The following is a 55,157-nucleotide window of genomic DNA, read 5'->3' as shown; positions in this document are numbered from 1 at the left end:
CCTGTCGGGCGCCGCCAACGCCACCGACGGCTGCATCGTGCTCTCCCTGGTCAAGATGGACCGGATCCTCGAGATCAACCCGGTCGACCGGATAGCGGTCGTCGAGCCCGGCGTCATCAACGCCACCCTCTCCCGCGCCGTCAACGAATACGGCCTCTACTACCCGCCGGACCCCTCCAGTTGGGAAGAGTGCTCCATCGGCGGCAACATCGGCACCGCCTCCGGCGGCCTGTGCTGCGTCAAATACGGGGTCACCGCCGAGTACGTCCTCGGCCTCGACGTCGTCCTCGCCGACGGACGGCTGCTGACCTGCGGCCGCCGCACCGCCAAGGGCGTCGCGGGCTACGACCTCACCCGCCTCTTCGTCGGCTCCGAGGGCAGCCTCGGCATCGTCGTACGCGCCGTCCTCGCCCTCAAGCCCGAACCGCCCCAACAGCTCGCCCTGGCCGCCGAGTTCCCCTCCACCGCCGCCGCCTGCGAAGCCGTCTGCGAGATCATGGCCCGCGGCCACGCCCCTTCCCTGCTCGAGCTGATGGACCGTACGAGCATCCGCGCGGTCAACGCCATGGCCCAGATGGGCCTCCCGGACACCACCGAGGCGCTCCTCCTGGCCGCCTTCGACACCCCCGACCCGGCCGCCGACCTCGCCGCCGTCGGCGCGCTGTGCACGGCAGCGGGCGCCACCGAAGTCGTCCCGGCCGAGACCGCCGCCGAATCCGACCTGCTGCTGCAGGCCCGGCGGCTGACCCTGACCGCACTGGAACGGGTCAAATCCGCCACCATGATCGACGACGTCTGCGTACCGCGCTCCCGGCTCGCGGAAATGCTCGACGGCACCGCCGCCATCGCCGCGAAATACGACCTCACCATCGGCGTCTGCGCCCACGCAGGCGACGGCAACACCCACCCCACCGTCTGCTTCGACGCCGCCGACCCCGACGAATCCCGCCGCGCCCGCGAATCCTTCGACGAGATCATGGCCCTCGGCCTCCGGCTCGGCGGCACCATCACCGGCGAACACGGCGTGGGCGTCCTGAAGAAGGACTGGCTGGCCCGCGAACTGGGCCCGGTCGGCCTGGAGTTGCAGCGCGGCATCAAGGGCGTCTTCGATCCCCTGGGCATCCTCAACCCGGGCAAGCTGTTCTAGGGCCGGGCCGATGAGACGGGGCCACGCCCGGTGATCATGCCCCGCCCGCCGCCGTAGACTTTCCTGCATGGAAACTCTGATTCCCGGGATAGCCCTCGCCGTCATCGCCATCACCAGCACCGTCGGCATGGCCACCTCCCGCAACGACCGCCGCTTCAAGGCCATGGACCGCAGGCTCCAGCTGCTGGAGCGGAAGATGGACCTCCTGCTGGCGCACCACGGCGTCGAGGGGCCGCCCGAGGACCCCGCCTTCAAGGAGATCGACGCACTGCTGGCACAGGGCAAGACCATCCACGCCATCAAACTGCACCGCGAAGCGACCGGCTCCGGCCTCGCCGAGGCCAAGGAAGCGGTCGAACGCCGGATGCGCTGACGGCCCCCGGGGCCGAGGATGGCCCCAAGGGCCCGCCGGGCCACCCCGCCCACGCAGGGAGAGCGACGAGCCGATGGCAGCCACCGAAGCCCCCCGAGCGTCCGAAGCCGACACCTACGACGTCCTGGTGCTGGGGGCCGGGCCCACCGGCGAGAACCTCGCCGACCGTGCCCACGCCGCCGGACTGAGCGTGGCGATCGTGGAGAGCGAACTCGTCGGCGGCGAATGCTCCTACTGGGCCTGCATGCCCAGCAAGGCCCTGCTGCGCCCGGTCACCGCCCGCTCCGAGGCGAGCCGCGTCCCCGGCCTCGCGGACGCCGGCCCCCTCCACGCGCCCGACGTCCTCGCCCACCGCAACGCCTTCGCCTCGCACTGGAAGGACGACGGGCAGGTCCGCTGGCTGGACTCGGCCGGCATCGACCTCGTACGGGGGCACGCCCGGCTGGCCGGACCCCGGCAGGTGTCCGTCGACGGCAGGATGCTCGCCGCCCGGCACGCGGTCGCGGTGTGCACCGGCAGCCGCGCCGTCCTCCCCGACATCCCCGGACTGGCCGACGCCAAGCCCTGGACCAGCCGCGACGCCACCAGCGCGCAGAGCGTCCCGGGCCGCCTCGTGGTCGTCGGCGGCGGCGTCGTCGGCGTCGAAATGGCCACCGCCTGGCGGGCCCTGGGCGCCTCGGTCACCCTCCTCGTCCGCGGCGACGGACTGCTGCCCCGCATGGAGCCGTTCGCCGGACACCTCGTCGCCGAATCCCTCGCCGAGGCCGGCGTCTTCCTGCGCACCGGGGTCGAGGTGAGCGAGGTCCGCCGCGAGGCACCGGGCGGCCCGGTCACCGTCGTCCTGGACACCGACGACGAGATCATCGCCGACGAACTGCTGATCGCCACCGGCCGCGCCCCGCGCACCGACGACCTGGGCCTGGAGACCATCGGCCTCCAGCCCGGCTCCTGGCTCCAGGTCGACGAAACCTGCCGGGTGACCGACGTACCCGGCGACTGGCTCTACGGCGCCGGCGACGTCAACCACCGCGCCCTCCTGACCCACCAGGGCAAGTACCAGGCCCGCATCGCGGGCGCCGTCATCGCCGCCCGCGCCCGCCAGGTCCCCATCCTCGACAACGGCCCCTGGGGCGCCCACGCCGCCACCGCCGACACCGCCGCCGTCCCCCAGGTCGTCTTCAGCGACCCCGAAGCCGCCTCCGTCGGCCTGACCGCCGCCGCGGCCGAACGCGCCGGCCACCGCATCCGCATCGTCGACCAGGACCTCGGCGCGGTCGCCGGCGCCTCCCTGTACGCCGACGGCTACCGCGGCCGCGCCCGCATGATCGTCGACCTGGACCGCGAGGTCCTGCTCGGCGTCACCTTCGTCGGCCCCGGCGTCGGCGAACTCCTGCACTCGGCGACGATCGCGGTCGCCGCGGAGGTCCCCATCGAGCGGCTGTGGCACGCCGTCCCCGCATACCCGACCATCAGCGAGGTGTGGCTGCGGCTGCTGGAGACCTACCGGGGGTGAGACCGCCACCCCCGCACCCACCGCTACGCCCCGGTCTCGGGAAACTCCTCCGACGCCCAGGATTCATCCGGCCACCCCTCGTCCCGCGGCGCCATGGCCAGCAGCTCGCTCAGCCCTTTGTCGATGCCCAGATGCCCCTGCTCCGAGCCCGGAGGCACCACCCGCAGCGTGCGCTCCAGCCAGGCCGAGACCGCCGCGGCCGGCGCCTCCAGCAGCGCGTCCCCGTCCGGGGAGGACAGCGCCATGCAGACCACGCTGCGCCCGTCCCGCTTCGTCGGCCACACCCGCACATCCCCCTTGCCGCACGGCCGGAACACGCCCTCGACGAGCAGTTCGCGGGCGAACGTCCAATTGACGGGGGAGTCCGAGCCGACGTGGAAGGTGACATGGACGGCGTACGGGTCATCCGTCCGGTACATCAGCCGGGCCGGCACCGGAATGCTGCGCTCCGGCGACAGCACCAGGCCCAGTTCGAGTTCTCGTTCCACCACGGTGTGCATCGCGTCCGCCTCTCTTGGCTCCCTGTACGGCGCCCATGACGGGCGCGCACAGGGAGAGAGCCGCCATCCGCCGGACCATTACGCGACTTCGCACAACTTTTTTCCCGGGCCTCTTCCAGGTGTTCGTGGCCGGGCATCCGTACAGATGCGGCCCGGGGTCTGATAGATGTGGACGCTGCGTTGCGGCAGACTGCACCCCACACCCACCAGGCCGAGTACAGATACGGGACTTCGGACATGAGCGCCCCTACCTCAGGATCCGCCGGCGACAGCCCCACGCCAGGCTTCTACCCGGACCCGTCCATCCCCGGCTACATCCGGTACTGGAACGGTGCCGCATGGGTGCCGGGCACCAGCCGGCCCGCCCCGGCCGAGGGCGAGGCGATGCCCGCACCCCCGCCCGGCGCGGCCCCGGCCCCGCCCGCCTTCGAGGAGACCGGCCCGGTCTTCCTCGACGAGGACACCGGCGGCGCCCACATGCCGGCCGTACGCCAGAGCGGCCAGGCCGAGGCGCAGCCCGCCGTCGCCAACTGGGACGATCCGTCCCGGCTGCACGGCACCAGCCCCGAACCGGCCTCCGCCTGGCAGGCCGACGCCTCCCGGCAGGGCGGCTTCGGCGGCGAGGGCGACCACCGCGTCTCCTGGGGTTCGCCGGAGCCCGGCCAGGCACCCGCCGGTACGCCGTCCGGCGCGCCGTCCTGGGGCGCGGTTCCGGGACAGCGCGAGGAGCAGGCCGCCGCGGAGTCCGGCGACCCGGCCGGTACGCCCTCGCTCCGTAAGCCCGGGGTGCCCGCCGACGGGACGGTCGCCATCCGCGCCGTCAAGCCGGGCCGTGACGCAGGCCAGGGGGCCGCCGCCGACCACGGCACCACCGCCATCCGCGCGGTCAAGCCCGGCCGCGGTGCCCCCGCCGACCAGGGGACGACCGCGATCCGCGCGGTACGGCCCGGCCCCGGCGGCGCGGCCGACCCCGGCAGCCCCGCCGAGCCCGCCAAGGGCAACCAGACGATGGCGTTCCGGCTGCCACGGGGCGGCGCCGCCCCGCAGTCCGCCCCCCAGTCGCCGCCGCCCGCACATGCCGCCCCGCAGTCCCTGCCGTCCGTCGGCGCGCCTCAGCAGAGCGCGCCCCAGCAGGGCGCCCCGCAGCACGGCGGCCCGGCCCAGCAGCCCCCCGGCGTGCAGGGGTTCCCGGGCCAGGCCGGGCAGCCCCCGCAGGCGGCCGCCCCGCCCGCCGGCTTCCCGCCGCAGGGCGGCGCCGCGCCGGGAGCCGACGGCGTCATCCCGTGGAAGCCGCCGACCGCCGACGTCTTCTTCGCGGCCGCGCAGGCCGCCCAGGGCCATCCGGCCCCGCTCGGCCGCCGTCTCGCGGCCCGGCTGATCGACTCCGCGGTGCTCGCCGCGATCACCGCCGCGGTCGCCGTCCCGCTGTGGGGCACCGTCACGGACCACATCGACGCCAAGGTGGAGGCGGCCAAGCAGTCCGGCCGTCAGGTGACGGTCTATCTGCTCGACGGCACCACCACCCCGATCTTCGCCATCGTGCTGGCCGTCCTGCTGATCGGCGGCGGCCTCTACGAGGTCCTGCCGACCCTCAAGTGGGGCCGTACGCTCGGCAAGAAGCTGTGCGGGGTGCGCCTGCTGGACATCGAGGGCCATGACACCCCGCCCCTGGGCGCGGTCCTCAAGCGCTGGTTCTGCTACAGCGTGCTGGGGCTCCTGGCCATCGGCATCGTCAACGTCGTGTGGTGCCTGTTCGACCAGCCGTGGCGGCAGTGCTGGCACGACAAGCTCGCGCGGACCTTCGTGGCCTCGGACGCGGCGCGCGCAGCGGACTGACGGGTCCTCACCTGCGGCGAACGGGGGAGCGTGTCCGGCGAACGGACGCGCTCCCGTGGCCCGTTCGTGGTCTGTTCGCCGCGGGCGTCCCCCGAACGGACTTCGCCGGATGCGGCGGGCCGCCCGAGGCGTTCGACTCGGCCCATGAGCAGCGATCAGCCTCCGGGCCCCGGCTCCGGTGAACCGCCGGAGAACGATCCGTTCCGGAAGAATCCACCGCCTCCGCAGGGACCGTCGGGGGGTGGTGGCCCCGCCAATGGCTCCCCGCAGGCCGGTGGCCCCCAGCAGGGCGGCGAGGGCGCCGGCCCGCATTCCGGGCAGCCGTACTCCGAGAGCCCCTACGCCCAGAATCCCTACGGCGGCGAGTACGGTGCGGCCGATCCGCTGGCCGGGATGCCGCCGCTGGCCAACCGCGGCCGCCGGCTGGTCGCGCGGATCATCGACGCGATCATCATCGGCGTACCGGTCACCGTGATCATGAACCTGATCGTCGGCTGGGTGAACTACACCAGCACCAGCAGCGTCGAGACCAGCAAGCAGGCCACCGTCTCCGGGGTGACCATGCTGGTGTATCTCCTCTACGAGGGGCTGATGCTCACCAGCCGCGGCCAGACCGTCGGCAAGATGGCGATGAAGATCCGGGTCGCGATGCTCGCGAACGGCGCGGTACCGGCCGGGCAGGCGGGCTGGATCCGGGCCGCGGTCTATACGCTGCCGGAGATCGTGCCGTGCTGCGGCTTCATCTTCTGGCTGGTCAACGTCCTGTGGTGCACCTGGGACAAGCCGTATCAGCAGTGTCTGCACGACAAGGCCGCCAAGACGGTGGTCGTCTCGACGGCCTGATGAACGAACGGCCCCTCGGCCCGGGGTTCCCCGGCTTCCGGCGGCCCCTCAGCCCGAGTGCTCGTGGACCCGGGCCTCGACGGGCGCCGGCACCGCCCGCAACGGGGCGGGCGCGGCAGGCGACTTGCCCCGCAGGACGGGGCGGCGGACCCTCCGCGGCATCCCCGGCATCGGGACCGTCATGGCCACCAGGAGCCCGAGCCCGAGCCCGGCGATGGCGATGACCGCGACCCCGATACCCGTCTCCGTCTGCGAGAGCAGCAGCATCGCGAGGGTGGAGAGAAAGACGGTGGCCGAACCGTAGACGAGCTGGGTGGCGGTCGGACGAGGCATGGCGGAATCCGTCCTCGGAGGGTCGGCGGGGGTGGAGGTCAAGGGCGCGCCATCACGCGAGCCTACGGTCCTTATTGCCCGAGTGGAACGAGAAGTAAGCGTGACCTAACCCACGGGTGCGGAGCACGGGGGGCGCACGCGGTGGTCAGGGGCGCGAAAGAGGAGGCGCGAGAAGAGGCGTCCGGCCTGACGGGGGCGGGGGCGCATGCGTGGGAGGCATATGCATCGATGACGCGGAAGGGAGGCGGAGATGATCGCGACGACTCCCCGTACGGCCGCACGATTCGTCGGCCCCACGTTCGATAACCGCAACTTGCGGGTCGGTTAACGTACTTCTCTGAGCATGAGCAAGTCAAGATCTGTCTTTTTCACCGCGCTTCCGGTCGAATGCCCTCGAACAGTGACCGCTCGAAGGGGAGGAGAGCGCCAAGTGAGAGACCACAGAACGGTGTTCAGACCGGCCGCCCTGGCCACGGCAATCGCCGCGATCGGGGCGGCCGTTCTGTCGTCGGGGGTGGCAACGGCCGGCACGCCGGCACCGTCACCCCGCGCCGTCAGCCACGACCCGGCCCCCGAACGGGCCGTCGACCACGACCTCAAGGGCCCGTTCAGCGACAAGCAGGCGGCGCAGCGCAAGGACGCGCTCGAGCAGGTCATAGCCGGCTCCGCGCATCTCACCAACCGCGGCGGCTCGCAGGTCGTCAGGCTCGACCGCGGCAAGTACGTGGAACTGGCCCGGCAGAAGACCGACAAGATCTTCACGATCCTGGTGGACTTCGGCGACACGGTCGACAACACCACGATGTTCGACCCGGACGGCGACGGCCCGCTGCCGCCGGTGAAGAAATACGGCGGCGACCCGGGACCCGCACACAACCGGATAGCCCAACCGGACCGCAAGAAGGACAACAGCACGGCCTGGCAGAAGGACTTCAGCCGCGGGCACTTCCAGGACCTCTACTTCTCGCACGACAAGAAGAAGCCGTCGCTGGCCCAGTACTACGAGAAGCAGTCCTCGGGCCGCTACTCCGTCGAGGGCGAGGTCTCCGACTGGGTCAAGGTCGACGCGAACGAGGCCCGTTACGGCTCCAACTACTGCGGCGAGACCAACTGCGCCAACGCCTGGGACCTGATCCGCGACGGCGTCAACCAGTGGGCCAAGGACCAGCGCGCCAAGGGCCGTACCGACGCCGAGATCAAGGCCGACCTGGCCAAGTACGACCAGTGGGACCGCTACGACTACGACCACGACGGCAACTTCAACGAGCCCGACGGCTATATCGATCACTTCCAGATCGTGCACGCCGGCGAGGACGAGTCCGCGGGCGGCGGCGTCCAGAAGACCAACGCCATCTGGGCGCACCGCTGGTACGCGTACGGCACCGACGCCGGCAAGAGCGGCCCGGGCGGCAACAAGGCGGGCGGCACCCAGATCGGCGACACCGGCATCTGGGTCGGCGACTACACCATGCAGCCGGAGAACGGCGGACTCGGCGTCTTCGCCCACGAGTACGGCCATGACCTGGGCCTGCCGGACGAGTACGACACCACCGGCGCCGGCGAATCCTCCGTGGACTTCTGGTCGCTGATGTCATCCGGCTCCTGGCTGGGCACCGGCAAGAACGCCATCGGCGACCGCCCCGGCGACATGAGCGCCTGGGACAAGCTCCAGCTGGGCTGGCTCAACTACGACAAGGCCAAGGCCGCGACCAAGTCGTTCCACCGGCTGGGCGTCGCCGAATACAACACCCGGCACAAGCAGGCGGTGGTCGTCGAACTGCCCGCCAAGCCGGTCACGACCGAGATCGTCAAGCCCGCCGAAGGCGCCCGCCAGTGGTGGAGCGGCATGGGCAACGACCTCAAGAACACCCTCTCCCGGCCCGTGGACCTCACCGGCAAGTCCAAGGCGTTCTTCCGCCTCAAGGGCTGGTGGGACATCGAGAAGGACTACGACTACCTCTACGCCGAGGTCTCCACCGACGGCGGCGCCGACTGGACGCCCCTCGACGGCACCGCGAACGGCAAGGCCATCCCCCGCGACGGCGGCGGCAAGCCCGCCCTGACCGGCACCGTCGGCGAATACCAGGACCTCTTCTATCCGCTGGACGCCTACGCCGGAAAGAAGATCGACCTGCGCTTCCGCTACCAGACCGACGGCGGCGCGGCCCAGAAGGGCTTCGCGGCCGACACCCTCAGCGTGGTCGCCGACGGCGCGCCGCTGTTCACCGACAACGCCGAGGACGGCGACAACGGCTGGAGCGCCACCGGCTTTTCGCACGTCGGCGCGTCCTTCACCAAGGACTACCCGCAGTACTACATCGCCGAGAACCGCCAGTACGTGTCGTACGACAAGACCCTCAAGTCCGGCCCGTACAACTTCGGCTGGCTCACGGACAAGCCGGGCTGGGTGGAGCACTTCCCGTACCAGAACGGCGTACTGATCTGGCTCTGGGACACCTCGCAGCCCGACAACAACGTCGGCAAGCACCCCGGCTACGGGCAGATCCTCCCCGTCGACGCACACCCCAAGGCCGAGAAGTGGGCCGACGGCAAGCTGATGCGCAACCGCTTCCAGTCCTACGACTCGACCTTCACCCGCTACCGCACGGACGCCCTCACCCTCCACAGGGACGGCAAGGTCACCAAGATCAAGTCCAAGCGCGGGGTGACGGTCTTCGACGACCGGCACGGCGTCTACTACGACAAGACGAACCCGACCGGCGGTGTGATCGTTCCTGACACCAACACCCGGATCCGGATCGCCAAGGAGGCCCCGAACGGCTCCGTAGTGATCGTTGCGGTCGGCCCCGCAGGTAAGTAAACAATAAAACCGCAGGTCAGAGGCGAATCGGCCGTTACCCCTTGGCGGGTGGCGGCCGTTCGCGTTTAGATGCGTCCTACGAGTTCCTTGTTGACGCGAAGTCTCACGGGGGAGATATGACAATGACCGGCGGCGGCTTCATCAGGCTTCCTGGCGGAAGCGTGGTGGTCGCCCTCTCGCTGCCCAGACCGCCCCACGGCGCGCGCTCGGGCCCCTACGACTGCGGCTGCCGCGTACGGGTCCTGGTCCACGCCGGCAACCGCCAGCGCGCCCTGACCAGGCTGCGCAACCACGGACTGCGGGCCGTCTACCTGCGCGGCAATTCCGAACCGCCGACGCCCGACGAGGTGACGGCCGTACTGCACCACCCCGACGGCCTGGTCTGGCGCGAGACGCCGGACGACGACACCGAGTCCTGGCACCCGATACGCGCCCTCCTGCGGGCCCCCGCCGCCCCGCCTTCCGCCCCGGCCCGGGTGCCGGCGGCCGGCTGAGACACCGGGCGGCGGGCCGCCCGGCCCGTCGCCCGTACCGCCGCGTACCGCTCAGCCGCGGGCGATCACCGGCTTGCCGCTCAGCTCCGCGCCCGCCGCCCGCAGTTCCGCCAGCGCCCGCTCGGTGGTCTCCGCGGCCACGCCCGCGGTCAGATCCAGCAGGACATGGGTGCGCAGCCCGGCGCGCAGCGCGTCGAGGGCGGTGGCGCGGACGCAGTGGTCGGTCGCGATGCCGACCACATCGACCTCGGTGACCGCGCGCTCGCGCAGCCAGTCCGCGAGCGCGGTGCCGTTCTCGTCCGCGCCCTCGAAGCCGCTGTACGCCGCGGTGTGGGCGCCCTTGTCGAAGACCGCGTCGACGGCGCCGGAGGCGACCGCCGGCGCGAAATTCGGATGGAAGCCGCTGCCCTCGGTGCCGGCCAGGCAGTGCACCGGCCAGCTGTGCTCGTAATCCGGGGTGTCGGAGAAATGATCGCCGGGGTCGATGTGGTGATCCCGGGTGGCCACGACATGGCGGTAGCAGCCGCCGGCCGCCTGCCCCACCAGATCGGTGATGGCCGCCGCGACATCCGCACCCCCCGCCACCGCGAGGCTGCCGCCCTCGCAGAAGTCGTTCTGCACATCAACGACGATCAATGCCCGGTGCATGGTGCGTGCCTTCCGGCTGGGAATCGGGGAGGGGAGGGGCGCGGAGTGGTGGTGTGACCGAGGGTAGCCACTCGACGCCGATTGCGGGAGTGGCCGACCGCACTCCCGTCGGCCGCCGGGCGGGAGCCGGGGCACCGGCCCGCGCGCCTTCGCGAGCCGCCGCCCGGCCCGCCCGGCTCACACGTATTCGGTGGGCAGGACCGGCTCGCCGCGGGAGAGCTGGGTCGCCGAGAGCGGCAGCCCGGCGCGGGCGGCGATATGCCGGGCGCGGGCGGCGTCCAGCGGCTCCCGGGCCACCACCTCGCCACCGCGCACCAGCGGCACCAGCAGTTCGTGCCCGTCGAGCTCGTCCGGCAGCGGACCGGTGCCGATGACCTCCGCCTCCGCCACCCCGTCCTCGTCCGGCCGGCGGGCCGCCCACTTCCGGCCGCCCACGGAGGTCTTGCCGCCCATCGACTTCTTCGCCACCGCCCGCAGCGGGGCATCGGGCGCATCGCTGTCGGCGCGCGCGACGAGCTTGTAGACCATCGAGCAGGTCGGGTGGCCGCTGCCCGTCACCAGCTGGGTGCCTACGCCGTACGCGTCCACCGGCGCGGCGGCCAGCGAGGCGATGGCGTACTCGTCCAGATCGCTGGTCACCACGATTCTGGTCTCCTTGGCGCCCAGCTCGTCCAGCTGGTGGCGCACCCGGTGGGCGACCAGCAGCAGGTCGCCGGAGTCGATGCGTACGGCGCCGAGGCCGGGCCCCGCCACCTCCACGGCCGTACGGACCGCTTCGGCGACGTCGAAGGTGTCCACCAGCAGCGTCGTGCCCCTGCCCAGGGTGTCCACCTGGGCGGTGAAGGCGTCGCGTTCGGTGTCGTGCAGCAGGGTGAAGGCGTGCGCGCTGGTGCCGACGGTGGGGATGTTGTAGCGGAAGCCGGCCGCCAGATCGGAGGTGGCGTGGAAGCCGCCGATGTACGCGGAGCGGGACGCGGCCACCGCCGACAGCTCGTGCGTGCGGCGCGCGCCCATCTCCATCAGCGGCCGGTCGCCGGCCGCCACCGCCATCCGGGAGGCCGCCGCGGCCACCGCCGAGTCATGGTTGAGGATCGAGAGGATCACCGTCTCCAGCAGCACCGCCTCGGCGAAGGTGCCCTCGACCCGCATGATCGGCGAGCCGGGGAAGTAGACCTCGCCCTCCGGGTAGCCCCAGATGTCCCCGCGGAAGCGGAAGTCGGCCAGCCATGCGAGCGTCGGCTCGTCCAGGATGCGGCGGTCACGCAGAAAGCCGAGGATGGTCTCGTCGAAGCGGAAATTCTCCACGGCGTCCAGCACCCGCCCGGTGCCGGCGACCACGCCGTAGCGGCGGCCCTCGGGCAGCCGGCGGGTGAAGACCTCGAAGACGGAGCGCCGGTCCGCGGTCCCCGACCGCAACGCCGCCTGCAGCATGGTGAGTTCGTACTGGTCGGTGAAGAGCGCAGTCGACGGCACGGCCACCGGCAGCCCCAGGTCTGCTGTGTTCATGGGAGCGATGCTACCCCCATTTACCGTCACTTTGACGATTTCGGTGACCGGTCCCCATCGCGACCCGCGCGAGGGGCGTTTGTGCGTCGGCCGCCCCCGGGTGGCAGCATGGGGCGTGTGAGTGTCCCAGTGGAGATCGAGCGTCCCGAATCGAGCGAGGCACCGTTCGAGGTTCCCGAACCCGATGTCCCGTGGGTGACGATCGTTCACAACGACCCCGTGAACCTTATGAGCTATGTCTCGTACGTCTTTCAGTCGTACTTCGGCTACTCCAAGGACAAGGCCCATCAGCTGATGCTCGACGTTCACCACAAGGGCCGCGCGGTCGTCTCCAGCGGCAGCCGCGAGGAAATGGAGCGCGACGTGCAGGCCATGCACGGCTACGGCCTGTGGGCGACCCTTCAGCAGGACCGCTGATGGCCGGCCACTTCGAGCCCCTGCCCGACGGCGGTGCCGCCGTCGCCCTCGACGAGGTCGAGATCTCCATCCTGCGCAGCCTCGCCGTCCAGCTGATGGAACTGATCGGCCCGGGGGAGGAGAACGGCGAGGCCGACGACCCGCTCGCCGCCATCTTCAACGACGGCCCCAGCGAACCGCCCGCCGACCCGGTCCTGGCCCGCCTCTTCCCCGACGCCTACGGCGGCCCCGACCTCGTCCCCGACGACGACGTCCGCGCAGCCGCCGCCGAATTCCGCCGCTACACCGAGAACGACCTGCGCGCCCGCAAACGCGAGGACGCCCTCGCGCTGGTCCGCGCGCTGGACGCACTGAGCCCCGGCATCGACCAGGGCGCGGTGCTGCGCCTGAAGCCCGACGAGTGCCGTCAGTGGCTCGGCGCCCTCAACGACCTCCGGCTCGCCATCGGCACCCGCCTGGAGGTCACCGACGAGGAGGACGGCGGCGAGCTGCTGCGGCTGCCCGACACCGACCCGCGCAAGCCGATGGTGATGGCCTACCTCTGGCTCGGCGGGCTCCAGGAGACCCTCGTCGAGTCATTGATGGGCTAACCATCGTTAAAGCCGGATTTTTCGCCCCGGCCGGCACGTCCGGCCGGGGCACCCGCATATATGCCTGGTGTTCGCTCAGCGGATGCTCAAATCCGGATAACGATCGCGTCACCAGGGTGGAGCGCCTTGTCGCGACTCTTTACCTTTGTCCGTATTTTCCTGTGACCTGTCCCACTCCGACATTAGTTGATCTCCGTAGGACCGTGATAAATGTTCACGACCTGCCGTGAGTGACGCCACCCCTGTCGCTGCGGGAGCGCTTAGCCGGCCGACCGTCGGCGTGCAGGAACTCCATCCGGGGGGTCGGGACCCGACCCGGACAGACCGGGTCGGAATGGAGAAAGGCGCACCACTCATGACCTCTGTGCAGGTCGACAAGCATCACGACGGCAACGAGGCCGCTGGAACCGCGCCCGAAGAGGGCTACCAGCGGGGTCTGGGAAACCGCCAGATCCAGATGATCGCCATTGGTGGCGCCATCGGTACTGGCCTGTTCCTCGGAGCGGGCAAGGCCATCTCAATGGCCGGGCCGAGCATCATCCTGGCCTACGCCATCGTCGGGCTGGTCATCTTCTTCATCATGCGGGCCCTGGGCGAGCTGCTCATGTACCGGCCCGTATCGGGCTCCTTCTCCGAGTACGGCCGGGAATTCCTCGGGCCGTTCATCGGCTTTGTGACCGGCTGGACATACTGGCTTTTCTGGGTCGTCACCGGCATCACGGAAGTGACCGCGGCGGCCACGTATGTGCAGTACTGGAACAAGGGCATACCGCAATGGGTGTCCGCACTGGTCTTCACCGTCGCGCTCTTCGGCATCAACCTGATCTCCGTAAAGCTCTTCGGCGAGCTGGAATTCTGGTTCTCGATGGTCAAGGTCACCGCGATCATCGGCATGATCCTGATCGGCCTCGGCGTGATCACCCTCGGCTTCTCCAACGCCGGTGACACCGCCTCCTTCACCAACCTGTGGTCCCACGGCGGCTTCTTCCCCAAGGGCATCGGCGGCACGCTGATGACGCTGCAGATCGTGATGTTCGCCTTCCTCGCCGTCGAACTCGTCGGCGTCACCGCGGGCGAGGCGACCAACCCGAAGAAGGTCCTGCCCAAGGCGATCAACACCGTCCCGTGGCGGATCGGCCTCTTCTACATCGGCGCGCTGATCATCATCCTGTCCGTCGTCAGCTGGACGGTCTTCAAGCCGGGCGTCAGCCCCTTCGTCGCCGCCTTCCAGCAGATCGGCCTCCCCGCCGGCGCCGGCATCGTCAACTTCGTCGTGCTGACCGCCGCGCTCTCCTCGGCCAACTCCGGCATGTACTCCACCGGCCGGATGCTGCGCGACCTCGCGCTCAACGGCCAGGGACCGAAGTTCTTCACCCAGCTGAGCAAGAACGGCCTGCCCACCTGGGGCACCGGAGTCTCCGTCGGCATGATGCTGTTCGGCGTCTGGATCAACTACCAGTGGCCCGGCGACGCCTTCAACTACGTCGTCTCCTTCGCCACCATCTCCGGCATGTGGGCCTGGATTGTCATCCTGCTCTCCCAGCTCCGCTACCGCGCCAAGGCGAACCGCGGCGAGCTGCCGCAGTCCGAGTTCAAGGCTCCTGGCAGCCCCTACACCTCGGTCTTCGCGCTGGCCTTCATCGCCATGGTGATCGTGATGATGGGCGTCGACCCGGACGCCCGCGTCTCGCTCTACGCGGCCCCCATCTGGGCGGTCATCCTGGGCGTCGGCTACCTGTGCATCAAGCGCCGCGGCTCCGCGGACGGCGCCGCGCAGCGGGACGCCGTCCCGGCCGGCGGCGACGCCAAGAAGTGACGCAGCACCCCGGCGGAACGGGCTGAGCGGCCCAACCGTCCAGCATGCGGGCCCGTGCGTACCACCCCTCGGTACGCGCGGGCCCGCATGCCTATTCTTGGCCCCATGCTGACCCTCACCAAGGCCCTTTTCGACCAGATCGTCGAGCACGCCCGCCAGGACCACCCCGACGAGGCCTGCGGCGTGGTCGCGGGCCCGGCCGGCAGCGGCCGCCCCGAGCGGTTCATCCCCATGCTGAACGCCGCCCGCTCGCCCACGTTCTACGAATTCGACTCCTCGGACCTGCTCAAGCTCTACCGCGAGATGGACGACCGGGACGAGGAGCCCGTGATCATCTACCACTCGCACACCGCCACCGAGGCCTACCCGTCCCGGACGGACATCTCGTACGCCAACGAGCCCGCCGCCCACTACGTCCTGGTCTCCACCGCCGACGCCGACGACGCCGGACCCTTCCAGTTCCGCTCGTTCCGGATCGTCGACGGCCAGGTCACCGAGGAAGACGTCGAGGTCGTGGCGGCCTACGCCTGACCGCCCGACGGGCCTCACCCATGATCGCGTCCCACCTGGCGTACACCGATCGTCCGCATCATGGGACGAGGTTCCAATACCCGGACCGGGAATCGATACGATGACCGCATGGTTGACCACGACGTGAGCGAGAAGAAGGGACCGGGCATGCTGCTGCTCGCTCCGCTCGCCACGCGTCGCTCCGCATCTGCCCTGCTGGGCGCGTTCGGCTGCGGAGCCGCACGGCTGCACGTCGATCTGTGCCGCCTCTCCAGCGCCATCTGTCCGCGCTGCGCCGCCGCCTGACCCGGCTCCCAGCCGACCACGCGGCGCGCACCGCCCGGCGCTCCCGCACCCCCGCGTCACCCGCCGCCCCCGGCACGCCGTACGGCCCCAGCGCCGCCCCGCGCCCGGACGCACAGCACCCGCCCGCCACCCCACTCCCACAGGAGCACTCCCATGGCCATCGAGGTCCGAATCCCGACCATCCTGCGCACCTACACCGACGGCGAAAAGGCCGTCGAAGGCAGCGGCGACACCCTCGCCGACCTCTTCGCCGACCTGGAGACCCGGCACACCGGCATCCGCGAGCGCCTGGTCGACGGCGAGCAGCTGCGCCGCTTCGTGAACGTCTACCTCAACGACGAGGACGTCCGCTTCCTCGAAGGCATCTCCACCAAGCTGGCCGACGGCGACAGCGTGACGATCCTCCCGGCCGTGGCCGGCGGAATGGTCTGACGGTGCGGTACGACTCCCCGCTGGCGGCGGTCGGGAACACCCCTCTCGTCCGCCTGCCGCGCCTCTCGCCCTCCGACGACGTCCGCATCTGGGCCAAGCTGGAGGACCGCAACCCCACGGGCTCGGTCAAGGACCGGCCCGCGCTGCACATGATCGAACAGGCCGAGAAGGACGGCCGGCTCACCCCCGGCTGCACGATCCTCGAGCCCACCAGCGGCAACACCGGCATCTCGCTCGCCATGGCGGCCAAGCTCAAGGGCTACCGCATGGTGTGCGTCATGCCGGAGAACACCTCCTCCGAGCGCCGCGAACTGCTCGCCATGTGGGGCGCCGAGATCATCTCCTCGCCCGCGGCCGGCGGCTCCAACACCGCCGTACGCGTCGCGAAGGAGCTGGCCGCCGAGCACCCCGACTGGGTGATGCTCTACCAGTACGGCAACCCCGACAACGCCGGTGCGCACTACGCCACCACCGGGCCCGAGATCCTCGCCGACCTGCCCTCCGTCACCCACTTCGTGGCGGGCCTGGGCACCACCGGCACCCTGATGGGCGTCGGCCGCTATCTGCGCGAGCAGGTCCCCGGCGTCCAGATCGTCGCCGCCGAGCCCCGCTACGACGACGTCGTCTACGGCCTGCGCAACCTCGACGAGGGCTTCATCCCCGAGCTCTACGACGAGTCCGTCCTGACCACCCGCTTCTCGGTCGGCTCCGAGGACGCGGTCCGCCGCACCCGCGAACTCCTCGCCGAGGAAGGCATCTTCGCGGGCATCTCCACCGGCGCGGCGCTGCATGCCGCGATCGGCGTCGGCAAGAAGGCGGTGAAGGCGGGGGAGAGCGCCGACATCGTCTTCGTCGTCGCCGACGGCGGCTGGAAGTACCTCTCCACCGGCGTCTACACCGCCGAATCGACGGAGGCGGCGATCGCCACTCTGCACGGCCAGCTCTGGGCCTAGCCCGACCGACAGCGGCCAGAACCCCGCCGCCGTGGCCTCGCGCCACGGCGGCGGCGCATTTCCGGCGCCGCCCCGCAACGGCGACCGGCGGGAGACCGGCGACCGCACGCCCCACGACGCCGCACATCCGTTCCCCGCCGCGCCGCGAGCCACCCCGTACCGCCGCGCACGTCCGACGGAATCGAAGACGGCGGAAAGCCGGACGTACGGCCCCACCCGGACTGGTGATTCCGCCCACAGCTCGCCCCGCTGGAGGCGCCTGGGGACCTTTTGCGCCTTACGCTCGTGGGCACCGCACAGACCATCCAAGACCTGTCACACACCGGCAAGGACCCGCCGAGACACCCCGCATGGACCGTTCCCCGCGCTCTCCACGGCTCCCCCGAACTCTCGACCTCACTCGAGCAGGGGGTACCCCGATGAGCAGGGGAGACCCCTATCCCGCCGCCCCACGCCCACGGAGGTTCACGCCCGCATGAAGCTCACTGTCGTCGGATGCTCGGGGTCGTTCCCTTCCACGGAATCGGCCTGCTCGAGCTACCTCCTGGAGGCCGACGGCTTCAGGCTGCTCATCGACATGGGCAATGGCGCCCTCGGCGAGATGCAGCGCCACATCGGTCTCTACGACCTGGACGCCATACTCCTGTCGCATCTGCACGCGGACCACTGCATCGACCTGTGCGGCTATTTCGTGGTGCGCTACTACCGTCCGGACGGCGGCCGTTGCGCGCCGTTGCCGGTCTACGGCCCGGCCGGCACCGAGCGCCGGCTGACCGCCGCGCACGCCGACCTGCCCTACGACGGGGCGATGAGCGAGGTCTTCGACTTCCGCACGCTCGAGCCCGGCACCCAGACCATCGGGCCGTTCACGATCCGCACGGAACGGGTCTGCCACCCCGTGGAGGCGTTCGGCTTCCGTATCGAACACGCGGGCCGGACCCTGACGTACTCCGGTGACACCGGGCCCTGCGAGGCGCTGGACACCCTCGCCGCGGGCACCGACTTCTTCCTCTGCGAGGCGTCCTTCACGCACGGCAAGGAAGACATCCCGGACCTCCACCTCAACGGCCGGGAGGCCGGCGAGCACGCCCGCCGGGCCGGCGCCGGCCGCCTGGTGCTGACCCATATCCCGCCGTGGACCGACCCGGACATCAGCGTCCGCGACGCGCAGAAGGTCTACGACGGCCCGGTCGAGGTCGCCAAGGCGGGCGCGGCGTACGAGATCTGAAGGCGCGCGGCAGGGCCGGCCGGAGCAGGTGGCCGTAAGACCCGCCGCTTGCCGGGAACGCCGACGGCCTCCCCGCTTCTCGGCGGGGAGGCCGTCGCGCTGTGCGGGGTCCGGGCCTACTTGGCCACGGAGACCGTGCCCTTGGCCTCGGCCTTGGCGTCGTCCTTGGACTTGGCCTCGGCGTTGTCCTCGGCCTTGGCCTTGCGGTTGCCCTTGGCCTGCTCGGCCTCGGGCAGCTCCTCGTCGGGCTCACGGCCCGGCGTGGGGAGGTTGAACTTGATGATGGCGAAGCGGAAGACCGCGTAGTAGAGGGCGCCGAAGCAGAGCCCCACCAGTGCCAGCATCCAGGGTTTGGACGCGATGCCCAGGTTGAGCAGGAAGTCGATGGCGCCGGCGGAGAAGCCGAAGCCGTCCTTCATGCCCAGGGCCCAGGTCAGCGCCATCGACACACCCGTGAGTACCGCGTGGATCGCGTACAGCACCGGCGCGATGAACATGTAGGTGAACTCGATCGGCTCGGTGACGCCGGTGACGAAGGCGGTCATGGCGAGCGAGAGCATCATGCCGCCGACGACCTTGCGGCGCTCCGGGCGGGCGCAGTGCGTGATCGCGAGGCAGGCCGCGGGCAGCGCGAACATCATGATCGGGAAGAAGCCGGTGGTGAACTGCCCGGCGCTCGGGTCGCCGGCCAGGAAGCGGGCGATGTCGCCGTGCTTGCCGTGGAAGTCGCCGGCCTGGAGCCAGGGGAAGGAGTTCAGCAGGTGGTGCATGCCGACCGGGATCAGCGCGCGGTTGGCGACACCGAAGATGCCGGCGCCCACGGCGCCCGAGCCGACCAGCCACTCGCCGAAGTTGTGCAGTCCGGCGCCGAGCACCGGCCAGATGTAGCCGAAGACGATGCCGATGACCAGGCCGGCGAACGAGGAGAGGATCGGGACGAGCCTGCGGCCGCTGAAGAATCCGAGCCAGTCGGGGAGCTTCTTGCGGCTGTAACGCTGATACAGAAGGGCGACCACGATGCCGATCACGACGCCGCCGAGCACGCCCGCGTTCACCGGCGGTGCGACGTGGGCTATCTTCCCGTCGACCACCTGGTCGACCTTGGGCAGGTTGTCGTCGGTGAAGGTGCCCAGGACCTTGCTGAAGACCAGGTAGCCGACCACGGCGGCCAGCGCGGTGGAGCCGTCCGCCTTCTTGGCGAACCCGATGGCGATGCCCACGGCGAACAGCAGCGGCATGTTGTCCAGCAGGGCGCCGCCGCCCGCCGCCATGAACCCCGCGAGCTTGTTCAGGAAGCCCGGAAACGACTCCCGGCCGAGCATGTCGGGCTGGCCCAGGCGGACCATCAGCGCGGCGGCGGGCAGCGTGGCGATCGGCAGCATGAGGCTGCGGCCGATGCGCTGCCCCACTGCCATGACGCTGGAGCCGCGGCCCTTCTTGCCGGGGGCCGCCTTCGCGGCAGTGTCCGAACTCATCGGATTCCTCCTGGTGAGGCGGGCACTCGGAAGAGGGGGACGGCCCGCTGAATGTGTGGTCTACCCTTGGCTTTTGGGCCCACCTTGGTCTACACCACTGGTGGTTTAGACCATTCTTAGCACGCCGTCCCGGCACAACGGAATCCATCGTTCCCAGTGGTATGGACCACAAGCCGACGACCCCCGGGTCCAAAGACCCGAGAGCCGCCTCCTGCCGGGCGTTCCACCGCCTACTTGATGTTCTCCGCCTCCATGGCGTCCCCCACCTCGTCCGGCTCGCGACCCGGCGTCGGCAGATCGAATTTCGTGATCACGAAGCGGAAGACGGCGTAATACACCACCGCGAAACACGCCCCGATCGGAATGATCAGCCAGGGCTTGGTCGCCAGCCCCCAGTTGATGACGTAATCGATCAGCCCCGCCGAGAAACTGAAGCTGTCGTGCACCCCCAGCGCCCAGCTCACCGCCATCGAGACGCCGGTCAGCAGCGCGTGCAGCACGTACAGCACCGGCGCGACGAAGAGAAACGAATACTCGATGGGCTCGGTGATGCCGGTCACGAACGAGGTCAGCCCGACCGACAGCATCATCCCGGCGATCTCTTTACGGCGATGCGGCTTGGCGCAGTGCGCAATGGCCAGCCCCGCCGCCGGCAGCGCAAACATCATGATCGGGAAAAACCCCGTGGTGAACTGGCCCGCGGTCGGATCGCCCGCAAAAAACCGGCCGATGTCACCATGCACGACCGTGCCGTCCGGCTCCGTATAACTGCCGAACTGGAACCACATGAACGTGTTCAGGAACTGATGCAGCCCGATCACCAGCAGCGCACGGTTGGCGACACCGAAAAGCCCCGAACCCAGCCAGTCCAGATCGGTCAGCCATTTGCTGAACGCGGTCAGCGCATCGCCGATCGGCGGCCAGATCCACAGACACACCACCGCGAAGACCAGGCCGATGAAGGCCATCACGATCGGCACGAGCCGACGGCCGTTGAAGAAACCCAGCCAGTCGACCAGCCGCACCCGGTGCAGCCGCTGCCAGAACCAGGCGGCGAGAAAACCCATCACAATGCCGCCGAAAACCCCCGGATTCTGGAACGTCGCCTGAGTCGCGGCCCCGCCCTTCTCGACGCACACCCCGCCCCACGGCCCCGCCTGCGCGAACGTCTGCCCCGGAGCGCAGATCACCGGGAACTGATGCAGCACCGAGAAATAGACGAGAAACCCCGCCACCGCGGCCAGCGCCGTCGAGCCGTCCGCCTTCTTCGCCATGCCGATCGCGACGCCGATGCAGAACAGCAACGGCAGCCCCAGCCCCGAATCCAGCAGCGCGCCGCCCGCACCCGCGAACACCTTCGCGACGTTGTCCCAGCCCAGCCCCTTGTCGCCGAAAACATCCGGCTGGCCGAGCCGGTTGAGGATGCCCGCCGCGGGCAGCACGGCAATCGGCAACTGGAGGCTGCGGCCCAGCTTCTGCATGCCCTGAAAGACGGCCGACGCCCGCGACTTCGCCGGTTTCTTCCTCGGCGCCGCCGCCGCTGCGTCCGAACTCATCCGCTTCCTCCCTCCGGCCGTCCACCACCGTCCGCCGCTTGCCGCATACTGGTGGTGTAGACCACTTGGGGTGCGCGCCGGTGCCGCCCGGCACGCACTCAGGTGATCGCCATCCTTCGCCAGATGGCACCCAGCCGCCCACATAGTTGGGCTGAACGTGCAAAGCCGCACACAGACGCCTCATCTGCGTGCATTACGGTGGAAAAACCGCTCGGCGGAGCCGCCGGCGGCCGAGACAAGCAGGAGTGGACATGGCCAGCAAGGCTGAGAAGATCGTCGCCGGGCTCGGCGGACTCGACAACATCGAAGAGGTCGAGGGCTGCATCACCCGCCTCCGCACCGAAGTCGCCGACGCCGACCTGGTCGACGAGGCCGCCCTCAAGGCCGCCGGCGCCCACGGCGTCGTCAAGATGGGCACCGCGATCCAGGTCGTCATCGGCACCGACGCCGACCCCATCGCCGCCGAGATCGAAGACATGATGTGAGCTGAGCCCCACGGCTCACCACCGCGCACCCGCGCACCCCGCAGGGCCCCGTACCGGCCGCCTCACCGCCACCGGAACGGGGCCCCGCGCACAACCGCTAGGCTCATCGCCATGTCTCGCATCGACGGCCGCACCCCCGAACAGCTCCGCCCGGTCACCATCGAACGCGGCTGGAGCAAGCACGCCGAAGGATCCGTCCTCATCTCCTTCGGCGACACCAAGGTCTTCTGCACCGCCTCCGTCACCGAAGGCGTCCCGCGCTGGCGCAAGGGCAGCGGCGAAGGCTGGGTCACCGCCGAATACTCGATGCTGCCCCGCTCCACCAACACCCGCGGCGACCGCGAATCCGTACGCGGCAAGATCGGCGGCCGCACCCACGAAATCTCCCGCCTCATCGGCCGCTCCCTCCGCGCCGTCATCGACTTCAAGGCCCTCGGCGAGAACACCATCGTTCTCGACTGCGACGTCCTCCAGGCCGACGGCGGCACCCGCACCGCCGCCATCACCGGCGCCTACGTCGCCCTCGCCGACGCCATCACCTGGGCCCAGGGCAAGAAGCTCATCAAGCACGGCCGCCAGCCCCTGACCGGCACCGTCTCCGCCGTCAGCGTCGGCATCGTGGGCGGCATCCCCCTCCTCGACCTCTGCTACGAGGAAGACGTCCGCGCCGAAACCGACATGAACGTCGTCTGCACCGGCGACGGCCGCTTCGTCGAGGTCCAGGGCACCGCCGAAGCCGAACCCTTCGCCCGCGACGAACTCAACGCCCTCCTCGACCTCGCCGTCACCGGCTGCACGGACCTGGACGCCGCACAGCGAGAAGCGCTGGCCCGAACCCTCTGAACGGGACCGCCCACAGGGGCGCAACCGGGCACCCCTCTCCCTAGCCGCCCCTTCACACCCTTTTCCGGACGTTCCTGGCGCCCCGTCAACCAAAACGGGGCGCCAAGCGTTTCTCCCCATACCCGCTCATGACTCCAGGGAGGACCCGTCCCATGCCCCCGCGCACGCCCCGCCGCCCCCGCCCCGCCCTCACCGCACTCGCCGCGCTGACCGCCGCCACCCTCGCGATACCGCTGCTCTCCGCCTGCGACGCGGTCAACAAGGCCATGGACTGCGGCCGCACCGCCACCGCCGTCGTCGACGCCGTCGACAAGCTCCAGCAAGCCGTGGGGAACTCCCTCGACGACCCCCAGAAGGCCGAGCAGGCCCTCGACGACATCGACCAGAACCTCAAGAAGGTCAGGGACTCGTCGAGCGACCCCGACCTCTCCGCCGCCATCGACAAGATGAACACCGGCATCAAGAACGCCCGCAAGGACATCAAGGCCACCAAGGCCCCCGACATCCAGCCCATCACCGACACGGCCGGCGACATGACCAAGATCTGCACCCCAGGCTGACCTCACCCTGCCCCCGGACGACCGCTCCCGCACCCGGGATAATCACTACCCATGCAGCCTCGAACCGGCGGGCACACCGCACCCCGCACCCGCCTCATCCTCGCCACCCGCAACGCCGGCAAGATCACCGAACTCCGGGCCATCCTGGACGCCGCCGACCTCGACGTCGAACTCGTCGGCGCCGACGCCTACCCCGACGTCCCCGACGTCAAGGAAACCGGCGTCACCTTCGCCGAGAACGCCCTCCTCAAGGCCCACGCCCTGGCCCGGGCCACCGGCCACCCGGCCGTCGCCGACGACTCCGGCCTCTGCGTCGACGTCCTCGGCGGCGCCCCGGGCATCTTCTCCGCCCGCTGGGCCGGCCGCCACGGCGACGACCTGGCCAACCTCGACCTCCTGCTCGCCCAGCTCGGCGACATCGCCGACCCCCACCGCGCCGCCCACTTCGCCTGCGCCGCGGCCCTCGCCCTCCCCGACGGCACCGAACGAGTCGTCGAGGGCACCCTCGACGGCACCCTCCGCCACACCCCCTCCGGCACCGGCGGCTTCGGCTACGACCCCATCCTCCAGCCGCTGGGGGAGTCCCGTACCTGCGCCGAACTGACCGCGGACGAGAAGAACGCCATCAGCCATCGTGGGAAGGCGTTCCGGGCGTTGGTGCCGGTGGTTCGGGAGTTGTTGGGCTGAGAGACGCCAGAGGGGCCACCCTTGGGATGGCCCCTCTGTACGTGTGCGGCCGGTGGGATTCGAACCCACACGGGCTTTCGCCCACTGCGATCTAAACGCAGCTCGGCTGCCAGTTACGACACGGCCGCGTGCACGGCCATGGTACCGGTCATCCCGCTTTCGTTTGGGGGGAACCTCGACGGCCCCCTCGACACCAGGTGCTGGTGATCGCGTGACAGTTGGGGCACAGCAACCGCAGGTTCTCGCGCCTGTCGTCGCTCCAGTCCCCGTTGATGTGGTCGACCTCCAATGTCATGGGCTTGCCGAGCCATTCCTGGCCGGTGCCGCACTCGGCGCACTCCTCAGATACGCCCACTTCGCGGAGCGCTCGGCGCAGCAGACGGGTTCGCGTCCGGTACCTCCCGTCATGCGTCACCAATATGTCTTCGGGGCGCTTGGCAGGAACCACGCTCGGCTTTCCGCGTTGATGCGCCTGCCCCAGGAAGTGGGAGAGGTCGAGACGGTCCTGGGCCACCCATGTATGGAACAGGGTGCGCACCCTGCTGCTGTAGGGCTTATGCCCGAGCGCGCGGAGAGCGCCGGCGATGGACGTCGCTTCCTCGATCGCGCGGCGCAGCTCATCGGCGGCCGGTTTGGCGGGTCCTCCCTTGATCCTCCTCTGCCGTGACATGTGGGAGACATCGATGCCGAAGTGCTCGAAGCGCCTGAACAGGTAGCTGCGGAGCCTGCCGTACGGCTGGGTGCCCAAGAACGCAATGACTTCGTCGATGTCGGAACACTGCGCGGCAGCTTCACTCAGTCGCTCGCGGGTGTACTGCACGCCGCGCCTCAAGCGGCGCCGCCCCTGGTGCGTCCCTTGCCCCGACCACGGTAAGTGTCCGTCGTCGAATGGCAGTTGGGGCAGAGTAACCGCAGGTTTCCGATGCGGTTGTCCCGCCAGTTGCCGTCGATGTGGTCGACTTCAAGCGGCAGCGGATGTCCTCGCCAGACCGCTTCCGTGCCGCAGCATGCACATCGCTCAGGGACGCCCAGGGTCGTCATCGCCGACTTGAGGCGGTCGCTCGGGATGCGCCGGGCTTGCGGCCCCGCCTGCTCGACGAGCACGTGCTCGGGCGTCCGGGGACGCCAGGGCCTGCCTCGCCTCGCCGGTGCTTGAAAGTGCGAGGTGTTGATCCCGTATGCCTTAATGCGCCGGGCAATGTTGGTCTGGTGGCCGCCTACGCAATCGAGCCCGAGTCGGCGTACGACTTCGTTCACGCTCGTGGACACGGCGACCACAGGCTCAAGAATCTCCTTCGTCCACTTGGTCCCCTCCCGCTCGAAGTGCGACGTGTCCACCCCCAGCTTCCTCATCCGCTCCCTGATGTAGTTCCGCTTCCCACCCCGCGGATCCACCCCCAACTTCCCCAACGTCTCCGACAACGTCCGCGAAGACGACGCCGCCGCCTCCAGGCGTTCCCGCGTGTACGGACTGACCGGCATGCTTCCCCCTCGTCCGGCGCGCCGGGCCCACCCCCGCGCGCGTCTGCTCTCTCGAACAGAACGACGATCGAACGCGGAGTCGGTCACGCCGGAAAGGGTGAGCGAGAAAGGGGGAGCGGGAAAGGGGCCCCGGGGCGCAAAGCCCCAAGGCCCCAACAGCCCCAGTCGTTTCTCAGAAGCGTGGTTCCGGGGTCTGGGCCTCGATCAGTTCCACGGCTTCTTCCCTGGTGGCGACCGAAGGGGGTGAGCCCTCCAGGGGCTGCTGGGCCGTTTCCTTCATGCAGGCCACGGCGATGACGCCTACCAGGGCGGCGCCCATTGTGTAGTAGGCGGGGACCATGACGTTTTTGTCGAAGGCGTCCATCAGGGCGGTGATCACCAGGGGGGTGGTGCCGCCGAAGAGGGATACGGCGAGGTTGTAGCCGATGGAGAGGGAGCCGTAGCGGACGTTGGTGGGGAAGAGGGCGGGGAGGGCGGCGGACATGGTGCCCAGGAGGCAGACGAGGGAGAGGCCCAGGAGGGCCATGCCGGCGATGACGGCGGCCATGCTGCCCTGCTTGACCAGGAGGAATGCGGGGATGGCGGTGATGAAGAAGCCGAGCATGCCGGTCATCAGGAGGGGCTTGCGGCCGTAGCGGTCGTTGAGCTTGCCGATGGTGCTGAGGATGCACATCAGCACGATCATCGTGCCGAGGAGGATCAGCAGGCCGTGTGATTCCTTGTATTTGAGGGTCTCGGTCAAATACGTCGGCATGTAGGAGAGCAGCATGTAGTCGGTGATGTTGTAGGCGCCGACCAGGGCGATGCAGAGGATGAGCGTGGGCCACTGCTGGGCGAAGATTTCGCTCAGTTTCTTCTTCGGGGCGTTTTCGGAGAGGTGGGAGAATTCCGATTCCGCCTCGACGACGGAGCCCGTCGCGGAGTGGGTCTGGGAGGCTTCCAGCTTCTGGAAGGCCGGGGTCTCGTCGAGCTTGACCCGGAGGTAGAGGCCGACGAGGCCCAGCGGGCCGGCGATCAGGAAGGGCAGGCGCCAGCCCCAGGAGGACATGGCCTCGGAACCCAGGAAGGTGTTGAGGAGCAGGACGATGCCGGCCGCTCCCGTGTAGCCGATGAGGGTGCCCATTTCGAGGAAGCTGCCGAAATAGCCGCGCTTTTTGTCGGGGGCGTATTCGGCGATGAAGGTGGAGGCGCCGCCGTATTCGCCGCCGGTGGAGAAGCCCTGGACGAGGCGGAAGAGGATGAGCAGGGTCGGCGACCAGAAGCCGATGGCGGCGTAGGAGGGGATGAGGCCGATGCAGAGGGTGCCCAGCGCCATCATGATCATGGTGAGGGCCAGGACCTTCTTGCGGCCGATGCGGTCGCCGAGCGGGCCGAAGTAGGCGCCGCCGAGGGGGCGTACGAGAAAGGCCACGGCGAAGGTCGCGAAGGACGAGAGGAGGCTCGTCGTGTCGCTGCCGCCGGGGAAGAAGACCTTGCCGATGGTGACCGCGAGATAGCTGTAGATCCCGAAGTCGAACCATTCCATGGCGTTACCGAGAGCGGCCGCCTTCACGGCCCGCTTGACCACCTTTTCGTCGGTGATGGTGATATCGGTGCGCCGCAGCTTGGGGTTCTTGCGCCGGGCGATGGCGCGGAAGAGGACGCGATGCCGCCGGAGCGCCTCTCTGTCTTCGTTTACGTGTTCCGCTGCGGTGCTCCCGTTGGCCACGAGGCGGTCCTCTCGGTCGGTCGGCGCGTGATGCGCGGTGGGGATGACGACAGATACGACAGGTGCGCCTGCGCAGTAAGCGCGGGTCCAAACCACTCTGGCCGAAATTCGTGGGATCCGCGATGCGGGTCATGGGCCGGTCGAGGGGTCACGGGGCCGCGGGGAGTGGGGGCGCCGGTTCGCCGGTGTGTCGGCGGATCGGGCGGTCTGTTACAGGGCTGGTACACAGTCGAGTGGTTATTGCAGCGTTCAAGCAATCAGGTTGTGTGGGGGAGAGGGGAACGTGACGGTCTGGAAACCGCTCTTTCGTAGCGTGTGGCGCTTATCGGCGGGGTCAGATCGGGTCGGGTTCCGGGCGCGCGGTGTGTTTGCTGGTGGGGGTACGGGGCGCGAGCCCCGGGAGGAGAACGTGATGACCGAGCGCGCAGGGTCCGGCCGGGCTCGTGGGCGTACCGCTGTGCTGGCGTTTGTCCTGGTGACGGTGCTGGCGGCCGGCGGGGTGTGGTTCAGCCAGGCCCCGGACCGCGCGTCGGCGGTGGACGCGGCGCCGAAGACGGCGGCGGTGCAGGACGTCAAGGAGGACGCCCAGGAGGACGTTCAGGGGCCGGGCGGCCTGCCCGGGGTGCGGGACTGTGGGATCGGCAAGCCGGCGGTCAAACCGCAGGCGATCACGCTGACCTGCGCGGATGCCGGGATGGTGGCGACCGCGATCACCTGGGACCGGTATGGCGCGCGGGAGGCGGAGGGCACCGGCGTGGTGCAGGTGGACAAGACGGCCGCGGGCGTGGGGACGGATTCCGGGTTCCCGGCGACGTTCCGGCTTTACGGTGTCAAGACGATCGATGGGACGCGGGCCTTTACGGGGCTCGAGGTGACGTACGACGGCTCGACGCCGTTCGGTGACACGACGGAGATGTACAACCTCGCGTGATGGGGATTCGAGGCCGGATCGCCCTGGCCATTTCTTGTGTGACGGCGCTGGCTGTGGTGGTACTCGGGCTGGCGGTGCACCACATAGCGGATGCGGAGCGGGAGCGGTCGGCGCGGTCGTATCAGGACGACCGACTGAGTTCGGCGCTGCAGATCTATGAGCGGGACAGCAAGCTGGTGCTGGGCGCGCAGCTGGATGATGCGACGTTGCCTTCGCCGTTGCGGGATGCGGTGTTCAAGAACCGGTCGGGGACGTATGTCAGCGGGGGTGAGGATCCGCGGGTGTGGGCGGCGACCGGCGTCGGTGACGGCGGTGGGGGCCGTCCGAAGCGCTCGTTGTCGGTGTCGGCGGCGTATCCGGACGACGATCCGGCGCAGATGGCGCTGGACCGGGCGCTGCTGATCGCGGGGTGCGGCACGGTGCTGCTGATGGCGGTGGTGTCGTGGTTCGTGGCGCAGCGGCTGTCGCGGCGGCTGCGGCTGAGTGCGGCGGCGGCCCGGCGGATCGCGGCGGGTGCGCCGCCGGATGCGGATGCGTTGGCGAGCAATGGTCGCGACGAGGTGGCCGAGCTGGGCCGCAGCGTGCATCACATGGCGATGTCGTTGGCGGCGCGGGTGGAGGCGGAGCGGGAGTTCACCGCGGATGTGGCGCATGAGCTGCGGACGCCGGTGGCGGGGCTGGTGGCCGCGGCGGGGCTGTTGCCGCAGCCGCGGGCGGTGGAGCTGGTGCAGGACCGGGCGCAGGCGATGCGGCGGCTGGTGGAGGACCTGCTGGAGGTTTCGCGGCTGGATGCGGGGGTGGAGCGGGCGGATCTGGATGCCTGTGAGCTGCCGTCGCTGGTGCGCGGGATCGTTCGGCGGGCGGCGCGGCAGCGTGGGGTGGACGAGGTGTCGGTGGCCGTGGAGGGGGAGGCGGTGATCGTGGAGACGGACCGGCGGCGGGTGGAGCGGGTGCTGGTGAATCTGCTGGCGAACGCGGCGAAGCACGGTAAGCCGCCGATCGAGGTGGTGGTGCAGGGGACGCGGATCGTGGTGCGGGATCACGGTCCGGGGTATCCGGCGGAGTTGTGTGCGGAGGGGCCGCGGCGGTTCCGTACGGCGGCGCCGGAGCGGGGCACGGGGCACGGTCTGGGGCTGACGATCGCGGCGGGGCAGGCGGAGGTGCTGGGGGCGCGGCTGGACTTCGGCGCCGCCGCGGAGGGCGGCGCCGAGGCCGTGCTGGAGCTGCCGGACCGTACGGAGTCGGCGCCGGGCAGCGGTGTTCGGCTCGCGGTAGCCGACAACGGCTCGTGCCCCGGGTCGTCCTGACGCGGGGCCGGCCGGGGAGGTCAGAGCCCCAGGTCCTTGATGATCTTGGCGACGTGGCCGGTGGCCTTGACGTTGTAGAGGGCCCGCTCGACCTTGCCGTCCTCGTCGAGGATGACGGTGGAGCGGATGACGCCGGTGACGGTCTTGCCGTAGAGCTTCTTCTCGCCGAAGGCGCCGTAGGCCTCGAGGACCGTCTTGTCGGGGTCGCCGAGCAGCGTGACCTTGAGTTCTTCCTTCTCGCGGAACTTGGCGAGCTTTTCCGGCTTGTCGGGGGAGATGCCGATGACGTCGTAGCCGTGGCCGGCGAGGAAGTCGAGGTTGTCGGTGAAGTCGCAGGCCTGCTTGGTGCAGCCGGGGGTCAGGGCGGCGGGGTAGAAGTAGACGATGACTTTGCGGCCCTTGCGGTCGGCGAGCGAGACCTGCTTGCCGTCGGCGTCGGGCAGGGTGAAGGCGGGGGCGGTGTCGCCGGGCTGCAGTCGCTCGCTCATGGTTCTCCTCGGGCTGGATCGGTATGCCCCGACCCTAGCCAGCTGGGCCGGGCGATGGGTGCGGGGGCGTCTCGGCTGCGCGAAACGGGGGTGCTGTGGGGCGTGTACGGGTGTGAGCTGACAGACTGTTCATCACGGATGGCGCGAGACGACGGAGGCAGCGCGGTGGCGGAGGCCAGGACCCCGGCGCAGATCGAGGCGGACATCGTTCGCAGGCGGCAGGAGCTCGCCGTGACGCTCGACGAGATCGGTGTGCGGCTGCACCCGAAGACGATCATGGGCGATGCGAAGGCGGCGACCGCGGCGGCGGTGGACCGTACGGCGGGGCGGGCGTATGTGGCCGCGCAGCGTGCGGTGTCGGATGTGCGGATGCAGCTGGTGTCGGAGGACGGGGTGCCGCGGCTGGAGCGGATCGTTCCGGTGGCCCTGATCGGTGTGGCGGTGGTGGGTCTGCTGGCGCTGAGCGCCAAGCGGCGCCGTTCGTAGCGCGATCGTGGCCGGCCGTCGGTGCGTGGTGCCCGGCGTCGGGCAGGTACGGTCATGCCGTGAGCCCGAATAACACCAAGGAAACCCACGACAAGCTGCCGATCCGGATGCTGCACGACCGTGTGCTGGTCCGGACGGACATCCCCGAGGGCGAGCGGCGCTCGACCGGGGGCATCGTCATTCCGGCGACCGCGGCGGTCGGCCGCCGCCTGGCCTGGGCCGAGGTGGTCGCGGTCGGGCAGAACGTGCGGACCGTCGAGGTGGGGGACCGGGTGCTGTACGACCCGGAGGACCGTGCCGAGGTCGAGGTGCGCGGTGTGGCGTATGTGCTGATGCGCGAGCGCGATCTGCATGCGGTGGCCGCGGAGCGGCTGGAGGGCGCGGACGATTCGACGGGTCTGTACCTGTAGCCGACGGGCCTGTACGTGTGGTCGGCGGGCGGGTGCCCGCGGCTTTTCCCCTGTTGGTCCTGGCGGGCGGTGACCGAGGTCACCGCCCGTTCTGTCTGCCGCTTGCTAGCCTCGTAAACACCCGACGAGACGCGCCGTACCGGGTCACGACAAGACGACGCACCCCTGTTGAAGCTGTTGCAGCGTGTTCACGGAGGTGCCGTCATGGCATGGGTCCTGCTTGTCGTCGCCGGTCTGCTGGAGGTCGGCTGGTCGGTCGGGATGAAGTTCACCGAGGGTTTCACCCGGCTGTGGCCGAGCGTGTTCACCGGCGGGGGCATCGTCGTCAGCATGTTGCTGCTCTCGTACGCGGCCCGGACGCTGCCGATCGGCACGGCCTACGGCGTCTGGGTCGGTATCGGTGCGGCCGGCGCGGCGGTGGTGGGGATGGTGGTGCTCGGGGAGCCGATGACCGCGGCCCGGATCTTCTTCATCTGTCTGCTGCTGGTGGCGGTGGTGGGGCTCAAGGCGACGTCGGGTCACTGAGCGGGCCGGGGGCGGGGCCGTGGCCCGCTTGGTCATGGCCCGGCTGCGAGGCCCTCCCACAGTGCCCGGCGCCCCGTATACGCCTCCGCGCCTTCCTCTCCCTCCGGGCCCACGGTCGGGAAGTCGTCCGTGGGCTCGGTGGTGGGCGGTTCGGTCGGGAAGGTGGGGCTGGGCGGTTCGACGGTCGGTGCGGTGGGGGCGCCGGTCGTCGGGGGGCCGGAGGTGCCGGGCGCGGTCGGTTCGGTGCTGGTGGGCGGGGCGGATTCGCCGGGCGGTTCGGGGGCCGTGGTCGTCGGTTCGGGGGGCAGGCTTTCGGCGCCCTCTTCCAGCTGGAGGTCGAAGTCGGTGATGGGCTGCCCGTCGAGGGCGGCGGCGGTGTAGTCGGCCCAGATCTCGGCGGGGAAGCCGCCGCCGTTGATACGGGGCAGGCCGCCCGCGCCGTAGAGCGGCTCCTGGGCGGCGCTTTGTGGGTTCTGGCCCAACACCGCGACCACGGTGGCGAGTTCGGGGGTGTAGCCGGCGAACCAGGCGGCCTTGTCCTTCTCCGCGGTGCCGGTCTTGCCGGCCGCCGGGCGCCCGGCGCCCTGGGCGGCGGTGCCGGTGCCGCCGTCGACGACGCTCTGCAGGATGGAGGTGGTGGTGTCGGCGGCACCGCGGTCGAGGGCGAGGCGCTCGGGGCGGGCGGGCAGCGGGAGGTCCTCGCCGCTCTTGGAGACCTCGTCGACGAGGGTGTACGGGCGCTGGGTGCCGTGGTGGGCGAAGCTCGCGTAGACCTGGGTCATTTCCAGGACGCTGGGGGTGGCGGTGCCCAGTGAGATGGCGCCCTGGGACGTGGCGAGGCTGGGGGTGCCGGCGGGGATGCCCAGGGCGACGGCGGTCTTCCTGACCTTGGCGGGGCCGACGTCGATGCCCATCTGGGCGTAGACGGCGTTGACGGACTTGTCGGTGGCTTCGGTGACGGTGATCGGGCCGTAGGAGCGGTCGTCCTCGTTGGCCGGGGCGAAGCCGGTGGGGGAGCCGTCGCTGAGGGTCATGCGTTTGTTGGTGCCGTCGTAGACGGTGTCGGGGGTGATGGGTTCGCCGTCCTGGGTGGTGGAGCGGTTCTGTACGGCGGAGGCGAAGACGATCGGCTTGAAGGTGGAGCCGACCTGGTAGTCGCGGCGGGTGGCGCTGTTGACGTACTGCTTGGCGTAGTCGATGCCGCCGTACATGGCGACGACCCGGCCGGTGGCGGGGTCGATGGAGGCGCCGCCGGCCCGGACGTAGGTGTCGACCTTGCGGGAGTGGTCGAGCTGGTCCATCAGGCGGTTGTCGACGGCGTCGACGAAGGCGTTCTGGCGGGTCTTGGAGAGGGTGGTGGTGATGCGGTAGCCGCCGGCCCGCAGGGTGTCCTCGTCGAGGATCTTGTTGCCGGTCAGGTAGTCCTTGACCGCTTCGACGATGTAGCCGCGCTGGCCGGAGAGCCCGGCGGAGGCCTTGACGGGTCCGGGTTCGGGGAATTTCATGGCGTCGCGTTCGGCGTGGCTCAGCCACTTCTTCTTGACCATGCCGTCCAGGACGTAGTTCCAGCGTGACAGGGCCCGCCGCTTGTTTTCGGGGTGGGCGGTGATGTCGTAGGCGCTGGGGGCGTTGAGGAGGGTGGCGAGGTAGGCGCCCTCGGCGGTGGTGAGCTGTTCGGAGTTCTTGCCGTAGTAGGCCTGGGCGGCGGCCTGGATGCCGTAGGCGTTGCGGCCGTAGTAGCTGGAGTTGAGGTAGCCCTCCAGGATCTCGTCCTTGGTCTCCTCGCGGTCGAGCTTGATGGCGATGAAGAATTCCTTGGCCTTGCGGGTGAGGGTCTGTTCCTGGCCGAGGTAGTAGTTCTTGACGTACTGCTGGGTGATGGTCGAGCCGGACTGCTTGCCCTTGCCGGTGACGGTGTTCCAGGCGGCGCGGACCATGGCGGCGGGGTCGACGGCGGACTCGGAGTAGAAGTCGCGGTCCTCGGCGGCCAGCACGGCCTGCTGGGTGGATCTGGGGATCTGGCCGAGCCTGACGTTCTCGCGGTTGACGTCGCCGTCGCGGGCCAGGAACGAGCCGTCGGAGTAGAGATAGACGTTGCTCTGGGCCTTGGCGGCGCTGTTGGCCGGGGGGATGTCCACGAGGAGGTATCCGGCGGCGAGGCCACCCACGATCACCAGCAGGAACAGCACCACGGCGGCCAGCGCCATCCGCCAGGTGGGGATGGCGCGGCGCCAGCCGGTGCGCCGGGGGCGTGAGGTGGAGTCCCGGGCGGGCGTCCTGTCCTCCGGATCGTCGCTCATGTCTTTATGGACTCCTCGGCGGCCGCCGAAGGTTGTGCCGCGGCGGATCGATATGACGTCGGGGAATCGTGCGCGATGCCCAAATAGGTGCGCTCGCCCGATAAGGAAGTGAAAGCCCTGTTGGAGCACTGTCGCATCATGTGTCCCGGTCGCGTGGGGTGGCGCGCACCGTTGACCGCTCCCTGACCGGCCGGATGGCGCCCCTGACTCACCCGAACCGGTGATAAAGCGTTGGTGCGCCCCGCATCTGCCCAACTAGGCTCCGATGCTTTGCCGCTCGATGACAAGAGGCGCGGCGGGCGGGTGCACGCGGGACGACACCAGTGGGGGGCGCGGAGGTGTGGTACACGGCCGTGGCGGCCGGCGGCTTCCGCCGGTACGCCACCTATCGGGTCGCGACGGTGGCGGGCGTCTTCACCAACACCGTGTTCGGCTTCATCATCGCCTACACCTACCTCGCCCTGTGGGCCGAGCGCCCTCATCTGGGCGGCTACGACCAGGCGCAGGCGCTGACGTTCGTGTGGACCGCGCAGGCGCTGCTGGCGTCGTCGGCGCTGATGACGGGCGGCGGCCTGGACGAGCTCCAGGAGCGGATCCGCAGCGGCGACATCGCGGTCGACCTCTACCGCCCCGCCGACCTCCAGCTGTGGTGGCTGGCCGCGGACATGGGGCGGGCCGGGTTCCAGCTGATCGGGCGCGGGATGGTGCCGATGGCGGTGGGTGCCGTCTTCTTTCCGCTGGCGCTGCCCCACGAGGCGCTGACCTGGCTGACGTTCGCGCTCTCGGTGCTGCTCGGGCTGCTGGTCAGCTTCGGGCTGCGCTATCTCGTCTCCCTGGCGTCCTTCTGGCTGCTCGACGGCGCGGGCCTGGCCATGATCAGCGGTCTGGCGTGCCTGTTCTTCTCGGGGATGGCGCTGCCGCTGCGGGCCTTTCCCGGAGCCTTCGCCGAGGTGGCGCAGCTGCTGCCGTGGGCGGCGATCCTCCAGGTGCCGGTGGATGTACTGATCGGCGCGCGGACCGGCGGATCGCTGCTGCAGGGGCTGGTGTTCCAGGCGGCGTGGGCGGTGGCGCTGCTGGCGCTGGGGCGGCTGGTGCAGCGGGCCGCCACGCGCAAGGTGGTGGTGCAGGGTGGCTAGCGGGGCCGTCGGGGAGCGGACGGGCCGGGCGGTGACCTGGGCGTACGGCCTGCGCGCGTACGCCTTGATCGTCGGGATGTGGATCCGCTCCACCCTCGCCTACCGGACGTCGTTCGCGCTGATGGCCGTCGGCAACTTCGCCGCCAGCGGCCTGGACTTCGTCGTCATCATGCTGATGTTCTCCCAGACCGACGTCCTGGGCGGCTTCTCGCTGCCCGAAGTCGCCTTTCTCTACGGCACCTCCAGCTTCTCGCTGGGACTTGCGGACCTGGCGCTCGGCAGCATGGACCGGCTCGGGGCGCGGGTGCGCGACGGCACCATGGACATCCTGCTGCTGCGGCCCGTGCCGGTCTTCGCGCAGGTCGCCGCGGACCGCTTCGCGCTGCGCCGGCTGGGCCGGATCGGGCAGGCGGCGCTGGTGCTGGGCTGGTCGCTGACCCGGCTGGAGGTGGACTGGACGGCGGGCCGGGTGCTGCTGGTGCCGGTGACGGCGGTGTGCGGCGCGGTCATCTTCGCGGCGGTGTTCACGACCGGCGCGGCCTTCCAGTTCTGGGCGCAGGACGCGGCCGAGGTGCAGAACTCCTTCACCTACGGCGGCAACGCCATGCTCCAGTACCCGCCCACGGTCTTCGCCAAGGACCTGGTGCGCGGGGTCACCTTCATCATCCCGCTGGCCTTTGTGAACTGGCTGCCCGCGCTGCGCCTGATGGGCCGCCCCGACCCCCTGGGGCTGCCGGGCTGGGTCGATTTCCTGGGGCCCGCGGTGGCGGCGCTGATGGCCGCGGGCGCGGGGCTGGCGTGGCGCTGCGGGCTGCGCGCATACCGGAGTACGGGGAGCTGAGGAGGGGCGTATGGCGGACGGGGCTACGGAGCCGCTCATCGAGGTGGACGGCGTCGAGAAGGTCTTCTCGGTACGGCGCAGGGCGGGCCGGCTGCGGAGGGTACGGCACGAGGTGCGGGCCGTGGACGGCATCACCTTCCGGGTGCCGCGCGGCGAAATGGTGGGCTACATCGGGCCGAACGGCGCCGGGAAGTCCACCACGATCAAGATGCTGACGGGCATTCTGACCCCCAGCGGCGGCCGGCTGCGGGTCGCCGGTATCGACCCCGCCCGCGAGCGGACCCGGCTGGCCCGCCGGATCGGCGTGGTCTTCGGCCAGCGCACCACCCTGTGGTGGGACCTGCCGCTGAAGGACTCCTACGAGCTGGTCCGCCGCATGTACCGGGTCCCGGAGTCCGTCTACCGCGCCAACTTCGCCCGCTGCGTCGAACTGCTGGGCCTGGGCCCCCTGCTGGACGTCCCCGTACGGCAGCTGTCGCTCGGCCAGCGGATGCGCGGCGACATCGCGGCGGCGCTGCTGCACGACCCCGAGGTGCTCTATCTGGACGAGCCGACCATCGGCCTCGACGTCATCAGCAAGGCCAAGGTCCGCCAGTTCCTGCGCGAGGTGAACGCCGAGCGGGGCACCACCGTGCTGCTGACCACCCATGACCTGACCGACATCGAGCAGCTGTGCCGCCGCGTGATGGTCATCGACCACGGGCACCTGGTCTACGACGGCGGGCTGGCGGGGCTGCGGGCGGCCGGGGACGGCGAGCGGATGCTGGTGGTGGATCTGGAGCGGGAGCTGCCGCCGATCGACGGCGTGCCCGGGGCCCGTACGGTCAAGGTGGACGGGCCGCGGCAGTGGCTGGCATTCCCGGCGGCGGGGAGCGCGGCGCCGCTGGTCACGGCCATCGCCGAACGCTATCCGCTGGTGGATCTGTCGGTGCGGGAGCCGGACATCGAGGAAGTGATCGCGAAGCTGTACGCGGGCGGCGGCGGCCGTGCCGATCCCGCAGCCACGGCCGCCGACACGCCGTAATCTGTTCAAATGACTGACAGACTCCCCGAGTTGCGCGCCGCCGACAGCGACCGCGAGCGGGTCGCCGAGATTCTCCGGGATGCCCTCGCCGAGGGGCGGATCGACATGCCGGAGTTCGAGGAGCGGCTGGACGCGGCCTACCGGGCGCGTACGTATGGGGAGTTGGAGCCGCTCACCGTCGATCTGCCCGCGTCCGCGGCGGGAGGGGGCGCCGGCGCGCCGCTGTCGCTGCGCAAGGAGGCCGGGACGGCGGCGGTCTGGTCCGAGCGGATCGTGAGCGGCGCGGACGGTTCCTCCGCGGCCGTGGGGATCATGGGTGGCTTCCAGCGCAAGGGCCGCTGGACGATCGGGCGGCGTTTCACGGCCGTGTGCTGCATGGGCGGCGGCGAGATAGACCTGCGCGAGGCGAACTTCGCCGGGCCCGAGGTCGTCATCAACGTCTGGGCGATCATGGGCGGGGTGAATGTCGTGGTGCCGCCGGGCGTCGAGGTCGATGTCCGCGGCCTGGGCATCATGGGCGGCTTCGAGGACGGGGTGCAGGGCGAGCCCGGGGCGCCCCGGGTGATCATCAGGGGCCTGGCGCTGATGGGCGGCGTCGGCGTGGAGCGCAAGCTGCCCAAGGAGGACCGGCAGCGCCTCAAGGAGGAGAAGCGCCGCCTCAAGGAGGAGCGGGGGCTGCGCAAGGAGCTGGACTGACGGGGTCCGGCCTCACAGCTGGGCGGGCGTCGACCGCTTGAGATGGTCGAGGTTCAGCGCATTGGCCATCGCCCGGTACCCCTCGTCGCTGGGGTGCAGATGATCACCGGAGTCGTAGACGGGCCGCAGCCGCACCGGCGCCGCCGGGTCGCGCAGCGTCCTGTCCCAGTCCACGACCTCGTCGTAGACCGAACCGGACCGGATGATGTGGTTGACCTGTTCGCGTACGTGGTTCATCCGCGTGGAGTAGCCGCGGTGCCCGCCGAACGGCGTCAGGGTGGAGCCGGTCACCCGCAGCCCGCGGGCGTGCGCCTCGCGCACGATCGCCCGCATGCCCGCGACGATCTTCTGCGGGTCCCACTGCCGCGGCGACTTGAACAGGTCGTTGAGGCCTATCTCGACCACGACCGCCTTCACCCCGGTCCGCGAGAGCGCATCGCGGTCCAGGCGGGACAGCACGCTGGGCCCGTTGTTGGGCGAGAAGCGGCTGCCGTTGACCAGCAGGCGGTTGCCGCTGATGCCCTGGTTGATGACGCCGTAGCGGGGCGCGCCGCGCTCGTAGCGCAGCCGCTCGGCCAGGAAGTCCGTCCACCGGTGGTTGGCGCCCGCCGTTGAGGTGATGCCGTCGGTGATCGAGTCGCCGATGGCCACGACCGTGCCCTGCGCCTCGGTGCTCCACACGTCGACGCCGGTCAGATAGCGCCAGTACGGGCTCTGCTCCGTATAGGCGGCGCCGGTGTCGTCCTCGGCCCGGTCGCCGCGCGCCAGGTAGGAGGTCTGGCGGGCGTAGGGGTGGTAGGTGGCCGGGCCCGAGGGGGACGGGGAGTAGGTGGTGACCAGGAGGTCCGCGTTCTCGGGGATCTTGAGCCGTATGGGGTCGCTGGTGACCGCGCCGCCCGCCGGGATGGTCACCGCGGGCCTGCCGCCGAAGGTCAGCCGCCGCATGGTGCCGGCCGCGGCCGTGGGGTTGCTGGGGGCGCTGGCCACCGCCAGTGAGGCGTGGCTGACGACCAGGGGGCGGGTGCCGTAGAGGTTGGAGAGCTGGATGCGGGCGCCGGAGCCGCCGACGCTGGTGTGCACGACGTTGCGTATGGACATCCCCGCGTAGCCGTCCAGGGTGCCGGGCTCCGCGGCCGCGGCGGCCGCCGCCCAGCTGCCGACCCACTGCCCGGAGACCGCCGGGGCCGCCGGGTCGCGCGGCTTGTGCGGGTCGCTGCCCAGGCCGCCGGGCCCGCCGCCGAAGCCGACGAATATGGCGGTCGAGACCAGCACCACCACTGCCGCCAGACCGGCGAGCACGGCGTAACCCACACTTTTGTTCATGCGGGGGGTGTCTCCTGAGGAAGGCGGAGCGCGGCGCTCCGGGCGGGCAAAGGGCAGCGAGTGACCAGCGGCACCGTTGCGGTCCGATCGTTTCCTCATGATCCCACGGACCTCCGGGAGGCCGCCCGGCGCCCTGGCGATGCTCCCTCATGACGTGGACGCAGGGAACTCGTGGTTCGTTCCGGGAGTAGGTCACAGTTGGACATACAGGCCGGAGATCCGGACCGGGCACCCGGTCCGGGCAGACGGGTGTACGGATGGGGGCGGGGGCACGGTGGGAACGGTGGAGCGGATGGCACGCACAAAGGCGGATACGGTGCAGGCGGACCCGATGGCGGGTACGGCGCCGGCAGGCCCGCTCGCGCCTCTGGGCGGCTTCGGCAGTGCCGCCGACGAGGAGAAGCGGCGCGGCGTACGGCGGATGAAGGCGCTGGCCACCGGCCTGCTGCTGGCCGTGGCGCTGGTTTACGTGCTGGCGAAATGGGCTCAGTCCTCCGGGGCGGGTGGCTGGACCGGCTTCGTCGCCGCGGCGGCCGAGGCCGGCATGGTCGGTGCGCTGGCCGACTGGTTCGCGGTCACCGCGCTGTTCAAGCGGCCGATGGGTCTGCCGATCCCACACACCGCCATCATTCCTACCAAAAAGGATCAACTAGGTCAGAGTCTGGGTGATTTCGTCGGTGAGAACTTTCTCTCGGCCGAGGTCGTCCGCCGCCGGCTGCGCTCCGTCGGCATCGGCGGGCGGCTGGGCGGCTGGCTCGCCGAACCCAGGAACACCGACCGGGTCACCGCCGAGCTGTCCACCGCGCTGCGCGGCGCGCTGACCGTACTGCGCGACTCGGACGTCCAGGCCGTCGTCGGCGAGGCCATCACCCGCCGGGCGGACGCCCAGGAGATCGCGCCCGGCATCGGCACCATGCTGGAGAAGATCGTCGCGGAGGGCGGCCACACCCGGGTGGTGGACCTGGTATGTGCCCGCGCCCACGACTGGCTGGTGGAGCACGGCGATTCCGTCATGGAGGCGGTCTCCGGCGGCGCCCCCGGCTGGACCCCGCGCTTCGTGGACCGCAAGGTGGGCGACCGCGTCTACAGGGAGCTGCTCCGGTTCGTCACCGAGATGCGCGATATGCCCGGACATCCCGCCCGCGGCGCCGTCGACCGCTTCCTGGCCGACTTCGCCGCCGACCTCCAGTCCGACCCGGAGACCCGTGCCAAGGTGGAACGCCTCAAGTCCGAGGTGCTGGGCCGCGGCGAGGTGCAGGACCTGATCGCCTCCGCCTGGGGGTCGGTACGCGCCATGATCGTGGCCGCCGCCGAGGACGAGCGCAGTCAGCTGCGGCTGCGGGTGCGGGCCTCGCTGCTGTCCCTGGGTCGGCGGATGGCGACCGACGGGCGGCTGCGGGGCAAGGTGGACGGCTGGCTGGAGGGCGCGGCCGTCTATGTGGTGACGACGTATCAGGGCGAGATCACCTCCCTGATCACCGATACCGTCGCCGGCTGGGACGCCGAGCACACCTCGAAGAAGATCGAGGCGCACATCGGACGTGACCTCCAGTTCATCCGCATCAACGGCACGGTGGTGGGTGCGCTGGCGGGCCTGGCCATCTACGCCGTCTCGCAGGCGTTCGGCGGCTGACCCCGTTCGCCTTGCACGCCCGGGCCCGCCCACGCGGCCGGCCGGTTCCACAGAAGTGATCATGGCTGGTTCCGCAAGGGCGGGCATCTCGGGATCCCGCAGGCCGGAGCGGCCGGACGCGCCATGAATCCCTCCCGTAACCCTGGTGATCGCCGCGCCCAGGGCCTACCGTGCGGCCCGTGCGAAAGCGGATACCGGTGGTCGTACAGGGGCGGCGCACCCGCCGTCCCCTTGTCGCGCGGGCGTTGTGGACCGGCGCGGAGCTGGCCGTCACGCTCGGCGCCGTACTGCTGCTGCTCGTCGTCCACCAGCTGTGGTGGACCAACCGTCAGGCGCGCGACGAGGCCGGGGCGCAGGTCGCGCGGCTGGAGCGGCAGTGGGCGACGCGGCCGACGGCACCGCCGCGGTCGCCCGTCCCCGCCCCCGACCCGTCGCCCGGCGACGACGGCGCCGGACGTGCGGCACCGCCGACGGGGACCCGGACCGGCACCCCGGCGCCGCCACCGAACGACCTCGCCTACGCCATCCTCCGCATCCCCCGCATCGGCCTCACCGCCCCCATCGCCCAGGGCGTCGGCAAGGCCGCCGTCCTCAACAAGGGCTATGTGGGCCACTACCCGGGCACCGCGCAGCCCGGCGGCGCCGGCAATGCCGCGCTGGCCGGGCACCGCAACACCCACGGCGAGCCGTTCCGCCGCCTCGACCGGCTGCGCCCCGGCGACCGGGTCACCATCGACACCGCCGACGCCCGCTACACGTACACCGTCCGCCGCACCCTCCCGCAGACCACTCCCGGCGACGGCACCGTCCTCGCCGCCGTCCCCCGCAGCAGCGTCCACCCCGCGTACGGGTTCGCCGAGCCCGGTTCGTATCTCACGCTGACGACCTGTACGCCGCAATTCACCTCCACCTACCGGCTGGTGGTCTGGGCGGTGTTGCGGTCGACACAGTTCCGGTGAGCGCGGCCGGGAGCCGGACGACAGGACCTAGGCTCTTCCGACGTGCGAAACCAGTTCCCCGCCGGCCGTCCGCCGGGTTCGAGAAGGCGCCCCGCGCTGCTGTGGCTGCTGCTGCCCTATGTGCTGTTCCTGGTGGTGCTGCCGCTGGTGAACCGGGTGACGCCGACCGTGGCCGGGCTGCCATTCCTGTTCGCCTGGATGCTGCTGGCGACGCTCGCCACCCCGCTCGCGGTGTGGCTGGCACGGCGCGGCGACAGTGAGCGGGGCCGGTCATGAACGCCACCGTCTCCACCGCCGTCTTCGGCGGCTTCATGGCCCTGACCGTCGCCCTCGGGCTGCTCGCGGTGCGCCGCCGCGGCGCGGGAGAGGGCGGCGGCGGGCTGGCGGAGTGGTCGGTGGGCGGCCGCAGCCTGGGCACCGTCTTCATCTGGGTGCTGATGGCCGGCGAGAGCTACACCAGCTTCAGCTATCTCGGCGCGGCCGGCTGGGGCTACAACTCCGGCGCCCCGGTCCTCTACGTCCTGGCCTATATGTCCTGCGGCTATGCGATCGGCTACGTCGTCGGCCCGATGCTGTGGGCCTATGCCCGCCGGCACGGCCTGGTGGGCATCACCGACATCGTCGCCCACCGCTACCGGCGGCCCTGGCTCGGCGCCGCCGTAGCCGTCCTCGCCACCGTCTGCCTGCTGCCGTACATCCAGCTCCAGATCACCGGCATGGGCGTGGTCGTCTCCACCATCTCCTACGGTGCCATCAGCCTCAACTGGGCCTATTTCCTGGCGTTCGCGGTCACCACCGCCTTCGTCGTGATCAGCGGACTGCGCGGCAGCGCCTGGGTGTCCGTACTGAAAGACATCCTGGTCATCGGGACCCTGGGCTTCCTCGCGATCTACGTCCCGATGCACTACTTCGACGGCTACGGCCCCCTCCTGCACCGCCTCGTCGCCGAGAAGCCGCAGTGGCTGACCTTCCCCGGGCACGCGTCCGGCGGCCTCGGCCAGGTCTGGTTCGCCACCACCACCGTCATCAACTCCCTCACGGTGGTGATCTTCCCGACGACCGTCGCCGGCTATCTCGGCGCCCGCAACGCCGATGCGCTGCGCCGCAACGCCATGTATCTCCCCTTCTACAACGTCCTGTTGTTCGTGCCGATGCTGCTCGGTCTCGCGGCGCTGTTCGTGGTGCCGGGGCTGGCCGGCGCGGACTCCAATCTCGCGCTGTTCAAGATGGTCGTGGACTCCCTCCCGGCCTGGGCCGTGGGCCTGACCGGGGCCGCCGCCGCCCTCTCCTCCATCGTGCCGATGGCCGTGTTCATGCTGGTCATCGGCACGATGTGGGGGAGGAGCGTACTGGGCGCGATCCCTCGGCTGGCCGGCCGGCAGAAGCTGTCGTCCCAGGTGGTCGTGGTGGCCGCGGGAACGCTCGCGCTCCTGCTGACCTACACCGCCCCCAACACCCTCGTCCGGCTGTCCCTGATTTCGTACGAGGGCATGGCGCAGCTCGTGCCGATGCTGCTGCTGGGGCTGGTGTGGCGGCGGCTGACGGTGCACGCCGCGGTGAGCGGCCTGGTGGCGGGCTTCACGCTGGTGTGTGCGCTGGTGTTCACCGGGCACGACCCGCTGTGGGGGATGAATGCGGGGATCATCGGGCTCGCCGTGAATGCGGCGGTGGCGCTGGCGGTCGCCTGGCTGGGGCCGCGGGAGAGGGACGAGCGGCCGGATGCCGAAGTGCTGGCGCTGGACGACGAGTTCCCCAGGGCGGCAGCGGTCAGCCGGCCGGAGTCGTCGTGATCTTCTTGCCGCTGTCGGAGACCGCGAACCACAGGCCCATCTTGCCCTGGCCGTTGATGTCACCGGGCTGCTTGTCGCCGGTGAACCAGTAGACCGGCCAGCAGTCGACGGCCAGCTGGCGGGTGCCGTCGGGGCGGGTGACGGTGGAGATCAGCTTGGGGGTGATGCCGTTCAGCTTGGAGCGGTCGGCGGGCTTGGCGGGCTTCCAGGTGTCCAGGCAGGCGTCGTTGCAGCCGAACTTCATCGGCCAGGCGCTGTCCTTGTTGAAGCGGTAGAGGGTACGGCCCTCGCCGTCGACGAGGATCTTGCCGAGCTCGGGCTGGTTGAACACCGAGACATCGCCGCTCTGCTGGGCGCCGGCCTTCTTGCCGTCGGCGGCCAGTGCGTTCCAGGTGCCGCCGACGCCCTGGCCCTTGGTGTCGCCGGCCTTGGTGTCCTTGGCGTAGCGGTAGGCGGGCCAGCCGCCGATGGTGAGCTGCTTGGTGCCGTCGGCGCGGGTGACCGAGCCGAGCGCGTTCTTGTCGATCCCCGCGGGGGCGCTGGAGCCGTCGGCGGGGACCGGCGGCCAGGTGGTGGCGCAGGAGCCGGAGCAGTTGGACTTGGGCGGCTTGGCGGTGTCGTTGTCGAAGCGGTAGAGCGTCATGCCCTTGGAGTCGGTGACGACGGGGCCGAGTTCGGGGGCCTCGCGCAGCGCGAGTTTTCCCGCGCTCGGCCACTCCTTCGCCGCCTTGCCGTCGCCTCCGCCCGCCTGCCCTCCGTAGCCGTCGTCGCCCTGGCCGCCGGAGGAGCCGTAGCCGTAGTCGCTGGTGCCCTGGCCCGCGGGCTGGACGACGTCGGTGGTGGGGGTGGTGCCGGAGCTCTGGTTGCCGCTGCTGCCGCAGGCGGCGGTGAGGGCCAGGGTGGCGAGTGCGGTGGCGGCAAGTCCGGCACGACGTCGGGTGATGGTCATGGTCTCTCCTCTGTCGGTGGTGGCTCGGCTCGGGTGCTGTCGTGGGAGGGATACGCGGTGGTGGGGGCGCCGCGTTCAGCGGGCGTGGAAATTTCTCCCGGATGACAAAAACGGGAAGGGGCCGGTCAGTTGGCGTTCTGGACGCGCAGTGCCAGCGCCGGGCAGCGCCGTACCGCGAGCTGCGCCCGGCGCCGCATCCGGGCCGGCATCGGCATGCTGGCCTGCTGCGGATAGCCGTCAGGGCCGAGCTTGACGATGCCGGGTACGACATCGGCGCACAGGCCGTGGCCGCGGCACAGCGTCCAGTCGACCAGCAGCCGCTCCTGTGGCGGTGCCGGTGAGCGCGTGGGTGCGGGTGTGGTGAGCGGCGGCGGCTGGTGCCCGGTGACCGGCAGCGCCCCGGTCACCGGGCGGCCGCACCCGAACCCCCGCGCATGGCGCTCGAACTCCTCGGGGAAGGCGGCGAGGGCCGAGGCCACGAAGCGCGCGGTGCCGTCCGGGTGGCTGCAGGCCCCGCGCCTCTCCACGGCGCGCATCCGGGCCTGCACGGCTTCCAGCGCGGCTTCCCCGCCGCCCCGCACGGCGCGGTCGAGCTGGTCGGCGAGCGCGGGCAGGCCCAGCACACACGGCCCGCACTGTCCCGCCGATTCGGCGGCCATCCAGCGCGCGACCCGTACGGTCTCGCCCGCCGGACAGGTGTCGTACGGCAGCGGCAGCACGGCCCCGGCGCCCAGCACCGCGTCATGGGCGGCCAGGGCGTCCCGCGACAGGGTCGCGGTCGCCGCGTCGACCGGGGAGATGAACGTGCCGTGGTAGCCGCCGATCAGCACACCCTGCCCCTGGTCCAGCCCGCACAGCGCGAGGACCCGGGCGAGCGGGACGCCGTAGGGGGCCTCCACGACCCGGTTGCCGGCGACGGTGAGCATCAGCGTGCCGGGCTCGGCGGGCAGGCCGGCGGTGCGGTAGCCGAGCGCGCCGAGCCGGGCGGCGACCGCGAGCTGGGCGTAGGTCTCGGTGTTGGACAGCAGGGTCGGCAGGCCGTTGAGGCCGCGTTCGCTGGAGCGGATCTTGCGGCCCGACGGCAGGCCCGGCCCGCCGCCCAGTCCGTTCGTCATGGCGGACCCCTCGCCGGTGACGAACCGCTCCGTCAGCAGGGTGACCCGTAACACCGGGCGCACCGGGCCGCGTTCGTCGATGGCGCGCTGCACCGAACCGGCCACGTCCTCCCTGGTCACCCCGATCGCGACCTCCTGCGCGCCGAGCGCCTCGGCGGCCAGCAGCGCGCCGTCCAGCACCAGATGCGGTACGTGCAGCAGCAGCGCGGTGTCCTTGAGGCAACTGGGCTCGCCCTCGCTGCCGTTGACGACCACCGCGGCCTTGCCGTCGGAGCGGCGCATGCCGTCCAGGACGGCGGTCAGCTTGCGGGCGAAGGGGAAGCCGGCGCCGCCGCGGCCGCGCAGATCGGTGTCCTCGGCGAGCGCCACCAGCTCCTGTGAGGTGAGGGTGGGCAGCCCGCCGTGCCGGGCCAGATGCGCAACCCGGTCCAGGCGCGGCGCCTCGTCGAGCCCGGCCAGCAGCCGCGGCGGTCCCAGGGACGCCAGCGTCGGCAGGGGTTCGGGCGAGGGGACGACGGGCAGCGGGCGGGTGGGGGCGGGGGCGGTCATGGGGTTCTCCTGAGTTTCCTGCTCTTGGTGCCGGTGTGTCCTGGCGCGTCAGCCGCGGCGCGCGGCGCGCAGCCGCAGGGCGAGCCGTACGGCCACCGCGGCCAGGCACAGGGCGTAGCCGGCGGTTGCCCAGCCGGCGGCCTGACGGCCGGACTTGAGGCCGTGGACCAGGGCCAGCGCCCAGGCGGCGTAGGCGCTCATGTGCAGCGCCCGCCACCAGCGGGAGCCGGCGATGCCGGTGAATGCGCCGCGCACGGCGCCGGTCACGGCGACCGCGAGGAAGACGTACGCGGCGAGCGTGCCCAGGCCGATGAGGAAGGGCCGGGCGCCGTCGGTGAAGGGCACCGCGGCGGACAGCGCGCCGGTGCGGCCCTCGGCGATCTTCACCCAGATGTGCAGGCCGAGGAAGCCGAGGCCGGCGATGCCGGTGCCGCGGTGTACGGCCTGTGCGAGCAGCCGGTGGCCCGAGTGCAGCACCATCCGGTCGGTGGCGGCCAGTCCCCACAGCACGGTGACGGACAGTGCGACCAGGGCGAGTACCCCGGCGCCGAAGTCCAGGAACCGCATCGCGGTGTCCATCGCGCCGGAATGCACGGTGACCGCGAGGAAGAGCAGCAGCGCGGCCGGAAGTGCCGGGCGCAGCACGGCGGTTGTGGTGGCGGTGGTGCCGAGGCGGTTGCCGGTGACACGGCGGGACGGCGGGGCGGGTTCTCCGGGCGGCCGCCGGGGGCGGCGTGGAGCGGGTGAGGGACGCGCGCGGCGCGCATGACGGCTCGTAAGTCCCTCTGGGTTCTGTTGACTTGATCCGCTCCGGCGGTTCTGCCGGCTCTGCAGACGAGGTGCGGACATCGGACCTCCCAGTGGCGGGGCAGGGTTGCGGGTGCAAATGTTGACGAAATCTCCCGGCGTCGGTATTGCGGCGGCATTTGTGCCGGGTCATTTGTTCGGGTGACCGCCGGTAACACTTTTGCGTGACCGCCGGTAACACTGAACATTCAGTGACCGGGCGAATACGCAGGGCCGTAATCCGGATGTGCAAAAGCATCTCCGAACGGCGTTGCGCTTTCGTAAGCTTTATCGCGCTGTGACAAATTCCGGCACCGGCATCGCGGTCGCGCGCGCAGACTCCCGATGATGCCGACTCAGGCGCACGGGGGAGTTCAGCGCCTGTCCAAGCCGCATCCCCGCCAGGATCGAGGTAGCGATGTGTGATCTCCTGAACCACATCTGGTCACGCCCCCGGGGCGAGTGGAACCGCATGGTGAGAAGGGAAATCCCGGACTTTGCGGAGAAGGTCGTCGCCGAGCTGCAGCGTGGATTTCCCGCAATGGCGGCACTTCTCGGTAATACTCCCGTAGAAGACGCACAATGGGCACTTGAACAGGCCCTGCTGACATGTCTCGGGTACCAAAAAGAGTCGCGAAGTAAACCTCCGGCCGTATCGTCGGTGGTCACACCCATGCCTGTCGCAAAGGCTCGGCAGGACCTGTTCGACGTCCTCGCCGGGCGCCGCGACGTGCCGGAGGGGGGTCTGGACGACCTGGCCCGCGCCGCCGGCTGGCCGGTCCCGGACACCGTCCAGGCCGTCGTCCTCGCCACGCCGGTCGAGGCGCCCCAACTGGCCGCCGCCCTGGGCCATGCGCTCATCGGCACCGTGGGCGGCGACACCTGCCTGTTCGTCCCCGACCCGGCCACCCAGACCAGGGCCCGCCTCGAGGCGGCGCTCAAAGGCCGGGCGGCATCCGTCGGGCACGTCGTACCGGCCACCGAGGCCGCGTCCTCGCTGCGTTGGGCCCGCTATCTGCTGACGCTGGCCCCGAGCCGGGTCGGCCCCGAGTCGCGGGCGGCGTTCGTCGACGACCACCTCTCCGCGCTGCTCCTCCTCCAGGACGAGTCCCTCGCCGACGCCCTGACCTCCCGTTGGCTCGGCCCGCTCGAGGAACTCACGCCGCGTCAGAGCGAACGCCTGGAAGTCACGTTGCTGGCGTGGCTGGAAGGTGGCGGTGCGCCGGAAGCGGCCAAGCTCCTCCATGTCCACCCGCAGACGGTGCGTTACCGCCTGCGCCAGATCGAGAAGCTCTTCGGCCCGGTCCTCCGCGACCCCCGCTCCCGCTTCGAACTGGAAATGGCGCTCCGCAGCCGCCGCCTGATGGCCCACGTCCGCAGCTACCGCGCCCGCGCCGGCCGCCGCGCCCGCAGCGTGGCCTCGAGTATCCGGCCCTTGGGCATGGCCAGGGAGGCCCGGGTGAACGGCCTCTGACGGGCGACGGGAGTCCGCTCCCACCGACGCACCTGAGGTAATCGGTTCCACGACCCAGACACAAGCAAGCGGCCCCGAGCCCGGGAATACCGGCTCGGGGCCGCCGCGTTGTGGCCCACCAGGGGGCACTCGCAACCCCTACGGGATCTGTTCCCCTCTCCCGTAGGGGCTGCGAGCGCCGTGCTGCTGATCCGGCGTACGGTCAGCGGTTCAGCGTGTCAGGTGCACTTCTGCCCCCTGTTGATGCAGTCGACGGCCTTGTTCATCAGGTCGTCCGGCATCACATTGATGAAGTCGCCGTGGTCGGTCACCGGCTTGTGCAGCTGCTCGGGGAAGCTGTCCACCGCGAAGCTGGCGCCCTGCGGCACGTCGTAGGTGAGGCGTTCCACCAGCTGGGGTATCGCCGTGAAGCCTTGCGGGCAGTTGCCGTTGCGGTCCGAGAAGGTCACGTGGGTGCGGTGGTTGGCGCTGTCGGTGCTACGGCCGTCCCAGCAGTTCTGGAAGGCGAAGGTACGCACGACCTGCGAACCCTGAGGGCAGAGCGGATACTTGTCCTTCAGCTGCCGGTCCTCGGAACCGGTGCAGCTCCACGAGGCGTTGGCGTTGTCCGTCCCGTTGGTGAAGGCCTTGGCGTCGCCGGTGATGATGCGCAGGAAGCGCGGCATCGCCCTGACCTGGCCGGCCTGGCTGCCGCGGTAGGTGAGGGTGACGGTGGCAGGGGTCAGCACCGAGCCGACGTTCGCGTCCTGTGCGGCGCCGGGCTTCTGCTCCGCCTGGCCGTCGAGCTTGCGCAGCACCGGCCAGTAGTACGTGGACAGGTCGCCGTTGTTGCAGGTGGTGTCGGAGGCCGCGAGGGACTCGTCGGTGGAGGAGCCGTCGGTGGATTTGTTGCCGACGTAGTCGTGGGTGTGGTGGGCGCCGTTGCTGACGCCCGGGGTGACGATGACGTTGTCGGGGTTGAAATGGCCTTCCTCGTTGCGGCCGCATTCGGTGGTGAAGGTACCGGTTGTCGCGTTGCCCCCGTTGGGGGCGGCGAACGGGGGAGCGTCGGCGTTCGGCTGAACGTTGTTGATGTCGACGAAGTCGTCGGGCGAGGGGCCGCCAGGCTGGCCCTGCTGCTGCTCCTGGCCCGGTTGCTGCTCCTGGCCCGGCTGCTGGCTCTGGCCCGGCTGCTGGCTCTGGTACTGCCCCTGTTCCGGCTGCCCGCCCTGCTGCGGCAGTTGCCCCTGGTACCAGCCGTTCGCGGTGGACTTCGTGGAGTCGAAACCGCCGGCGCCCGCGCCCTCGTCGACCGGCTTGGTGGTGCAGCCGCTCATCTTCAGCAGATAGTCCGGTCGTGGCGCTTTCCTGTTGATGGCGGTGACCATCGTGCCGATGGTGCGCGAGCGCTGATGCTTGAGCGTGGTGAGGACGGCGCTGTCGCCGCCCTCCATCCACCTGTGGTACGCGTCGTGGACCTGGCGGTCGAGGGCGGCCAGGCCCTTGGAGACCTGGAGCTGGGCGCTCTGCGGTACCTGCCGCAGCTTTTCGCCGACGTCGGGACAGGAGATGGTCGTGGCCACGGCGGTGTGCTGATGGCCGGCGGTCGCGTCCGGTTCGGCGTTGCCGGCCAGCGCCGTGGTGGCGACCGCCGCCAGCCCGCCGCCGCCCAGCAGGAGCGCGGCGGCCCCCACCATCATTCTGGTCGTCAGGCGCGAGCGTTTGTGGCCCTGTTGGCTTTGACGTTGCTTCATGAGATCACTTCGCTTCGTCCGGTGTGAGGGGGGTGACGGGCGGCTCAGCTGCTGTGCAGCGTGTTGAAGTCGACCTGGCCGGTCTTCTCCAGAACCGTGATGTGGTCCAGCACGGTGGAGTTGGTCTTGTCCGCCAGGGCGCGCACCATCGAGTTGCGGGTCTGGTCGCGGACCAGCGCGATCAGGCCGAAGACCTTGCCGTGGGACCGGCGCAGCAGCTCGGCGAAGAGGGCGGGATACTCCGCATCCGAGGCGGAGTTGAGCTGCGCGAGCCAGCCCTGCTGCTCGGGGGTGGGCTGGTTGGGCAGCGCGATGCCCAGCGCCCTCCCGGCCTCCACCGACCGCCGGTCCAGTTCGGTGTGGCCGGCCACGAGGTGGTTGCCTGCCGTGCGCACCGCGGCTGTCTTCCCGCGTTCCTGGGCCTGCCGGCCCGCGGGCATCTCCCACAGCCCGGCCAGCCTGACCTTGCGCACGAAGTCCCGGTCCATGGGGCTGAGCGGCCCGAAGCGGGTGGTGACCGTGCCGCCGCCGTCGTCGTCGTACGAGACGGTGTTGGTGGCGGCGGCGGCCGTCTCGCCGAAGAGCTGTACGGGCAGCAGCAGCGCCGCGAGCGTGGCCACGAGCGCCGCTACGACCAGTCCGGTGGCGATGGTCCGCCCGGATGCTGCGGAGTTGCTGATGATCGACCGCACATGGCCTCCCGGTTCGTCTCCGTGGTGGGCCCCCGGGTGGGGCCCACCGGAATGCCACCGGACGCTAAGGGCCGGGCCGGGCCCGTGGCCCGGGGTCCTCACCCCTGGACAAATAACGGCCGGGCCCGGCGCGGCGCTGCTACCGTCCGCGTACGGGCCCGGCCACCTGAACGGCGCGGACTTCAGCGTGCGTACGGTCCCGCGGCCGCCGCCCTCCGCCGCTCCGCGCGGGTTTCGCGCAGCTCGCGCTCACCTTGCGCGTACATGGCGTCGATCTCCGCCGCATACGCCCGTACGATCGCCGCCCGGCGCAGCTTCAGCGACGGTGTCATCAGCCCGTCCTCCTGGCTGAACTCGCCCGGCAGGATGCGGAACGCGCGGATCGACTCGCCGCGCGAGACCGCGCTGTTCGCCCGCGCCACCGCCCGCCGGACCTCGTCCCGTACCTGCTCTTCCGGGGACGGGTCCCGGCCGTCCGGCCCGAAGCCGCCGGCGCCCTGGCCGTAGGCGCCGCCGTCGCCGAACGCATACGCCTGGCCGTACGCGCCGTGCCGGCTGCGCGCGCCGACCAGGACCTCCGCGCCGTCCCGGCCGTACGCGCCGCCGTCACCGAACACCGCGCCCGGGCCGTACGCGTCGTCGTCCTGCCCCCGGGCGTCGTCCCGGCCGGCGCCGAGCCGCCGCCAGTGCGCCAGCGCCTCCGGATCCAGGGTGATCAGCGCCGTCACATACGGCCGGTTGTCGCCGACCACCACGCACTGCGAGATCAGCGGATGGCTGCGCAGCCGCTCCTCCAGCCCCTGGGGGGCCACGCTGTTGCCGCCGCTGGTGATGATCATGTCCTTCTTGCGGCCGGTGATGACCAGATAGCCGTCGTCGTCCAGATGGCCGAGATCACCGGTCGGCAGCCAGCCGTCGTACAGCCCGCCGCCCGGCGCATCGCCCTCGTCCAGATAGCCGGCGAACACCACCGGGCCGCGCACCCATACCTCGCCGTCCAGGGCCAGATGCACCGCGCTGCCCGGCAGCGGCAGCCCCACCGTCCCGAACCGCACCCGCCCCGGAGGCTGCACGGTGATCGCCCCGGTGGTCTCCGTCAGGCCGTAGCCGTCGTAGACCGTGATCCCGGCGCCGGCGTAGAGCAGGCCCAGCTCCCGCAGCAGCGGCGAGCCGCCGGAGACCCCGGTGCGCACCCGCCCGCCCAGCAGCTCCCGGATACGGGAGTAGACCAGCCGGTCATAGACCGCGTGCCGCGCCCGCAGGAACGGGTCGGGGCCGCGCCCGGTGCCCTGCGCCTGCGCCGCCACCGCCTCCGCGTACCGCACCGCCACCGTCATCGCCGCATCGAACAGCCGCCGCCGCCCGGCCTGTTCGGCGGCCATGCGGGCGCGGTCGCAGATCTTCTCGTAGACGTACGGCACCGCGAACACAAAGGTCGGCCGGAACGACGCCAGCGCCGCCAGCAGCGCGTCCGAGGCGAGGTCCGGCTGGTGGCCGAGCAGCACACCGCCGCGCATACAGGCCACCTGGACCATCAGCCCGTAGATGTGCGCCAGCGGCAGGAAGGCCAGCAGCGAGGGGCGTTCGCCCGGGGCGGCGAGGAGCCCGCCCCAGCCCGCGTAGAGGGTGTCGCACTCGGCGGCGAGGTTGGCATGGGTGATCACGCAGCCGCGGGGGACCCCGGTGGTCCCCGAGGTGTGCACGATCGCGGCGATGGAGCCGGGGGTGACCGCGCGGCGCAGCCGGTGCACATCCGCGTCGGTCAGCCGCGTGCCCTCCTCGGCCAGCCGCCGGACGCAGTCCCGGTCCAGCTGCCACAGCCGCCGCAGCTCCGACGACTCGTCGCAGGCAGCGGCCACGGTCATGGCCCCCACCTCGTTCTCGACGACGATCGCGGAGACCCGCGCGCCCGCGAGGATGCAGCGCAACTGCTCGGCGGAGGCGGTCGGATAGACCGGTACGAGCTGCGCGCCGATCGCCCAGAGCGCATAGCTGAACAGCGTCCACTCGTAGCGGGTCCGGGACATCAGCGCGACCCGGGCGCCCGGCCGGACCCCGTCCGTCAGCAGCCCTTTGGCCAGCGCCATGACCTCGTCGCGGAATTCCGCCGCCGTCACATCCCGCCAGACCCCCGGGGCTCTGTCGTCGCGGCGGGCGAGCTGGGCGAAGTCCGGCTGGTAGGCGGCGGTGTCGAAGACGGAGTCGGCCAGGCCGCCGGTCCGGAGCGGCGCCGCCAGGGCCGGAACGCTGATGTCGCGCACAGCACCTCCTAGGTGTTCCCCCTTGATTCCCCCTGATCCGCCGCCCGTCCCCGGCGGCAGGGAGGGCAAGTTACCGGTCGGTCTCCCGCCTGCCCAGAGCCCCGGCTACTCTTGAGCGGAAGACGACAAGGACCGTGCGCGAGGAGGACCAGGGATGTACCGCATCGCCGACGCCTGGCGCCTGTACACCTCCGCGCTCTTTTTCCTGGTCGCCGGACTCCTGCTGGCCCAGACGGGCCTGACGTCGGCTCTGACGGCCGCCGCGACCACCGCCGCGGTCCTGCTGCTGTGCAGCGCCTTCCTTCTCGCCGACCGCGCCCGGCCGTTGCCGCCCGGCCGGATCCGCACGGCCATCCGCGACCGCGAGCGCCGTACGGCATTCCTGCCCCAGCGCGATCCCGACGCGGCCGGCCGCCCGCGTCCCCGAGCACCGGGCCGTTCCCTCCCGACGGCCGCGTAGACGCCGGGCGCTTTCCGCACTTCCCGCAGTTCCCCCGCGTCCACGCCGCTCGTCACGCCGCATCCGCTTTTCTCCCGGCACGACGAGACCCGTGGAGGGCTCACCCATGTCCGTTTTCGACATCCTCGGTGAGGGTCTGGCGCGCGGCGCCGACGCCATCACCCCGCTCTTCGGCACCGCGGCCACGGCCGCCGCCATCGTCCTGTTCACCCTCGCCGTACGCGCCGCGCTGCACCCGCTCGCCCGCGCCGCGGCCCGCGGCGAGAAGGCCCGCACCGCGCTCGCCCCGCAGGTCGCCGCGCTCCAGCGCAAGCACAAGGGCAACCCGGAGCGGCTGCAGAAGGCGATGGCCGACCTCTACGCCAAGACCGGCGCCTCCCCCCTCGCCGGCTGCCTGCCCACCCTCCTCCAGCTCCCCGTCTTCTTCCTCATGTACCACCTCTTCTCCACCGGGGGCGGCACCCTGCTCGGCCACACCCTGCTGGGCGCCCCGCTCGGCGGGCACTGGAGCGACGCGCTCGCCGACGGCGGGCCGTTCGGGCCCCACGGCCGGGTCTATCTCGCGCTGTTCGTCCTGATCGCCGCGGTCGCCACCTGGAACTTCCGCCGCGCACGGGCCGCGACGGCCGCCGCCCCCGCGCCGGCCCCCGGAGGCGCTCCCGCGCTGCCCGGCCTGGGCGGGATGACGAAGCTGATGCCGCTGCTGTCGTTCGGCACGCTGATCACCGTGGCCGTGGTCCCGCTGGCGGCCGGGCTCTACATGGTGACGACGACGGCCTGGACCGCCTGCGAGCGGGCGCTGCTGCACCGGGACCGGAAGCCGGGCGGCGGCGCGGAGCCGGAGCCGGCGAGCGGGGCGCCCACCCGGACGAAGAGCGACGCCACACCCGCGGAGGACGCCGCCGCACCCGGCAAGGGCAAGGCGGCGCCGGGGAGCAACCCTGCTAAGCGCCACGCGCCCAGGACCCGCGCCGCACGGCAGCGGGCGGCCAGGGCCAGGCACCACGCCAAGCGGGCGGAAAATGGCACCAAGGCCGCGGAAGCCACCTCGCCGGAAACCGTTACTACCCCTCAGTAATGGTCCACTCCCTGAACGGGGTCTTGCGGACTGGACCCCGTTCTTGGACGATCGACCAAATCGCTCGATGGCCGTCCCCCATCGGCCGGCCCCGGAAGACCCCTTCCCGGGCCGACCCTTCGACCACGGGAGTTGTACCGATGAAGCTGCTGCGTGTCGGAACGGTGGGGGCGGAACGCCCGGCGCTGCTCGACGAGACCGGGGTCCTGCGGGACCTTTCCGGCCTGGTCCCGGACATCAACGGGACGCTGCTCGCGGACGACGAGGCGCTGGCGCGGATCCGCGCCGCCGCCGCGTCCGGCGAACTGCCCGCACTCGACGCCTCCGGGCTGCGCACCGGTGCCCCGGTGGCCGGGATCGGCAAGGTCGTGTGCATCGGGCTGAACTACCACGACCACGCCCGGGAGACGGGGGCCGCGACCCCCGAGGAGCCGATCATCTTCATGAAGGCCCCGGACACGGTCGTCGGCCCCGATGACACGGTGCTCGTACCCCGGGGCAGCGAGAAGACCGACTGGGAGGTGGAGCTGGCGGTCGTCATCGGCCGTACGGCCCGCTACCTGGAGAGCGACGAGCAGGCGCTGGCCGCGGTCGCCGGATACGCGGTGGCGCACGATGTCTCCGAGCGCGCGTTCCAGATCGAGCGCGGCGGCCAGTGGGACAAGGGGAAGAACTGCGAGACGTTCAACCCGCTGGGCCCCTGGCTGGTAACCGCCGACGAGGTACCCGACCCGCAGGCGCTCGGCATCCGCCTGTGGGTCAACGGCGAACTCAAACAGGACGGCACCACCGCCGAGCAGATCTTCCCGGTGGCGGAAGTCGTCCGCTACGTCAGCCAGTTCATGACCCTCTACCCGGGCGATGTCATCAACACCGGCACCCCGGCCGGCGTCGCCATGGGCCAGCCGGAGCCCAAGCCCTACCTCAGGCCCGGCGACGTGGTGGAACTGGAAATCGACGGCTTGGGCCGCCAGCGGCAGGAGCTGAAGCCGGCCTAGCCGGTCCGCTGCGCTTTGCCTGGGCCGAACGTTGTTGGCTTTCCCGCCGTGGTGTGTTCTCGCCGTTGCGCCTGCGGCGGGCGTGGGTTTGTCGGGTGCGGTGACGGCCCTACACGGCTCCGCCGCTACGGTCCGTCCCCTCCCGTGGGTG

54 protein-coding genes, 1 tRNA gene and 1 riboswitch (1 of these 56 running past the window's edge) are annotated in these 55,157 nt (G+C 70.8%); of the genes, 36 read left to right on the top strand and 19 right to left on the bottom strand.

Translation table 11 applies throughout. The features are described from left to right. From ACIRPT_RS39285 to ACIRPT_RS39275, 3 genes are all read left to right on the top strand, one after another. Positions 1 to 1,147: the 3' portion of an FAD-binding oxidoreductase gene (locus ACIRPT_RS39285; protein ID WP_403836443.1), read on the top strand. 227 nt of this gene lie to the left of the window's left edge; only the last 1,147 of its 1,374 coding nucleotides appear in the window; the start codon falls outside the window, past its left edge; it ends in the stop codon at positions 1,145 to 1,147. Between the two features lie 67 nt (positions 1,148 to 1,214). Further along, positions 1,215 to 1,520, top strand: a complete 306-nt coding sequence (locus tag ACIRPT_RS39280; protein WP_403836441.1) for a hypothetical protein — start codon at positions 1,215 to 1,217, stop codon at positions 1,518 to 1,520. A 73-nt stretch (positions 1,521 to 1,593) separates the two neighbouring features. Further along, positions 1,594 to 3,033, top strand: a complete 1,440-nt coding sequence (locus ACIRPT_RS39275; RefSeq protein WP_403836439.1) for a dihydrolipoyl dehydrogenase family protein — start codon at positions 1,594 to 1,596, stop codon at positions 3,031 to 3,033. Between the two features lie 23 nt (positions 3,034 to 3,056). Here the strand turns inward: ACIRPT_RS39275 and ACIRPT_RS39270 are convergent, their stop codons facing one another. Next, positions 3,057 to 3,533 (bottom strand): SsgA family sporulation/cell division regulator, encoded by a 477-nt coding sequence (locus tag ACIRPT_RS39270; RefSeq protein WP_403836437.1) that lies wholly within the window; start codon positions 3,531 to 3,533, stop codon positions 3,057 to 3,059. Between the two features lie 237 nt (positions 3,534 to 3,770). On the opposite strand from ACIRPT_RS39270, the gene ACIRPT_RS39265 reads away from it, so the two are divergent. Beyond that, positions 3,771 to 5,369 carry an RDD family protein gene (locus tag ACIRPT_RS39265; protein WP_403836435.1) on the top strand — a complete coding sequence of 533 codons (1,599 nt, stop codon included), beginning with the start codon at positions 3,771 to 3,773 and terminating at the stop codon, positions 5,367 to 5,369. Positions 5,370 to 5,513: 144 nt separating this feature from the next. Beyond that, positions 5,514 to 6,212, top strand: a complete 699-nt coding sequence (locus ACIRPT_RS39260; protein WP_403836433.1) for an RDD family protein — start codon at positions 5,514 to 5,516, stop codon at positions 6,210 to 6,212. A 48-nt stretch (positions 6,213 to 6,260) separates the two neighbouring features. Here ACIRPT_RS39260 and ACIRPT_RS39255 read toward each other — a convergent pair whose 3' ends face one another. Beyond that, positions 6,261 to 6,545 (bottom strand): hypothetical protein, encoded by a 285-nt coding sequence (locus ACIRPT_RS39255; protein WP_403836431.1) that lies wholly within the window; start codon positions 6,543 to 6,545, stop codon positions 6,261 to 6,263. A 430-nt stretch (positions 6,546 to 6,975) separates the two neighbouring features. Here ACIRPT_RS39255 and ACIRPT_RS39250 point away from each other — a divergent pair, with 430 nt between their 5' ends. Together ACIRPT_RS39250 and ACIRPT_RS39245 are read left to right on the top strand one after the other, a co-directional pair. Further along, on the top strand, positions 6,976 to 9,366 hold the full coding sequence (locus tag ACIRPT_RS39250; protein ID WP_403836429.1) for an immune inhibitor A domain-containing protein: 2,391 nt from the start codon (positions 6,976 to 6,978) through the stop codon (positions 9,364 to 9,366). A gap of 116 nt (positions 9,367 to 9,482) precedes the next feature. After that, a complete protein-coding gene (locus ACIRPT_RS39245) occupies positions 9,483 to 9,860 on the top strand; it encodes a hypothetical protein (RefSeq protein WP_403836427.1) in 378 nt (125 codons plus the stop codon). Positions 9,861 to 9,911: 51 nt separating this feature from the next. Here ACIRPT_RS39245 and ACIRPT_RS39240 read toward each other — a convergent pair whose 3' ends face one another. Both ACIRPT_RS39240 and ACIRPT_RS39235 read right to left on the bottom strand, forming a co-directional pair. Next, complete coding sequence (locus ACIRPT_RS39240; protein WP_403836425.1) at positions 9,912 to 10,508, bottom strand: isochorismatase family protein; 597 nt, start codon at positions 10,506 to 10,508, stop codon at positions 9,912 to 9,914. Positions 10,509 to 10,685: 177 nt separating this feature from the next. After that, positions 10,686 to 12,014, bottom strand: coding sequence for a nicotinate phosphoribosyltransferase (locus ACIRPT_RS39235; RefSeq protein WP_403836423.1), 1,329 nt, complete (start codon positions 12,012 to 12,014; stop codon positions 10,686 to 10,688). A gap of 108 nt (positions 12,015 to 12,122) precedes the next feature. Between ACIRPT_RS39235 and clpS the strand changes: the two genes are divergently transcribed. The 8 genes from clpS (at position 12,123) to ACIRPT_RS39195 (ending at position 18,266) form a co-directional block, all read left to right on the top strand. Beyond that, a complete protein-coding gene (clpS, locus tag ACIRPT_RS39230; RefSeq protein WP_403510713.1) occupies positions 12,123 to 12,431 on the top strand; it encodes an ATP-dependent Clp protease adapter ClpS in 309 nt (102 codons plus the stop codon). Beyond that, on the top strand, positions 12,431 to 13,021 hold the full coding sequence (locus ACIRPT_RS39225; protein ID WP_403510716.1) for a DUF2017 domain-containing protein: 591 nt from the start codon (positions 12,431 to 12,433) through the stop codon (positions 13,019 to 13,021). Before clpS ends, ACIRPT_RS39225 begins: the two co-directional genes overlap by 1 nt. Before the next feature lie 355 nt (positions 13,022 to 13,376). Further along, positions 13,377 to 14,837 carry an amino acid permease gene (locus tag ACIRPT_RS39220; RefSeq protein WP_403836421.1) on the top strand — a complete coding sequence of 487 codons (1,461 nt, stop codon included), beginning with the start codon at positions 13,377 to 13,379 and terminating at the stop codon, positions 14,835 to 14,837. A 105-nt stretch (positions 14,838 to 14,942) separates the two neighbouring features. Further along, positions 14,943 to 15,368 (top strand): Mov34/MPN/PAD-1 family protein, encoded by a 426-nt coding sequence (locus tag ACIRPT_RS39215; RefSeq protein WP_403836419.1) that lies wholly within the window; start codon positions 14,943 to 14,945, stop codon positions 15,366 to 15,368. 108 nt (positions 15,369 to 15,476) lie between these two features. Beyond that, a complete protein-coding gene (locus ACIRPT_RS39210; protein WP_403510724.1) occupies positions 15,477 to 15,653 on the top strand; it encodes a putative leader peptide in 177 nt (58 codons plus the stop codon). A gap of 153 nt (positions 15,654 to 15,806) precedes the next feature. Further along, positions 15,807 to 16,085 carry a MoaD/ThiS family protein gene (locus ACIRPT_RS39205; protein WP_403510727.1) on the top strand — a complete coding sequence of 93 codons (279 nt, stop codon included), beginning with the start codon at positions 15,807 to 15,809 and terminating at the stop codon, positions 16,083 to 16,085. A gap of 2 nt (positions 16,086 to 16,087) precedes the next feature. After that, complete coding sequence (locus ACIRPT_RS39200) at positions 16,088 to 17,038, top strand: PLP-dependent cysteine synthase family protein (RefSeq protein ID WP_403836416.1); 951 nt, start codon at positions 16,088 to 16,090, stop codon at positions 17,036 to 17,038. A 475-nt stretch (positions 17,039 to 17,513) separates the two neighbouring features. Next, on the top strand, positions 17,514 to 18,266 hold the full coding sequence (locus ACIRPT_RS39195; protein WP_403836414.1) for an MBL fold metallo-hydrolase: 753 nt from the start codon (positions 17,514 to 17,516) through the stop codon (positions 18,264 to 18,266). A gap of 116 nt (positions 18,267 to 18,382) precedes the next feature. Here ACIRPT_RS39195 and ACIRPT_RS39190 read toward each other — a convergent pair whose 3' ends face one another. Both ACIRPT_RS39190 and ACIRPT_RS39185 read right to left on the bottom strand, forming a co-directional pair. Beyond that, positions 18,383 to 19,741: a PTS transporter subunit EIIC gene (locus tag ACIRPT_RS39190; protein ID WP_403836412.1), complete on the bottom strand. Its 1,359-nt coding sequence runs from the start codon at positions 19,739 to 19,741 to the stop codon at positions 18,383 to 18,385. Positions 19,742 to 19,971: 230 nt separating this feature from the next. Next, entirely contained in the window at positions 19,972 to 21,297 is a 1,326-nt protein-coding gene (locus ACIRPT_RS39185; RefSeq protein WP_403836410.1) for a PTS transporter subunit EIIC, read from the bottom strand. A gap of 245 nt (positions 21,298 to 21,542) precedes the next feature. On the opposite strand from ACIRPT_RS39185, the gene ACIRPT_RS39180 reads away from it, so the two are divergent. From ACIRPT_RS39180 to rdgB, 4 genes are all read left to right on the top strand, one after another. Continuing rightward, positions 21,543 to 21,782 carry a glucose PTS transporter subunit EIIB gene (locus tag ACIRPT_RS39180; RefSeq protein ID WP_403510744.1) on the top strand — a complete coding sequence of 80 codons (240 nt, stop codon included), beginning with the start codon at positions 21,543 to 21,545 and terminating at the stop codon, positions 21,780 to 21,782. Positions 21,783 to 21,893: 111 nt separating this feature from the next. After that, positions 21,894 to 22,625: a ribonuclease PH gene (gene rph, locus ACIRPT_RS39175; RefSeq protein WP_403510746.1), complete on the top strand. Its 732-nt coding sequence runs from the start codon at positions 21,894 to 21,896 to the stop codon at positions 22,623 to 22,625. 152 nt (positions 22,626 to 22,777) lie between these two features. After that, positions 22,778 to 23,185: a hypothetical protein gene (locus ACIRPT_RS39170; protein WP_403836408.1), complete on the top strand. Its 408-nt coding sequence runs from the start codon at positions 22,778 to 22,780 to the stop codon at positions 23,183 to 23,185. Positions 23,186 to 23,236: 51 nt separating this feature from the next. Then, positions 23,237 to 23,872, top strand: a complete 636-nt coding sequence (rdgB, locus tag ACIRPT_RS39165) for an RdgB/HAM1 family non-canonical purine NTP pyrophosphatase (protein ID WP_403836406.1) — start codon at positions 23,237 to 23,239, stop codon at positions 23,870 to 23,872. Between the two features lie 44 nt (positions 23,873 to 23,916). Here rdgB and ACIRPT_RS39160 read toward each other — a convergent pair. From ACIRPT_RS39160 to ACIRPT_RS39145, 4 genes are all read right to left on the bottom strand, one after another. Next, positions 23,917 to 24,000: transfer RNA gene (locus ACIRPT_RS39160), tRNA-Leu, on the bottom strand. A gap of 20 nt (positions 24,001 to 24,020) precedes the next feature. Continuing rightward, complete coding sequence (locus tag ACIRPT_RS39155; protein WP_403836404.1) at positions 24,021 to 24,692, bottom strand: HNH endonuclease; 672 nt, start codon at positions 24,690 to 24,692, stop codon at positions 24,021 to 24,023. A gap of 8 nt (positions 24,693 to 24,700) precedes the next feature. Beyond that, complete coding sequence (locus ACIRPT_RS39150; protein ID WP_403836402.1) at positions 24,701 to 25,354, bottom strand: HNH endonuclease; 654 nt, start codon at positions 25,352 to 25,354, stop codon at positions 24,701 to 24,703. Positions 25,355 to 25,526: 172 nt separating this feature from the next. After that, on the bottom strand, positions 25,527 to 27,062 hold the full coding sequence (locus ACIRPT_RS39145; protein ID WP_403836400.1) for an MFS transporter: 1,536 nt from the start codon (positions 27,060 to 27,062) through the stop codon (positions 25,527 to 25,529). 412 nt (positions 27,063 to 27,474) lie between these two features. Between ACIRPT_RS39145 and ACIRPT_RS39140 the strand changes: the two genes are divergently transcribed. Both ACIRPT_RS39140 and ACIRPT_RS39135 read left to right on the top strand, forming a co-directional pair. Further along, positions 27,475 to 27,993, top strand: coding sequence for a hypothetical protein (locus ACIRPT_RS39140; RefSeq protein WP_403836398.1), 519 nt, complete (start codon positions 27,475 to 27,477; stop codon positions 27,991 to 27,993). Beyond that, positions 27,993 to 29,300, top strand: a complete 1,308-nt coding sequence (locus tag ACIRPT_RS39135) for a sensor histidine kinase (RefSeq protein ID WP_403836396.1) — start codon at positions 27,993 to 27,995, stop codon at positions 29,298 to 29,300. The genes ACIRPT_RS39140 and ACIRPT_RS39135 overlap by 1 nt, the downstream gene beginning before the upstream one ends. Before the next feature lie 20 nt (positions 29,301 to 29,320). Here ACIRPT_RS39135 and bcp read toward each other — a convergent pair whose 3' ends face one another. Beyond that, on the bottom strand, positions 29,321 to 29,788 hold the full coding sequence (bcp, locus tag ACIRPT_RS39130) for a thioredoxin-dependent thiol peroxidase (RefSeq protein ID WP_403510766.1): 468 nt from the start codon (positions 29,786 to 29,788) through the stop codon (positions 29,321 to 29,323). 165 nt (positions 29,789 to 29,953) lie between these two features. Here bcp and ACIRPT_RS39125 point away from each other — a divergent pair, with 165 nt between their 5' ends. The 3 genes from ACIRPT_RS39125 (at position 29,954) to ACIRPT_RS39115 (ending at position 31,209) form a co-directional block, all read left to right on the top strand. Beyond that, complete coding sequence (locus tag ACIRPT_RS39125) at positions 29,954 to 30,274, top strand: DUF3618 domain-containing protein (protein ID WP_403836463.1); 321 nt, start codon at positions 29,954 to 29,956, stop codon at positions 30,272 to 30,274. A 107-nt stretch (positions 30,275 to 30,381) separates the two neighbouring features. Beyond that, complete coding sequence (locus tag ACIRPT_RS39120) at positions 30,382 to 30,684, top strand: co-chaperone GroES (RefSeq protein WP_362703681.1); 303 nt, start codon at positions 30,382 to 30,384, stop codon at positions 30,682 to 30,684. Between the two features lie 97 nt (positions 30,685 to 30,781). Then, positions 30,782 to 30,848, top strand: a riboswitch (guanidine-III (ykkC-III) riboswitch). 40 nt (positions 30,849 to 30,888) lie between these two features. Next, positions 30,889 to 31,209, top strand: a complete 321-nt coding sequence (locus ACIRPT_RS39115) for a DMT family transporter (protein ID WP_403510768.1) — start codon at positions 30,889 to 30,891, stop codon at positions 31,207 to 31,209. Positions 31,210 to 31,241: 32 nt separating this feature from the next. Here ACIRPT_RS39115 and ACIRPT_RS39110 read toward each other — a convergent pair whose 3' ends face one another. After that, a complete protein-coding gene (locus ACIRPT_RS39110) occupies positions 31,242 to 33,509 on the bottom strand; it encodes a transglycosylase domain-containing protein (protein WP_403836393.1) in 2,268 nt (755 codons plus the stop codon). A 338-nt stretch (positions 33,510 to 33,847) separates the two neighbouring features. Here ACIRPT_RS39110 and ACIRPT_RS39105 point away from each other — a divergent pair, with 338 nt between their 5' ends. The 4 genes from ACIRPT_RS39105 to ACIRPT_RS39090 all read left to right on the top strand — a co-directional run bounded on the left by ACIRPT_RS39105 (position 33,848) and on the right by ACIRPT_RS39090 (position 37,206). Beyond that, complete coding sequence (locus tag ACIRPT_RS39105; protein WP_403836391.1) at positions 33,848 to 34,645, top strand: ABC transporter permease; 798 nt, start codon at positions 33,848 to 33,850, stop codon at positions 34,643 to 34,645. 76 nt (positions 34,646 to 34,721) lie between these two features. Beyond that, a complete protein-coding gene (locus tag ACIRPT_RS39100) occupies positions 34,722 to 35,486 on the top strand; it encodes an ABC transporter permease (RefSeq protein ID WP_403836461.1) in 765 nt (254 codons plus the stop codon). A gap of 10 nt (positions 35,487 to 35,496) precedes the next feature. Beyond that, on the top strand, positions 35,497 to 36,510 hold the full coding sequence (locus ACIRPT_RS39095; RefSeq protein WP_403836389.1) for an ATP-binding cassette domain-containing protein: 1,014 nt from the start codon (positions 35,497 to 35,499) through the stop codon (positions 36,508 to 36,510). A gap of 9 nt (positions 36,511 to 36,519) precedes the next feature. Beyond that, positions 36,520 to 37,206, top strand: coding sequence for a DUF1707 domain-containing protein (locus tag ACIRPT_RS39090; protein WP_403836387.1), 687 nt, complete (start codon positions 36,520 to 36,522; stop codon positions 37,204 to 37,206). Between the two features lie 12 nt (positions 37,207 to 37,218). Here the strand turns inward: ACIRPT_RS39090 and ACIRPT_RS39085 are convergent, their stop codons facing one another. After that, positions 37,219 to 38,529: an SGNH/GDSL hydrolase family protein gene (locus tag ACIRPT_RS39085; protein ID WP_403836385.1), complete on the bottom strand. Its 1,311-nt coding sequence runs from the start codon at positions 38,527 to 38,529 to the stop codon at positions 37,219 to 37,221. A gap of 292 nt (positions 38,530 to 38,821) precedes the next feature. On the opposite strand from ACIRPT_RS39085, the gene ACIRPT_RS39080 reads away from it, so the two are divergent. From ACIRPT_RS39080 to ACIRPT_RS39065, 4 genes are all read left to right on the top strand, one after another. Then, positions 38,822 to 40,162: a DUF445 domain-containing protein gene (locus tag ACIRPT_RS39080; protein ID WP_403836383.1), complete on the top strand. Its 1,341-nt coding sequence runs from the start codon at positions 38,822 to 38,824 to the stop codon at positions 40,160 to 40,162. 170 nt (positions 40,163 to 40,332) lie between these two features. Continuing rightward, positions 40,333 to 41,121 (top strand): class E sortase, encoded by a 789-nt coding sequence (locus ACIRPT_RS39075; RefSeq protein WP_403836381.1) that lies wholly within the window; start codon positions 40,333 to 40,335, stop codon positions 41,119 to 41,121. 42 nt (positions 41,122 to 41,163) lie between these two features. After that, positions 41,164 to 41,397: a DUF3311 domain-containing protein gene (locus tag ACIRPT_RS39070; protein ID WP_403510784.1), complete on the top strand. Its 234-nt coding sequence runs from the start codon at positions 41,164 to 41,166 to the stop codon at positions 41,395 to 41,397. Next, the gene (locus ACIRPT_RS39065) at positions 41,394 to 42,911 is read left to right on the top strand and encodes a sodium:solute symporter (protein WP_403836379.1); all 1,518 of its coding nucleotides are present in this window, start codon (positions 41,394 to 41,396) and stop codon (positions 42,909 to 42,911) included. The genes ACIRPT_RS39070 and ACIRPT_RS39065 overlap by 4 nt, the downstream gene beginning before the upstream one ends. Here ACIRPT_RS39065 and ACIRPT_RS39060 read toward each other — a convergent pair. The 3 genes from ACIRPT_RS39060 to ACIRPT_RS39050 form a co-directional block, all read right to left on the bottom strand. Further along, positions 42,889 to 43,860 carry an SCO0930 family lipoprotein gene (locus ACIRPT_RS39060; RefSeq protein WP_403510790.1) on the bottom strand — a complete coding sequence of 324 codons (972 nt, stop codon included), beginning with the start codon at positions 43,858 to 43,860 and terminating at the stop codon, positions 42,889 to 42,891. The two genes, ACIRPT_RS39065 and ACIRPT_RS39060, sit on opposite strands and share 23 nt — an antisense overlap. Positions 43,861 to 43,985: 125 nt before the next feature. Beyond that, positions 43,986 to 45,524 (bottom strand): NADH-ubiquinone oxidoreductase-F iron-sulfur binding region domain-containing protein, encoded by a 1,539-nt coding sequence (locus tag ACIRPT_RS39055; RefSeq protein WP_403836377.1) that lies wholly within the window; start codon positions 45,522 to 45,524, stop codon positions 43,986 to 43,988. Positions 45,525 to 45,572: 48 nt separating this feature from the next. Then, positions 45,573 to 46,169 carry a hypothetical protein gene (locus tag ACIRPT_RS39050; protein ID WP_403510796.1) on the bottom strand — a complete coding sequence of 199 codons (597 nt, stop codon included), beginning with the start codon at positions 46,167 to 46,169 and terminating at the stop codon, positions 45,573 to 45,575. Between the two features lie 814 nt (positions 46,170 to 46,983). Between ACIRPT_RS39050 and ACIRPT_RS39045 the strand changes: the two genes are divergently transcribed. Further along, positions 46,984 to 47,784: a PucR family transcriptional regulator gene (locus tag ACIRPT_RS39045; RefSeq protein WP_403510798.1), complete on the top strand. Its 801-nt coding sequence runs from the start codon at positions 46,984 to 46,986 to the stop codon at positions 47,782 to 47,784. A 218-nt stretch (positions 47,785 to 48,002) separates the two neighbouring features. Here the strand turns inward: ACIRPT_RS39045 and ACIRPT_RS39040 are convergent, their stop codons facing one another. From ACIRPT_RS39040 to ACIRPT_RS39030, 3 genes are all read right to left on the bottom strand, one after another. Next, complete coding sequence (locus tag ACIRPT_RS39040; protein ID WP_403836375.1) at positions 48,003 to 49,517, bottom strand: DUF1996 domain-containing protein; 1,515 nt, start codon at positions 49,515 to 49,517, stop codon at positions 48,003 to 48,005. Positions 49,518 to 49,561: 44 nt separating this feature from the next. Next, entirely contained in the window at positions 49,562 to 50,209 is a 648-nt protein-coding gene (locus ACIRPT_RS39035; RefSeq protein ID WP_403510805.1) for a DUF4142 domain-containing protein, read from the bottom strand. Between the two features lie 182 nt (positions 50,210 to 50,391). After that, on the bottom strand, positions 50,392 to 52,470 hold the full coding sequence (locus tag ACIRPT_RS39030) for an AMP-dependent synthetase/ligase (protein ID WP_403836373.1): 2,079 nt from the start codon (positions 52,468 to 52,470) through the stop codon (positions 50,392 to 50,394). A gap of 154 nt (positions 52,471 to 52,624) precedes the next feature. On the opposite strand from ACIRPT_RS39030, the gene ACIRPT_RS39025 reads away from it, so the two are divergent. From ACIRPT_RS39025 to ACIRPT_RS39015, 3 genes are all read left to right on the top strand, one after another. Further along, positions 52,625 to 52,930 (top strand): DUF6412 domain-containing protein, encoded by a 306-nt coding sequence (locus tag ACIRPT_RS39025; RefSeq protein ID WP_403510810.1) that lies wholly within the window; start codon positions 52,625 to 52,627, stop codon positions 52,928 to 52,930. A 106-nt stretch (positions 52,931 to 53,036) separates the two neighbouring features. Then, entirely contained in the window at positions 53,037 to 54,008 is a 972-nt protein-coding gene (locus ACIRPT_RS39020; protein WP_403836370.1) for a YidC/Oxa1 family membrane protein insertase, read from the top strand. 140 nt (positions 54,009 to 54,148) lie between these two features. Beyond that, positions 54,149 to 55,006, top strand: coding sequence for a fumarylacetoacetate hydrolase family protein (locus tag ACIRPT_RS39015; RefSeq protein WP_403836368.1), 858 nt, complete (start codon positions 54,149 to 54,151; stop codon positions 55,004 to 55,006). The last annotated feature ends 151 nt before the right edge of the window (positions 55,007 to 55,157 follow it).

The sequence above is a fragment of the Streptomyces sp. NPDC101227 genome, assembly GCF_044767545.1.
Classification (GTDB): domain Bacteria; phylum Actinomycetota; class Actinomycetes; order Streptomycetales; family Streptomycetaceae; genus Streptomyces.
Note: the sequence above shows the minus strand (reverse complement) of the source record. Positions and strands in the feature narration are given on the sequence as shown.

Coding starts and splice junctions, on each gene's coding strand:
- ACIRPT_RS39280 (WP_403836441.1), top strand. CDS start 1,215: ATGGAAACTCTGATTCCCGGGATAGCCCTCGCCGTCATCGCCATCACC.
- ACIRPT_RS39275 (WP_403836439.1), top strand. CDS start 1,594: ATGGCAGCCACCGAAGCCCCCCGAGCGTCCGAAGCCGACACCTACGAC.
- ACIRPT_RS39270 (WP_403836437.1), bottom strand. CDS start 3,533: ATGCACACCGTGGTGGAACGAGAACTCGAACTGGGCCTGGTGCTGTCG.
- ACIRPT_RS39265 (WP_403836435.1), top strand. CDS start 3,771: ATGAGCGCCCCTACCTCAGGATCCGCCGGCGACAGCCCCACGCCAGGC.
- ACIRPT_RS39260 (WP_403836433.1), top strand. CDS start 5,514: ATGAGCAGCGATCAGCCTCCGGGCCCCGGCTCCGGTGAACCGCCGGAG.
- ACIRPT_RS39255 (WP_403836431.1), bottom strand. CDS start 6,545: ATGCCTCGTCCGACCGCCACCCAGCTCGTCTACGGTTCGGCCACCGTC.
- ACIRPT_RS39245 (WP_403836427.1), top strand. CDS start 9,483: ATGACAATGACCGGCGGCGGCTTCATCAGGCTTCCTGGCGGAAGCGTG.
- ACIRPT_RS39240 (WP_403836425.1), bottom strand. CDS start 10,508: ATGCACCGGGCATTGATCGTCGTTGATGTGCAGAACGACTTCTGCGAG.
- ACIRPT_RS39235 (WP_403836423.1), bottom strand. CDS start 12,014: ATGAACACAGCAGACCTGGGGCTGCCGGTGGCCGTGCCGTCGACTGCG.
- clpS (WP_403510713.1), top strand. CDS start 12,123: ATGGGGCGTGTGAGTGTCCCAGTGGAGATCGAGCGTCCCGAATCGAGC.
- ACIRPT_RS39225 (WP_403510716.1), top strand. CDS start 12,431: ATGGCCGGCCACTTCGAGCCCCTGCCCGACGGCGGTGCCGCCGTCGCC.
- ACIRPT_RS39220 (WP_403836421.1), top strand. CDS start 13,377: ATGACCTCTGTGCAGGTCGACAAGCATCACGACGGCAACGAGGCCGCT.
- ACIRPT_RS39215 (WP_403836419.1), top strand. CDS start 14,943: ATGCTGACCCTCACCAAGGCCCTTTTCGACCAGATCGTCGAGCACGCC.
- ACIRPT_RS39210 (WP_403510724.1), top strand. CDS start 15,477: ATGGTTGACCACGACGTGAGCGAGAAGAAGGGACCGGGCATGCTGCTG.
- ACIRPT_RS39205 (WP_403510727.1), top strand. CDS start 15,807: ATGGCCATCGAGGTCCGAATCCCGACCATCCTGCGCACCTACACCGAC.
- ACIRPT_RS39195 (WP_403836414.1), top strand. CDS start 17,514: ATGAAGCTCACTGTCGTCGGATGCTCGGGGTCGTTCCCTTCCACGGAA.
- ACIRPT_RS39190 (WP_403836412.1), bottom strand. CDS start 19,741: ATGAGTTCGGACACTGCCGCGAAGGCGGCCCCCGGCAAGAAGGGCCGC.
- ACIRPT_RS39185 (WP_403836410.1), bottom strand. CDS start 21,297: ATGAGTTCGGACGCAGCGGCGGCGGCGCCGAGGAAGAAACCGGCGAAG.
- rph (WP_403510746.1), top strand. CDS start 21,894: ATGTCTCGCATCGACGGCCGCACCCCCGAACAGCTCCGCCCGGTCACC.
- ACIRPT_RS39170 (WP_403836408.1), top strand. CDS start 22,778: ATGCCCCCGCGCACGCCCCGCCGCCCCCGCCCCGCCCTCACCGCACTC.
- rdgB (WP_403836406.1), top strand. CDS start 23,237: ATGCAGCCTCGAACCGGCGGGCACACCGCACCCCGCACCCGCCTCATC.
- ACIRPT_RS39150 (WP_403836402.1), bottom strand. CDS start 25,354: ATGCCGGTCAGTCCGTACACGCGGGAACGCCTGGAGGCGGCGGCGTCG.
- ACIRPT_RS39140 (WP_403836398.1), top strand. CDS start 27,475: ATGACCGAGCGCGCAGGGTCCGGCCGGGCTCGTGGGCGTACCGCTGTG.
- ACIRPT_RS39135 (WP_403836396.1), top strand. CDS start 27,993: ATGGGGATTCGAGGCCGGATCGCCCTGGCCATTTCTTGTGTGACGGCG.
- bcp (WP_403510766.1), bottom strand. CDS start 29,788: ATGAGCGAGCGACTGCAGCCCGGCGACACCGCCCCCGCCTTCACCCTG.
- ACIRPT_RS39120 (WP_362703681.1), top strand. CDS start 30,382: ATGCTGCACGACCGTGTGCTGGTCCGGACGGACATCCCCGAGGGCGAG.
- ACIRPT_RS39115 (WP_403510768.1), top strand. CDS start 30,889: ATGGCATGGGTCCTGCTTGTCGTCGCCGGTCTGCTGGAGGTCGGCTGG.
- ACIRPT_RS39110 (WP_403836393.1), bottom strand. CDS start 33,509: ATGAGCGACGATCCGGAGGACAGGACGCCCGCCCGGGACTCCACCTCA.
- ACIRPT_RS39100 (WP_403836461.1), top strand. CDS start 34,722: ATGTGGATCCGCTCCACCCTCGCCTACCGGACGTCGTTCGCGCTGATG.
- ACIRPT_RS39095 (WP_403836389.1), top strand. CDS start 35,497: ATGGCGGACGGGGCTACGGAGCCGCTCATCGAGGTGGACGGCGTCGAG.
- ACIRPT_RS39090 (WP_403836387.1), top strand. CDS start 36,520: ATGACTGACAGACTCCCCGAGTTGCGCGCCGCCGACAGCGACCGCGAG.
- ACIRPT_RS39085 (WP_403836385.1), bottom strand. CDS start 38,529: ATGAACAAAAGTGTGGGTTACGCCGTGCTCGCCGGTCTGGCGGCAGTG.
- ACIRPT_RS39080 (WP_403836383.1), top strand. CDS start 38,822: ATGGCACGCACAAAGGCGGATACGGTGCAGGCGGACCCGATGGCGGGT.
- ACIRPT_RS39065 (WP_403836379.1), top strand. CDS start 41,394: ATGAACGCCACCGTCTCCACCGCCGTCTTCGGCGGCTTCATGGCCCTG.
- ACIRPT_RS39060 (WP_403510790.1), bottom strand. CDS start 43,860: ATGACCATCACCCGACGTCGTGCCGGACTTGCCGCCACCGCACTCGCC.
- ACIRPT_RS39055 (WP_403836377.1), bottom strand. CDS start 45,524: ATGACCGCCCCCGCCCCCACCCGCCCGCTGCCCGTCGTCCCCTCGCCC.
- ACIRPT_RS39045 (WP_403510798.1), top strand. CDS start 46,984: ATGCCTGTCGCAAAGGCTCGGCAGGACCTGTTCGACGTCCTCGCCGGG.
- ACIRPT_RS39040 (WP_403836375.1), bottom strand. CDS start 49,517: ATGAAGCAACGTCAAAGCCAACAGGGCCACAAACGCTCGCGCCTGACG.
- ACIRPT_RS39025 (WP_403510810.1), top strand. CDS start 52,625: ATGTACCGCATCGCCGACGCCTGGCGCCTGTACACCTCCGCGCTCTTT.
- ACIRPT_RS39020 (WP_403836370.1), top strand. CDS start 53,037: ATGTCCGTTTTCGACATCCTCGGTGAGGGTCTGGCGCGCGGCGCCGAC.
- ACIRPT_RS39015 (WP_403836368.1), top strand. CDS start 54,149: ATGAAGCTGCTGCGTGTCGGAACGGTGGGGGCGGAACGCCCGGCGCTG.